The organism is Enterobacter sp. 296B2, from assembly GCF_034106185.1.
Lineage (GTDB): Bacteria > Pseudomonadota > Gammaproteobacteria > Enterobacterales > Enterobacteriaceae > Enterobacter > Enterobacter cloacae_N.
The window spans coordinates 56549-107778 of record NZ_JAWNCA010000015.1; the positions used below are offsets into that span (position 1 = coordinate 56549).

General features: G+C 53.8%; 48 protein-coding genes and 1 pseudogene. 30 read left to right on the top strand and 19 right to left on the bottom strand.

The annotated features are described in order from the left end of the window. From sapD to pspF, 5 genes are all read right to left on the bottom strand, one after another. A complete protein-coding gene (gene sapD / locus URZ40_RS12965) occupies window positions 1-993 on the bottom strand; it encodes a putrescine export ABC transporter ATP-binding protein SapD (RefSeq protein WP_047958816.1) in 993 nt (330 codons plus the stop codon). Next, a complete protein-coding gene (gene sapC, locus URZ40_RS12970; protein WP_061098012.1) occupies window positions 993-1883 on the bottom strand; it encodes a putrescine export ABC transporter permease SapC in 891 nt (296 codons plus the stop codon). Before sapC ends, sapD begins: the two co-directional genes overlap by 1 nt. Continuing rightward, entirely contained in the window at window positions 1870-2835 is a 966-nt protein-coding gene (gene sapB, locus URZ40_RS12975; RefSeq protein ID WP_061098013.1) for a putrescine export ABC transporter permease SapB, read from the bottom strand. Before sapB ends, sapC begins: the two co-directional genes overlap by 14 nt. After that, complete coding sequence (gene sapA, locus URZ40_RS12980) at window positions 2832-4472, bottom strand: ABC transporter substrate-binding protein SapA (protein WP_116339519.1); 1641 nt, start codon at window positions 4470-4472, stop codon at window positions 2832-2834. The genes sapB and sapA overlap by 4 nt, the downstream gene beginning before the upstream one ends. An 88-nt stretch (window positions 4473-4560) precedes the next feature. Beyond that, complete coding sequence (gene pspF, locus URZ40_RS12985) at window positions 4561-5553, bottom strand: phage shock protein operon transcriptional activator (protein WP_163330862.1); 993 nt, start codon at window positions 5551-5553, stop codon at window positions 4561-4563. A 151-nt stretch (window positions 5554-5704) separates the two neighbouring features. Between pspF and pspA the strand changes: the two genes are divergently transcribed. From pspA to URZ40_RS13060, 15 genes are all read left to right on the top strand, one after another. After that, window positions 5705-6373, top strand: a complete 669-nt coding sequence (gene pspA / locus URZ40_RS12990) for a phage shock protein PspA (RefSeq protein ID WP_116339523.1) — start codon at window positions 5705-5707, stop codon at window positions 6371-6373. Window positions 6374-6426: 53 nt separating this feature from the next. Beyond that, entirely contained in the window at window positions 6427-6651 is a 225-nt protein-coding gene (gene pspB / locus URZ40_RS12995; protein ID WP_116339525.1) for an envelope stress response membrane protein PspB, read from the top strand. Then, window positions 6651-7010 carry an envelope stress response membrane protein PspC gene (pspC, locus tag URZ40_RS13000; RefSeq protein WP_116339527.1) on the top strand — a complete coding sequence of 120 codons (360 nt, stop codon included), beginning with the start codon at window positions 6651-6653 and terminating at the stop codon, window positions 7008-7010. Before pspB ends, pspC begins: the two co-directional genes overlap by 1 nt. A gap of 12 nt (window positions 7011-7022) precedes the next feature. Further along, window positions 7023-7247 carry a phage shock protein PspD gene (pspD, locus tag URZ40_RS13005; protein WP_320720645.1) on the top strand — a complete coding sequence of 75 codons (225 nt, stop codon included), beginning with the start codon at window positions 7023-7025 and terminating at the stop codon, window positions 7245-7247. A gap of 183 nt (window positions 7248-7430) precedes the next feature. After that, complete coding sequence (locus tag URZ40_RS13010) at window positions 7431-9128, top strand: sugar phosphorylase (RefSeq protein ID WP_320720646.1); 1698 nt, start codon at window positions 7431-7433, stop codon at window positions 9126-9128. A gap of 13 nt (window positions 9129-9141) precedes the next feature. Then, a complete protein-coding gene (locus URZ40_RS13015; protein WP_320720647.1) occupies window positions 9142-10434 on the top strand; it encodes an ABC transporter substrate-binding protein in 1293 nt (430 codons plus the stop codon). Between the two features lie 22 nt (window positions 10435-10456). Next, window positions 10457-11338: a carbohydrate ABC transporter permease gene (locus tag URZ40_RS13020; protein ID WP_028013373.1), complete on the top strand. Its 882-nt coding sequence runs from the start codon at window positions 10457-10459 to the stop codon at window positions 11336-11338. Then, window positions 11325-12167, top strand: coding sequence for a carbohydrate ABC transporter permease (locus URZ40_RS13025; RefSeq protein WP_320720648.1), 843 nt, complete (start codon window positions 11325-11327; stop codon window positions 12165-12167). The genes URZ40_RS13020 and URZ40_RS13025 overlap by 14 nt, the downstream gene beginning before the upstream one ends. A 30-nt stretch (window positions 12168-12197) precedes the next feature. Further along, window positions 12198-13250: a zinc-binding alcohol dehydrogenase gene (locus tag URZ40_RS13030; RefSeq protein ID WP_116339535.1), complete on the top strand. Its 1053-nt coding sequence runs from the start codon at window positions 12198-12200 to the stop codon at window positions 13248-13250. A gap of 17 nt (window positions 13251-13267) precedes the next feature. After that, the gene (locus tag URZ40_RS13035; RefSeq protein WP_166711400.1) at window positions 13268-14056 is read left to right on the top strand and encodes a sugar phosphate isomerase/epimerase; all 789 of its coding nucleotides are present in this window, start codon (window positions 13268-13270) and stop codon (window positions 14054-14056) included. An 11-nt stretch (window positions 14057-14067) separates the two neighbouring features. Beyond that, complete coding sequence (locus URZ40_RS13040) at window positions 14068-15126, top strand: Gfo/Idh/MocA family oxidoreductase (protein WP_316379276.1); 1059 nt, start codon at window positions 14068-14070, stop codon at window positions 15124-15126. After that, window positions 15120-17399, top strand: coding sequence for a glycoside hydrolase family 65 protein (locus tag URZ40_RS13045; RefSeq protein ID WP_316379275.1), 2280 nt, complete (start codon window positions 15120-15122; stop codon window positions 17397-17399). Before URZ40_RS13040 ends, URZ40_RS13045 begins: the two co-directional genes overlap by 7 nt. Beyond that, window positions 17389-18054, top strand: coding sequence for a beta-phosphoglucomutase (gene pgmB, locus URZ40_RS13050; RefSeq protein ID WP_320720649.1), 666 nt, complete (start codon window positions 17389-17391; stop codon window positions 18052-18054). The genes URZ40_RS13045 and pgmB overlap by 11 nt, the downstream gene beginning before the upstream one ends. A gap of 13 nt (window positions 18055-18067) precedes the next feature. Then, window positions 18068-19150, top strand: coding sequence for an ABC transporter ATP-binding protein (locus tag URZ40_RS13055; RefSeq protein ID WP_061098026.1), 1083 nt, complete (start codon window positions 18068-18070; stop codon window positions 19148-19150). Between the two features lie 66 nt (window positions 19151-19216). After that, entirely contained in the window at window positions 19217-20131 is a 915-nt protein-coding gene (locus URZ40_RS13060) for an OmpG family monomeric porin (RefSeq protein WP_320720650.1), read from the top strand. Window positions 20132-20164: 33 nt separating this feature from the next. On the opposite strand, the gene URZ40_RS13065 is transcribed toward URZ40_RS13060, so the two are convergent. After that, complete coding sequence (locus URZ40_RS13065; protein WP_316379271.1) at window positions 20165-21175, bottom strand: LacI family DNA-binding transcriptional regulator; 1011 nt, start codon at window positions 21173-21175, stop codon at window positions 20165-20167. Between the two features lie 155 nt (window positions 21176-21330). Here URZ40_RS13065 and URZ40_RS13070 point away from each other — a divergent pair, with 155 nt between their 5' ends. The 3 genes from URZ40_RS13070 (at window position 21331) to tyrR (ending at window position 25431) form a co-directional block, all read left to right on the top strand. Further along, window positions 21331-22728, top strand: a complete 1398-nt coding sequence (locus tag URZ40_RS13070; protein ID WP_192984231.1) for a YcjX family protein — start codon at window positions 21331-21333, stop codon at window positions 22726-22728. Continuing rightward, entirely contained in the window at window positions 22725-23777 is a 1053-nt protein-coding gene (locus tag URZ40_RS13075) for a YcjF family protein (RefSeq protein WP_320720651.1), read from the top strand. The genes URZ40_RS13070 and URZ40_RS13075 overlap by 4 nt, the downstream gene beginning before the upstream one ends. Before the next feature lie 112 nt (window positions 23778-23889). Beyond that, window positions 23890-25431 (top strand): transcriptional regulator TyrR, encoded by a 1542-nt coding sequence (tyrR, locus tag URZ40_RS13080; protein ID WP_163330870.1) that lies wholly within the window; start codon window positions 23890-23892, stop codon window positions 25429-25431. A gap of 33 nt (window positions 25432-25464) precedes the next feature. Here tyrR and URZ40_RS13085 read toward each other — a convergent pair whose 3' ends face one another. Further along, window positions 25465-26673 (bottom strand): aldose 1-epimerase family protein, encoded by a 1209-nt coding sequence (locus URZ40_RS13085; protein ID WP_320720652.1) that lies wholly within the window; start codon window positions 26671-26673, stop codon window positions 25465-25467. A gap of 275 nt (window positions 26674-26948) precedes the next feature. Continuing rightward, window positions 26949-27455 (bottom strand): thiol peroxidase, encoded by a 507-nt coding sequence (gene tpx, locus URZ40_RS13090; protein ID WP_116339558.1) that lies wholly within the window; start codon window positions 27453-27455, stop codon window positions 26949-26951. Between the two features lie 107 nt (window positions 27456-27562). On the opposite strand from tpx, the gene ycjG reads away from it, so the two are divergent. Further along, window positions 27563-28528 (top strand): L-Ala-D/L-Glu epimerase, encoded by a 966-nt coding sequence (gene ycjG / locus URZ40_RS13095; protein WP_116339560.1) that lies wholly within the window; start codon window positions 27563-27565, stop codon window positions 28526-28528. On the opposite strand, the gene mpaA is transcribed toward ycjG, so the two are convergent. Beyond that, window positions 28519-29232 carry a murein tripeptide amidase MpaA gene (gene mpaA / locus URZ40_RS13100; RefSeq protein ID WP_116339562.1) on the bottom strand — a complete coding sequence of 238 codons (714 nt, stop codon included), beginning with the start codon at window positions 29230-29232 and terminating at the stop codon, window positions 28519-28521. The genes ycjG and mpaA overlap by 10 nt on opposite strands. Window positions 29233-29417: 185 nt before the next feature. On the opposite strand from mpaA, the gene URZ40_RS13105 reads away from it, so the two are divergent. Beyond that, complete coding sequence (locus URZ40_RS13105; protein WP_163330873.1) at window positions 29418-31034, top strand: peptide ABC transporter substrate-binding protein; 1617 nt, start codon at window positions 29418-29420, stop codon at window positions 31032-31034. Window positions 31035-31130: 96 nt separating this feature from the next. Here URZ40_RS13105 and URZ40_RS13110 read toward each other — a convergent pair whose 3' ends face one another. Next, entirely contained in the window at window positions 31131-31886 is a 756-nt protein-coding gene (locus URZ40_RS13110; protein ID WP_316379267.1) for an SDR family oxidoreductase, read from the bottom strand. 157 nt (window positions 31887-32043) lie between these two features. On the opposite strand from URZ40_RS13110, the gene URZ40_RS13115 reads away from it, so the two are divergent. Next, a complete protein-coding gene (locus URZ40_RS13115; protein ID WP_116339568.1) occupies window positions 32044-32913 on the top strand; it encodes an AraC family transcriptional regulator in 870 nt (289 codons plus the stop codon). Here URZ40_RS13115 and URZ40_RS13120 read toward each other — a convergent pair. After that, a complete protein-coding gene (locus tag URZ40_RS13120; RefSeq protein ID WP_163330876.1) occupies window positions 32906-33835 on the bottom strand; it encodes an aromatic alcohol reductase in 930 nt (309 codons plus the stop codon). The two genes, URZ40_RS13115 and URZ40_RS13120, sit on opposite strands and share 8 nt — an antisense overlap. Before the next feature lie 142 nt (window positions 33836-33977). Here URZ40_RS13120 and URZ40_RS13125 point away from each other — a divergent pair, with 142 nt between their 5' ends. After that, window positions 33978-34877, top strand: coding sequence for a LysR family transcriptional regulator (locus tag URZ40_RS13125; RefSeq protein ID WP_316379266.1), 900 nt, complete (start codon window positions 33978-33980; stop codon window positions 34875-34877). Between the two features lie 190 nt (window positions 34878-35067). On the opposite strand, the gene URZ40_RS13130 is transcribed toward URZ40_RS13125, so the two are convergent. The 3 genes from URZ40_RS13130 to URZ40_RS13140 form a co-directional block, all read right to left on the bottom strand. After that, window positions 35068-35208 carry an Ecr family regulatory small membrane protein gene (locus URZ40_RS13130; RefSeq protein WP_162874963.1) on the bottom strand — a complete coding sequence of 47 codons (141 nt, stop codon included), beginning with the start codon at window positions 35206-35208 and terminating at the stop codon, window positions 35068-35070. Window positions 35209-35282: 74 nt separating this feature from the next. Beyond that, complete coding sequence (locus URZ40_RS13135) at window positions 35283-36515, bottom strand: sensor domain-containing diguanylate cyclase (RefSeq protein ID WP_316379265.1); 1233 nt, start codon at window positions 36513-36515, stop codon at window positions 35283-35285. 92 nt (window positions 36516-36607) lie between these two features. After that, window positions 36608-38737, bottom strand: coding sequence for an EAL domain-containing protein (locus URZ40_RS13140; RefSeq protein WP_320720653.1), 2130 nt, complete (start codon window positions 38735-38737; stop codon window positions 36608-36610). A gap of 454 nt (window positions 38738-39191) precedes the next feature. Between URZ40_RS13140 and URZ40_RS13145 the strand changes: the two genes are divergently transcribed. The 4 genes from URZ40_RS13145 to dbpA all read left to right on the top strand — a co-directional run bounded on the left by URZ40_RS13145 (window position 39192) and on the right by dbpA (window position 43329). Next, window positions 39192-40334, top strand: coding sequence for a methyl-accepting chemotaxis protein (locus tag URZ40_RS13145; protein ID WP_320720654.1), 1143 nt, complete (start codon window positions 39192-39194; stop codon window positions 40332-40334). A 154-nt stretch (window positions 40335-40488) separates the two neighbouring features. Next, entirely contained in the window at window positions 40489-41472 is a 984-nt protein-coding gene (zntB, locus tag URZ40_RS13150; RefSeq protein WP_116339581.1) for a zinc transporter ZntB, read from the top strand. Window positions 41473-41763: 291 nt separating this feature from the next. Continuing rightward, window positions 41764-41928, top strand: a complete 165-nt coding sequence (locus tag URZ40_RS13155) for a hypothetical protein (RefSeq protein WP_320720656.1) — start codon at window positions 41764-41766, stop codon at window positions 41926-41928. Window positions 41929-41955: 27 nt separating this feature from the next. Then, complete coding sequence (dbpA, locus tag URZ40_RS13160) at window positions 41956-43329, top strand: ATP-dependent RNA helicase DbpA (RefSeq protein WP_320720655.1); 1374 nt, start codon at window positions 41956-41958, stop codon at window positions 43327-43329. Between the two features lie 42 nt (window positions 43330-43371). Here dbpA and ttcA read toward each other — a convergent pair whose 3' ends face one another. Together ttcA and URZ40_RS13170 are read right to left on the bottom strand one after the other, a co-directional pair. Further along, the gene (gene ttcA / locus URZ40_RS13165) at window positions 43372-44307 is read right to left on the bottom strand and encodes a tRNA 2-thiocytidine(32) synthetase TtcA (protein ID WP_045260636.1); all 936 of its coding nucleotides are present in this window, start codon (window positions 44305-44307) and stop codon (window positions 43372-43374) included. A 49-nt stretch (window positions 44308-44356) separates the two neighbouring features. Continuing rightward, complete coding sequence (locus tag URZ40_RS13170) at window positions 44357-45538, bottom strand: tyrosine-type recombinase/integrase (RefSeq protein WP_320720657.1); 1182 nt, start codon at window positions 45536-45538, stop codon at window positions 44357-44359. 455 nt (window positions 45539-45993) lie between these two features. Between URZ40_RS13170 and URZ40_RS13175 the strand changes: the two are divergent. Then, window positions 45994-46539 (top strand): annotated as a pseudogene (locus tag URZ40_RS13175) (replication protein P); the annotation flags it as partial. Between the two features lie 113 nt (window positions 46540-46652). On the opposite strand, the gene URZ40_RS13180 reads toward URZ40_RS13175, so the two are convergent. From URZ40_RS13180 to URZ40_RS13190, 3 genes are read right to left on the bottom strand one after another with little or no spacing between them, the layout of a single operon-like run. Next, window positions 46653-46961 (bottom strand): YciI family protein, encoded by a 309-nt coding sequence (locus URZ40_RS13180; RefSeq protein ID WP_214597745.1) that lies wholly within the window; start codon window positions 46959-46961, stop codon window positions 46653-46655. A gap of 3 nt (window positions 46962-46964) precedes the next feature. Next, window positions 46965-47600, bottom strand: a complete 636-nt coding sequence (locus URZ40_RS13185; protein ID WP_214597746.1) for an FMN-dependent NADH-azoreductase — start codon at window positions 47598-47600, stop codon at window positions 46965-46967. A 25-nt stretch (window positions 47601-47625) separates the two neighbouring features. Beyond that, window positions 47626-48405: an alpha/beta hydrolase gene (locus URZ40_RS13190; protein ID WP_214597747.1), complete on the bottom strand. Its 780-nt coding sequence runs from the start codon at window positions 48403-48405 to the stop codon at window positions 47626-47628. A 72-nt stretch (window positions 48406-48477) separates the two neighbouring features. Between URZ40_RS13190 and URZ40_RS13195 the strand changes: the two genes are divergently transcribed. The 3 genes from URZ40_RS13195 (at window position 48478) to URZ40_RS13205 (ending at window position 50991) form a co-directional block, all read left to right on the top strand. Next, window positions 48478-49542, top strand: a complete 1065-nt coding sequence (locus URZ40_RS13195) for a helix-turn-helix domain-containing protein (protein WP_316379311.1) — start codon at window positions 48478-48480, stop codon at window positions 49540-49542. Window positions 49543-49926: 384 nt separating this feature from the next. Continuing rightward, complete coding sequence (locus URZ40_RS13200; RefSeq protein ID WP_316379260.1) at window positions 49927-50337, top strand: ASCH domain-containing protein; 411 nt, start codon at window positions 49927-49929, stop codon at window positions 50335-50337. Between the two features lie 345 nt (window positions 50338-50682). After that, window positions 50683-50991 carry a hypothetical protein gene (locus tag URZ40_RS13205; protein WP_074171915.1) on the top strand — a complete coding sequence of 103 codons (309 nt, stop codon included), beginning with the start codon at window positions 50683-50685 and terminating at the stop codon, window positions 50989-50991. Window positions 50992-51230: the final 239 nt, after the last annotated feature.

Consider the following 51230-nt stretch of genomic DNA (forward strand, 5'->3'; position numbering starts at 1 on the left):
TCACTCTCTCTCCATGTTCAGCGGGAAATGACAGGCGTAAAGATGATTTTTGGCGCCGGTCAGGCGCGGTGTTTCGATACATTTACGCTGAGCATACGGACAACGCGGCCCCAGACGACAGCCTATTGGCAATGATTCCAGCAGCGGAATCGCCCCGGGCAGGGTATTCAGACGGCTCTTGTGCGGCATGGCGCTGCCAAAATCCGGAATGGCGCGGATAAGCGCCTGCGTGTACGGATGGTGCGGCGCGGTGATCAGGTCTTCACTGGGGGCAGTTTCGACCGTTTGTCCGCAGTACATCACGTCAATTTTATCCGCCCACTTGCTGAGCATTTGCAGGTCATGGCTGATCAGCAATATGGTGGTGTTGTTGTTCTGGTTCAGGCGCGACAGCAGGCGGAAAATTTGCGCCTGCGTGGTTGGCTCCATTGCGTTAGTCGGCTCATCCGCAATCAGCAAACGCGGCTGATTAGCCAGCGCGATGGCAATCATCACTTTCTGGCACTCGCCGTCGGTCAGCTCATACGGGAAGCTGCGCATCGCGTCTTTATGATCTTTGATCCCGACGCGGTGCAACAGCTCAATGGCGCGGCGTTTGCGCCAGCCGAAACGCTGCCACCAGCGGCCTTTATAGGTCCAGCCGGGAATGTTCTGCATCAGCTGTTTGCCTACGCGCTCGGACGGATCGAGGCAGGACTGTGGCTCCTGGAAAATCATCGAGACGTTATGGCCGACCAGCTTACGCCGCTCGCGCGGGGAGAGGCGCAGCAGGTCGATATCGTCAAATCGCATACGGTCGGCGGTCACGCGCCAGTTATCTTTCGCCACGCCGCAGATAGCTTTGGCGATCAGGCTTTTGCCCGAGCCGGATTCCCCCACCAGCCCGCGAATCTCGCCCTCGGCGAGGGTGATGCTGATGCGATCGACGGCTTTTACCCAGCCTTCACCGGTTTTGAATTCAATAGTGAGGTTGCGAATATCAAGAAGCGGCATTATTGCACCCCCGCGTTAATTGCACGGCGAATACCGTCGCCCAGCAGGTTGATCAGCAACACGCTTACCATAATCGCCGCCCCCGGCAGCATAACCGTCCACGGTGCCACGTAGATCAATTCCAGCGCGTCACCGAGCATCGCGCCCCATTCAGGGGACGGCAGCTGCGCGCCGAGGTCGAGGAAGCCGAGCGCAGCGATGTCCAGGATCGCCATCGACAGCGCCCGGGTGATTTCGGTGACCAGCCCGGCAGCGATGTTTGGCAGAACGGCAAACCACAGAATGTTGAAGGTCGTCGCACCGTCCAGACGGGCCGCAACGACATACTCTTTTTCCAGCTCGTCATGCACCATGCTGTAAACCGAGCGCACGATGCGGGGCAGGATAGCCAGCCAGACGGCGAACATGGCATGTGACAGATGCGGGCCGGCAAAGGCAACCACGATGATTGCCAGCAGCAGAGAAGGAATCGACAGCAGTGTGTCCAGAATGTGGTTCAGCACCGCCGAGCGAAGGCCATGCGTGGAGCCCGCGAAAATACCGAGCGCGAGTCCACAGATCGTCGCCGCGAGCGTCACGACAAACGCGCCGCCCACCGTCGGGGCGGCCCCGCTTAACAGACGGCTTAACACGTCGCGTCCGAGGTCGTCAGTGCCGAGGAAGAAAGAGACTTCGCCGTAGCGAGACCAGGAAGGCGGCAACAGCTGATAGCCAAGGAACTGCTGATCGATGCCATAAGGCGCAAACCACGAGCCAAAGAGGCAAAGCAATACCAGACCGGCACAGCCATAAAGACCAATCATTGCCGTGGTGTCACCATAGAACTTACGCCACACGGTACGCAGCGCACCGGGTGTGCGCTTTTCACTGTATACGTTATCGTAAGGCATACCATTCCTTATGCTTCAATGGGTTAGCCATCGCACCCAAAATATCGGACAACACGTTAACAATAATGACCAGCGAACCAATCACCATCACACCCGCTGAGATAGCGGCGTAATCCTGCTGGCGGATGGCGTTAATCAGCCAGCGTCCCAGCCCTGGCCAGCTAAAGACCATCTCGGTGATCATGGCCAGCGTAAGCATGGTGGAGAACTGCAGCCCAAGACGCGGAATCACCGGCGGCAAAGCGTTGTGCAGGACGTTGCGGCGCAGTATGGTCAGGCGCGATAATCCGCGCGTGGCGGCAGCTTTGACATAGTTCTGCTCAAACACCTCGATGGTGCTCAGGCGCATCAGGCGGATCACCTCGGTCGTCGGCGCAACCGCCAGCGTCAGCACCGGCAATACCATATGGCGCAGGGCGCTGACGATCATCTCATGGCGCCACACCGAATCGGAAAGCCACGCGTCAATGATGGCAAAACCCGTCACTGTTTTAACTGTATAGAGCAGGTCAAAACGGCCAGAGACCGGCAGCCAGCCCATCGTCAGCGAGAAGAATAGCGTCAGCAGCAGCGCCAGCCAGAATACCGGGATAGAGAAGCCGAGCAGGGCGAGGGCGCTGATAAACTTATCCTGCCATTTGTTGCGGTAGATCCCGGCCAGCATGCCCACGGGGATACCCACCATCAGGGCAAAGCCGAAGGCCAGAATGCACAGCTCCATCGTGGCCGGGAACACCTCTTTCAGCTGCTCGGAGATAAGCTGCCCGTTGATGCTCGACACGCCGAAATCCCAGTGCAGCAGACCGTTAAACCAGAACAGCCAGGCATCCCACAGCGATGAGCCCTGAAGCGGGGCGTGCGGCGTAAAATAGCTCAGGCTGAAGCCGACAAAGGTCAGCAGAAAGAGCGTCACCAGCAGCAGCAGGAGTCGACGTAAGGTAAAAATAATCATGGTTTTTTCACCTCTTGTTCTTTTTCGCGCGATACGCCGGCGAACGAGGCGTTGCCGAACGGACTCAGCACCAGACCTTTAATATCGTAGCGATAGGCCTGAAGACGCAGGGAAGAGGCCAGCGGTAGCACGGGCAGTTCCTGAGCGAGGATCTTCTGCGCTTCATCATAGGCGTCAATGCGCGAGGCCAGTTGCTGGGAAGAGAGCGCTTTTTGCAGCACGGCGTCAAACTCCCGGTTACACCAGTGAGCGTAGTTAGTCTGCGAATTTATTGCCGCACAGCTCAGCAGCGGCCGGAAGAAGCTGTCCGGGTCGTTACTGTCGGTGGCCCAGCCTGTCAGGGTGAGATCGTGATTCATGTCCATCAGGCGCGCCTCCTGGAAACGGCCCTCAACCGGTACAATGATCACTTTGACGCCCACCTGCGCCATATCAGCCTGCAGCAACTCGGCGGTTTTCAGCGGGCTCGGGTTCCACGCCTGGGAACTGGTTGGCACCCAAAGCTGCAGCGTCAGGTTTTCTGCGCCCAGCGCCTTCAGCTGTTCACGCGCTTTTGCCGGATTGTATTCCGTAATTTTAGCCTCACCGTCGTAGGCCCACGAGGCGCGCGGTAAAATTGATGCTGCGGTTTCTGCCGTACCGTAGTAGATCGACTGCATCAGGCGTTGATTGTTAATCGCCAGCGCCAGCGCGTGGCGAACGGCAGGGTTGTTCAACGGCGGCTTATCGGTGTTAAAGGCCAGATAAGCGATGTTCATACCCGGGCGTAACGTCAGACGCAGACGCGGATCGTCGCGTAAAATCGTGAGCTGGCTGGCGGCAGGCCAGGCGAGCACGTCACACTCCCCGGTGAGTAGTTTCGAGAGCCGTCCCGTTCCGCCAGAACCGAGATCGACCACCACCTGCGGCATCAGCGGCGTGCCGCGCCAGAAATGTTCGTGACGCTGCAGGCGAATATATTGCCCCGCGCGGTATTCGGCCAGCTGGAACGGCCCGGTACCGACTGGCTGGCGGTCGAGCAGCTCCTGGCGATCTTTTTTCGTCAGCTTCGCCGCGTATTCGGCGGACATGACGGATGCATAGTGGGTCGCCAGGTGCCAGAGGAAGGAGGCATCCGGGCGCGCCAGCGTAAATTCAACCGTCCGGCTGTCCAGCTTGCGCACGCTTTTAACGGTGTCTGCAAACTGCAGACTGTCGAAATAGGGGAAATTATCCCCGTTAACGTTATGCCACGGGTGGTTACGATTAAAGATGCGCTGGAAGGTGAAGACAACGTCATCCGCGTTCAGCTTGCGCGTGGGGGTAAACCACGGCGTGCGCTGAAACGCGACATCGTCGCGCAGGCGAAAACGGTAGGTTGCACCGTTGTCCAGGACTTCCCAGCTTTCCGCAAGTTCAGGCACCAGGCGGTAGGTGTACGGGTCGACATCAAGCAGGCGGTCATACAGCTGCGCGGCGAGCGTATCCACAATCAGGCCGCTGCCCGCTTTTTGCGGGTTAAAGGTATCTACCTGGCCGCTCACGCAATAAACGAAGCCGCTGTCACGGATGTCAGGCTGCGTAGTTTGCCCGGGCGCAGCAAACGCCAGGCCGCTGAACAGACCGAGTGCAAAAAAGGACGATAAAACCAGACGCATAATTTTTAAGGTTTTTAGGTTCGATCTGCAAAGTGTATCGCACTTACGCCTGATTCGTAAAAATGTCTGCGGGCAAGTGCCGATATTGTCAGCGCATTTGATGCTTTTTGAGCAATGCCCGTAACTGATGGTAGGTCAGGCCCAGAAGTTCAGCCGCCCGTTTCTGGTTATATTTCGCCGCCTTCAGGCTTTGCTCCAGTAGCTGTTGCTCCTGGTCGTGCTGGAACTGGCGTAAATCCAGCGGGAGAGTTGGGGCGTCGCCTGAAGACGATGGCATGGGTAGCGATGGCGCATTGCGCTGAAAAGGATCGATAATGATATTGTCCAGCTCCGTCTCGCTGCTGCCGTGGCGGTATACAGAACGCTCCACAACGTTCTTCAGCTCGCGGATATTTCCCGGCCAGCGGTAGGCCAGTAGCGTCTCCCGCGCATAATCGCTGAAGCCGGGGAACAGGGGGAGGCCGAGCTCGCGGCACATCTGGATCGCAAATTGTTCAGCCAGCAGCATGATGTCGCTTCTCCGATCGCGCAGGGGCGGAAGCTGAACGACGTCAAAGGCCAGACGGTCAAGCAGATCGGCACGGAATTTCTCCTCCGCAACCATCTCCGGCAAATTGGCGTTGGTGGCGCAGACCAGGCGCACGTTAACCTGCAGCGGCTGGCTGCCGCCGACGCGCTCCAGTTCGCCATACTCAATGACGCGCAGCAGTTTTTCCTGCACCAGCATCGGCGCGGTGGCGAGTTCATCAAGGAACAGGGTGCCGCCGTCGGCGCGCTCAAAACGCCCCGGATGACGCTTCTGAGCGCCGGTAAATGCCCCCGCCTCGTGGCCGAACAGCTCGGTGTCGAGCAGGTTTTCATTCAGCGCCGCACAGTTAAGAGAAATGAAGGGGCCGTCCCAGCGTCCGGATAAGTAGTGCAGACGGTTGGCAATCAGTTCCTTACCCGTGCCGCGCTCGCCGATAATCAGTACCGGTTTGTTGAGCGGCGCAAGGCGAGAAACCTGTTCCAGCACCTCAAGAAAACTGTTGGCTTCGCCGAGTAAGTTATCTTTATATTGAGCCATGATGAAATTAACCACTCCTTAGCGATATTCACCAGGTCAGCATAGTTCTGCAATGAATAAAAATCAATCACTCTCTGATAAATCAATAAGATAAAAAATTGGCACGGGAATTGTATTATCAGTACAGCAGGGCATAGCCCGATAACAGAACTATGAGGATTTGATTATGGGTATTTTTTCTCGTTTTGCCGACATCGTGAACGCCAACATCAACTCGCTGCTGGAGAAAGCGGAAGATCCGCAGAAGCTGGTGCGCCTGATGATTCAGGAGATGGAAGACACGCTGGTTGAAGTGCGTTCTACCTCCGCCCGTGCGCTGGCTGAGAAAAAACAGTTAACTCGCCGTATTGAGCAGGCCACCGCTCAGCTTAATGAATGGCAGGAAAAAGCGGAACTCGCCCTGCGCAAAGATAAAGAAGATCTGGCACGCGCGGCGTTAATTGAAAAGCAGAAGCTGGCGGAGATGATCGCTACGCTTGAGCATGAAGTAACGCTTGTGGACGACACGCTCACCCGCATGAAGAAAGAGATTGGTGAGCTCGAAAATAAACTGAGCGAAACCCGGGCGCGTCAGCAGGCGCTGACCCTGCGTCATCAGGCGGCAAGCTCTTCTCGCGACGTGCGTCGTCAGCTGGACAGCGGCAAGCTGGATGAGGCTATGGCGCGTTTTGAGTCATTTGAGCGTCGTATCGACCAGATGGAAGCGGAAGCAGAGAGCCACAGCATGGGTAAGCAAAAGTCGCTGGATCAACAGTTTGCCGACCTGAAAGCAGACGATGAAATCAGCGAGCAGCTGGCGGCATTGAAAGCCAAAATGAAGCAAGATAACCAATAATAATGTTGCGGCACCTGAGCGTGCCGCTAAGCATCCTACGACAAGGAGTACACATGAGCGCGCTTTTCCTGGCCATTCCCCTGACGATTTTCGTGCTGTTTGTTTTGCCGATTTGGTTATGGCTGCACTACAGCAACCGGTCATCGCGGGACGATTTATCCCAGAGTGAACAACAACGTCTGGCGCAGCTTACCGAGCAGGCGAATAAGATGCGCGATCGCATTCAGGCGCTGGAAGCTATCCTGGATGCAGAACATCCTAACTGGAGGGACCGTTAATGTCAGGACTAAATCTGAATAAAAAATTGTGGCGAATTCCACAGCAGGGCATGGTGCGCGGCGTTTGCGCCGGGCTGGCCCATTATCTTGACGTTCCGGTCAAACTGGTTCGCGTGGTCACGGTGCTGTCGATATTTTTTGGCCTGGCGTTTATCACTTTCGTGGCATACATCGTGCTGTCGTTTGTACTTGACCCGATGCCGGAAGGAGAGCTGGCTGCCGAAGGCGCGCCTACCAGTAACGATCTTCTCAATGCGGTTGACGATCAATTGGCAGCCGGTGAGAAGCGGTTGCGTGAGATGGAGCGTTATGTCACATCCGATACCTTTACGCTGAGAAGTCGTTTTCGTCAGCTTTAAGAGAGAACATACATGAAGAAAAACTGGCAACAGGCCGGTCAGAAGGTAAAACCCGGCCTGAAAATCGCAGGTAAACTGGTTCTGATGACGGCGTTGCGTTACGGCCCGGCAGGTGTGGCGGGCTGGGCGATCAAATCTGTTGCCCGCAAGCCGGTCAGAATGTTGCTGGCCTTAGCCCTTGAACCCCTGTTGCAAAAAGCGGCAAAGCGCCTGTCACGCCGCTACCTATCCCGATAATTCACGCTCGCGTTAGCCCTTTCTTTCTCTGGAAGGGCAACGACATTTCATCCTTTTCCCTCACTTTCTTTGCGGCAGCTCACATTACTGCACAGAGCTGCTTTGTAATTGCGTTTTTCAGCCTCCCGGTTCGTTGACAGATATTTTTCAGGGGAGTAGATTGCCCTTCGTGGGACCGCTACCATGGAAAATAATGTGAACGCAAAAATTAAAAATCTTATCAATCATATTTACGGTGAATCATTTTCTGAAGCACATTTTAAAATGTTATTAACAAAGCTTGAACAAGCTGCTGTTGATATTACAGAAAAGCGTAAATCAGGCTGGGATGAAAAAGACGTTGTTCTGATTACCTACGCCGATCAGTTCTCCGCGAAAGGGGAGAAAGCGTTGCCGGTATTTACCCGCTTTTATAATGAGTGGCTTGCTCGCACGTTTTCCCATGTCCACCTTTTACCTTTTTATCCGTGGTCCTCTGATGACGGGTTTTCCGTTATTGATTACCACAACGTTGCGCCTGAAACCGGAACCTGGCAAGACGTTGCTGATTTAAAACAGTCCGCCAGCTTAATGTTTGATTTCGTGTGCAACCATATGTCAGCAAAAAGTGAATGGTTTGCTAATTATCTTGCGCAGAAACCTGGCTACGAAGATTTCTTTATTGCTGTCGATCCTGAAACCGATTTATCTGCAGTAACGCGTCCTCGCGCATTACCGTTGCTGACGCCATTTACGCTGCATGATGGCAGCGTGCGTCATCTTTGGACCACCTTCAGTGATGACCAGATCGATCTCAACTTCGCCTCGCCTCAGGTGCTGATTGCGATGGTTGACGTGCTGCTCCATTACCTGGCGGAAGGGGCGCGTTATATCCGTCTGGATGCTGTCGGGTTTATGTGGAAAATCCCTGGAACAAGCTGCATCCACCTGGAACAGACCCACTGTCTTATCCAGCTTTTCCGTGCCATTACCGAGGCCGTGGCGCCAGGAACGGTGATCATTACTGAGACTAACGTTCCTCATAAGGACAATATCTCTTACTTCGGCGACGGTGAAAATGAAGCCCAGATGGTCTATCAGTTCTCCTTGCCACCGCTGGTGCTGCATGCAGTGCACCGTCAGGATGTTAAAGCCCTCTGTCAGTGGGCGGGATTGCTGGCTCTGCCTTCAACAAAAACAACCTGGTTCAACTTCCTGGCGTCTCATGACGGTATCGGTCTGAACCCGCTGCGTGGCATTTTGCCGGAATCAGAAATCCTCGCACTGGTTGAGAAACTTCAGCAGGAAGGGGCACTGGTCAACTGGAAAAATAATCCTGACGGAACGCGCAGTCCTTACGAAATCAATGTGACCTATCTTGACGCGTTAAGTGCGCAAAACAGTTCCGATGATGAACGCATTGCGCGCTTTATTCTGGCGCATGCGGTGCTGTTAAGTTTCCCAGGCGTACCTGCCGTGTATATTCAAAGCATTCTTGGCTCCCGTAACGATTATGAAGGGGTCGAGCGCCTCGGCTATAACCGCGCGATAAACCGCAAGAAATATACCGCGGGTCAGGTTGATTTTGAACTTAATAATAAAAATAGCATTCGTCATAAGATTTATTCCCGTTTAAGCGAATATATTGCGATCCGACGTGGGGAAAGTGCGTTTCACCCTGATGCACAGGCAATTTTTGAATCACTGAATGAACAAATTCTTAAAATTGTTCGCGTGGCTGAAAATGGTGAGAGAATTACAGCGCTGTTTAATTTTAGTAATAACGTTCATACCGTTTATGGGGACTCGCTTACTGGTATGGAATTACTATCAGGACAAGCTGTTAGCGGTAAAGAACTGACCCTCAATCCATGGCAGGTTATGTGGATTAAAGAAAACTAAAAAGGACCCTAAAATGAAAATGCCCAAAATTGTGCTGTTATCAGCGCTGGTTTCGTGCGCCCTGTTATCAGGCTGTAAGGATGATAAAGCGTCTGCTGTGACCATTGAGTTCATGCACTCGTCAGTAGAGCAGGAGCGTCAGGCGGTTATTACGAAACTGATCGAAAAATTCGAGAAAGAAAACCCTGGCATTACGGTGAAGCAGGTACCGGTGGAAGAAGACGCCTACAACACCAAGGTGATTACGCTCGCCAGAACGGGCGCGCTGCCTGAAGTGATTGAAGTCAGCCATGATTACGCGAAAGTTATGGATAAGGAACAGCTGCTGGATCGCAAGGCTGTCGGCGACGTCATTAAAGCGGTAGGCGAAACGACCTTCTATGACGGGATCCTGCGCGTTGTACGTACCGAAGACGGTACAGCCTGGACGGGCGTGCCGATGAGCGCCTGGCTGTCCGGCGTCTGGTATCACAAAGATGTGCTTGCTGCCGCGGGTATCCAGGAGCCGCATAACTGGGAACAGCTGCTGAACGCCAGCCAGAAACTTAACGACCCGGCCAGGAAACATTACGGCATTGCACTGCCCACCGCGGAAAGCGTCATGACCGAGCAGGCGTTCTCTCAGTTTGCGCTGTCCGGCGGCGCGAACGTTTTTGATGCCAACGGAAACGTTGAAATTGATACCCCTGAAATGGCGAAAGCATTGGCGTTCTATAAAGCGCTGGCCGCGACCACCATGCCGGGCTCGAATGACGTTATGGAGATCAAAGATGCCTTCATGAACGGTTCTGCACCGATGGCCGTCTATTCCACCTACATCCTGCCGGCAGTATTCCAGGATGGTAACCCTGCCAACCTTGGCTTCGTCGTGCCTACAGAAAAGTCCTCTGCCGTTTACGGCATGGTCACGTCGCTGACGATCACCACCGGCCAAACCGAAGAAGAAACGCAAGCGGCTGAAAAGTTTGTGACGTGGATGGAGCAGGCTCAAAACGCAACCGACTGGGTCATGATGTCGCCGGGCGCGGCGCTGCCGGTGAACACGCTGGTGGTAGGCACGGACACCTGGAAAAACAACGACGTGATTAAAGCGTTTGGGCAACTGCCTTATGAGCTGATCGCCCAGTTCCCGAACGTGCAGGTATTTGGCGCTGTCGGCGACAAAAACTTCACGCGCATGGGCGATGTGACAGGCTCCGGCATTATCAGCTCCATGGTGCATAACGTCACTGTGGGTAAACAAGATCTCAGCGCAACGCTTAGCAAGAGCCAAAAGCGACTGACTGACCTGATTTCACAACGATAGGAGCGCTCTGCGGAAGGAAATTATGAAGACGTTGTTTTCTGGTCGTTCAGATATGCCTTTCGCCATGCTGCTGTTGGCCCCCAGCCTGATTTTGCTGGGGGGCCTGGTGGCCTGGCCAATGATTTCCAATATTGAAATCAGTTTTTTACGTCTGCCGCTTAACCCGCGTATTGATGCGGTGTTCGTCGGCCTGGATAACTACATCCGCATTTTGGGGGATGCTGCGTTCTGGCATTCACTGTGGATGACGTTCTGGTATACGGCGCTGGTCGTGCTCGGCAGCACCGGGCTGGGGCTTGCCGTCGCCATCTTCTTTAACCGTGAGTTTCGTCTGCGTAAGACGGCGCGTTCGCTGGTGATTTTATCCTACGTGACGCCGTCTATTTCCCTGGTGTTTGCCTGGAAATACATGTTCAACAACGGCTACGGAATCGTGAACTATTTGGGCGTCGATCTGCTGCATCTGTATGACCAGGCACCGCTCTGGTTCGACAACCCTGGCAGCAGCTTTGTGCTGGTGGTGCTGTTCGCCATCTGGCGTTACTTCCCGTATGCCTTTATCTCATTCCTGGCAATTTTGCAGACCATTGATAAATCGTTGTACGAAGCGGCAGAGATGGATGGGGCAAACGCCTGGCAGCGTTTCCGTATCGTCACGTTGCCTGCCATCATGCCTGTGCTGGCAACGGTGGTCACGCTGCGAACTATCTGGATGTTCTACATGTTTGCGGATGTTTATCTGCTGACCACGAAGGTCGATATTCTGGGCGTGTATCTCTATAAAACCGCCTTTGCATTCAACGATCTGGGTAAAGCAGCCGCCATTTCCGTTGTGCTGTTTGTGATCATCTTCGCCGTCATTCTGCTGACCAGAAAAAGGGTAAACCTCAATGGCAACAAATAAACGCATACTGGGCCGTATTGGTTTCTATCTGGGGCTGGCGGTATTTCTGATTATCACGCTGTTCCCGTTCTTCGTGATGCTGATGACGTCATTCAAGAGCGCGAAAGAGGCCATATCGCTGAATCCGACTATTCTGCCGCAGGCGTGGACGCTTCAGCATTATGTCGACATCTTTAACCCGCTGATCTTCCCGTTTGTGGATTATTTCCGTAACAGCATGGTGGTGTCGCTGACGTCGTCGATAATTGCGGTGTTTCTCGGCACGCTGGGCGCTTACGCCTTGTCCAAGCTGCGTTTTAAAGGACGCACGACGATCAATGCGAGCTTCTACACCGTCTATATGTTCTCCGGGATATTGCTGGTGGTGCCGCTGTTCAAAATCATTACCGCGCTCGGCATTTATGACACTGAACTGGCGCTGATCATCACCATGGTGACCCAGACATTGCCTACGGCGGTATTCATGCTGCGCAGCTATTTCGACACCATTCCGGACGAAATAGAAGAGGCCGCGATGATGGATGGTCTGAACCGACTGCAAATCATCTTCCGCATTACCGTGCCGCTGGCCATTTCCGGTCTCGTGTCGGTGTTTGTTTACTGCTTCATGGTGGCATGGAACGACTACCTGTTTGCCTCCATTTTCCTGTCCAGTGCCAGCAACTTTACCCTGCCGGTCGGGCTGAACACGCTCTTTAGTACGCCAGATTATATCTGGGGTCGCATGATGGCGGCATCGCTGGTGACGGCGCTTCCGGTGGTCATCATGTACGCACTCTCTGAACGTTTTATTAAAAGTGGTTTGACCGCCGGTGGCGTCAAGGGCTAAGGCGGCCAATTTTTTTATCAGGAGCAAGTTATGAAGAAGTTAGTTGCGACAGCGCCACGCGTGGCGGCGCTGGTGGAATATGAAGACCGTGCTGTGGAAGCACATGAAGTGAAAATTCGCGCCCGCTTTGGCGCCCCGAAGCACGGAACGGAAGTCGTGGATTTCCGCGCGGCAAGCCCGTTTATTGATGAAGAGTTCAACGCAGAGTGGCAGATGTTCACGCCGCGTGAAGAGGGCGCTGCGCGCGGTATCGAATTCGGTAAGTTCCAGCTGGGTAACATGATCGTTGGCGACATTATTGAATGCGGTGCAGACGTGACGGAATACCAGGTCGGCGACAGCGTCTGCTGCTACGGCCCGCTGCAGGAAACGGTCATCGTTAACGCGGTGAACAACTATAAGCTGCGTAAAATGCCGCAGGGCGCGTCCTGGAAGAATGCCGTTTGCTACGATCCGGCGCAGTTCGCCATGAGCGGCGTGCGTGATGCCAACGTCCGCGTGGGCGACTTTGTTGTCGTGGTCGGTCTGGGAGCCATCGGGCAGATTGCAATTCAGCTGGCGAAAAAAGCCGGTGCGTCAGTGGTTATCGGCGTTGATCCGATTGAACACCGCTGTGAGATCGCTCGTCGTCACGGTGCGGACCACTGCCTGAATCCAATCGGTACCGATGTGGGTCTGGAAATCAAAAAGCTGACCGGCAAGCAGGGCGCAGACGTGATCATCGAAACCAGCGGGTTTGCGGATGCACTGCAGTCTGCGCTGCGCGGACTCGCCTATGGCGGAACCATCTCCTACGTGGCGTTCGCCAAGCCGTTTGCCGCGGGTTTCAACCTCGGCCGCGAAGCGCATTTCAACAACGCGAAGATTGTCTTCTCCCGCGCCTGCAGTGAACCCAACCCGGACTATCCGCGCTGGAGCCGCAAGCGTATCGAAGAGACCTGCTGGGAATTGCTGATGAACGGTTATCTGAATTGTGAAGATCTGATCGACCCGGTCGTGACCTTCGCCACCAGCCCGGAAAGCTATATGAAGTATGTCGATCAGCACCCGGAACTCAGTATCAAAATGGGCGTCACTTTTTAAGCTAAGGACAGCAAATCATGAAGATCGCAACACAAAACCAGGCCTTTTTCCCGTCCAGCATTATGGAAAAATTCGAGTACATCAAAGCAATGGGTTTTGATGGCTACGAAATTGACGGCCGCCTGCTGGTTGAAAACCTCGACGAAGTGAAAGCCGCTATCAAAGCCACTGGCCTGCCGGTGACGACAGCATGTGGCGGATACGATGGCTGGATCGGTGATTTCATCGAAGAACGCCGTCTGAACGGGTTACAGCAGATCGAACGCATTCTGGAAGCGCTGGCGGAAGTCGGCGGAAAGGGCATTATCGTGCCTGCTGCCTGGGGGATGTTTACCTTCCGTCTGCCGCCAATGACCTCCCCACGCAGCCTCGACGGTGACCGCAAAGCGGTTAGCGCCTCGCTGCGCTGGCTGGATGAGGTGGCGGCGCGCACCGGTACTACAGTCTATCTGGAACCGCTGAACCGCTATCAGGATCATATGATCAACACCCTGGCAGACGCGCGTCGTTACATCGAAGAGAACGGCCTGAAGCACGTGCAGATCATCGGCGACTTCTATCATATGAATATTGAAGAAGACTCGCTGACGGACGCGCTGCATCAGAACCGCGATCTGCTGGGTCATGTGCACATTGCAGATAATCATCGCTATCAGCCGGGCAGCGGCAGCCTTGATTTTGCCAGCCTGTTCGACCAGCTGCGTGCCGATAACTATCAGGGATACGTGGTATATGAATGCCGTGTTCGCGCCGAGGATCCGGCTAAGGCTTATCAGGACTCTCTCACTTATTTGCGTGAATGCTAAGGATGACGAGCGTGATGAGTGCTTCTACACCTTCGCCTCTGCGCGTCGCCATTATTGGCGCCGGGCAGGTCGCGGACAAAGTGCATGCCTCGTATTACGCCACGCGCAGTGATGTTCAAATGGTGGCTGTCATGGACAGCCGCCTTGAGCAGGCACAGGCGTTCGCGGAACGTTATGCTATTCCATCGGCATGGCAGGACGCTCACGAGATGTTGCAGGCAGTAAAACCGGATGTGGTGAGCGTCTGTTCGCCCAACCGGTTCCATTTTGAACACGTGATGGCGGCCCTTGCAGCGGGTTGCCACGTTATGTGTGAAAAGCCCCCGGCGATGACGCCGGAACAGGCCGACCAGATGCGCATCGCGGCGCGCAAGGCAGGAAAAGTCCTGGCGTACGATTTTCACCATCGCTTTGCCCTGGATACCCAACTGCTGCGTGATGCGGTAATGAACGGGACGCTCGGTGAAGTTTACTTCACCTCGGCGCAGGCACTGCGCCGCTGCGGCGTACCGGGATGGGGCGTTTTTACCAACAAATCGTTACAGGGTGGCGGACCGCTGATTGATATCGGCATTCATATGCTTGACGCCGCAATGTATGTTCTGGGTTTCCCGGCGGTAAAACGGGTGACCGCGCACAGCTTCCAGAGGCTGGGAAACCGTAAAAGCGCCGGTCAGTTTGGCGAGTGGGATCCTGCGCAATTTACCGTGGAAGATGCCCTGTTTGGCACGATTGAATTCTGCAACGGCGGCATTCTGCGTCTGGACACTTCCTTTGCGCTTAACATTCGCGATCAGTCCATCATGAACGTCTCTTTCTGCGGAGAAAAGGCGGGTGCAACGCTGTTCCCGGCGCACATCTACAACGACGAAGCCGGTGTTTTAGAAACCGTTACCCAGCGCGAAGAGGCGGACGATCAGCGCCATCTGCGCAGCATGGATGCCTTTGTGCGCCATGTGCAGGGAGAGCCCGTCATGATTGCCGATGCAGAACAGGGACTGGTTATTCAGCAGCTTGTCGCCGCGCTGTATGAATCAGCAGAAACAGGGGAAAGCGTGACATTATGCTGAACGTGTCTGTATTAACCGATCCGGGCTTTTGTCCTCACAGCCTGAATAAATATGCCTCTGTCATGGCCACCGGCAATGGCTACATGGGCATTCGCGCTGTGCACGAAGAAGATTACACCCAGCAGACCAGAGGCATGTATCTCGCGGGGCTGTATCACCGTGCGGGGCGCAATGAGACCACTGAGCTGGTCAATCTGCCGGATATCACCGGGATTGATGTTGAGCTGGATGGCATCAATTTCACCCTCCTTTCAGGGGAAATCTTTGAGTGGCAGCGCGAGCTGACCTTTGCGAACGGCGAGCTGCATCGTAACGTGGTCTGGCGTTCACCCAACGGGAAGCGCTATAGGCTGGAGAGCCGTCGTTTTGTGTCGCTGGACCAGTTGCCTTTAGTGGCTATGCAGCTCTCGATCACGCCTCTTGATGACGCCACGCAGGCGGTGCTGAAAACCGGCATCGACGCAACGCAAACGAACAGCGGCAGACAGCATCTGGATGAAGTCTCGGTCAGGGTTTTTGACCAGCACTACATGCAGGGCGTGTATGAAACGCAGGATCGGGCGTCAGAGGTTGTTGTTTCGGCGTTTTGTCAGCTCTCAGCGAAGAGCGACAGCTGCTTCACCGCCAAAAATCGACGTCTCAGCGTTCACCATTCGCTGACGATTGCTCAGGGTGACACTGTCACGCTTGAGAAAATCGTCTGGCTGACGCATCGCAGTGATAAAGCGCTGTCGCAGGAGTCTTTCGCGCGCAACGCACTGGCCGATCTCAAAGTCTCTGCGGCAAGAGGTTACGACGCGTTGCTTGAAAGCTCAGCGTATGCCTGGAAAGACGTCTGGCGTGACGCTCGGGTGGAGGTGGCTTCTGCTGAACATCAGGATCAGATGGCGCTGGATTATGCTGTCTGGCATCTGACCACGATGACGCCTGCCCATGACGAGCGAAGCAGTATTGCTGCAAAAGGGCTGACGGGAGAGGGTTATAAAGGCCACGTTTTCTGGGATACCGAAATTTTCCTGCTGCCTTTCCATCTGTTTACCCGCCCGCAGATTGCCCGTAGCCTCCTGCGCTATCGTTGGCTTAATCTCTCAGGCGCCCGGGAAAAAGCCCGTCGTAACGGCTGGCCTGGCGCGCTGTTCCCATGGGAAAGCGCCGCAAGCGGAGAGGAAGAGACGCCAGAGTTCGCGGCGATTAACATCCGCACCGGGGTACGCCAGAAGGTGGCTTCCGCACTCGCTGAACATCACATCGTGGCAGATATCGCCTGGGCAGTAGTCGCTTACTGGCAGGCGACGCACGATGATGCCTTTATGCGTAACGAAGGCCTGACGCTGCTGATGGAAACGGCCTTGTTCTGGATGGGACGCGCCACTGAAATCAATGGTCGTCTGGAAATCCATGACGTGATCGGACCGGACGAATACACCGAGCACGTGAACAACAACGCCTACACCAACTATCTGGCCTGGCACAACGTGGCCTGCGCGCGCCAGTTTATGGCGATGTTTGAGCGTGAGGATGTGCGTTTCACGGAGAATGCCACGCAGTTCCTGGCGCGCTTATGGCTGCCAGAGGCCGATGCAGACGGTGTGATCCCGCAGGATGATACCTTCATGTCTAAACCTGCCATCGATCTGAGCCGCTACAAAGCCAAAGCGGGTAAACAGACGATTCTGCTCGATTATTCCCGCGCGGAAGTGAACGAGATGCAGATCCTTAAGCAGGCCGATGTGGTGATGCTTAACTACCTGTTGCCGGAGCGGTTTACGCCACAGCAATGCGCCACCAATCTGGCGTTTTATGAGCCACGCACGATCCATGACTCATCCCTGAGCAAGGCCATTCACGGGATTGTCCTCGCGCGCTGCGGTGACACTCAGGGGGCCTATGCCTTCTGGCGCGACGGCATCGCCATTGATTTGGGCGACGATCCGCACAGCAGCGATGAGGGCATTCATGCCGCGGCCACCGGTGCGATCTGGTCTGGCGCAATTCAGGGGTTTGCTGGCCTGCAAATCATTGAAGGGGAACTGCATCTCGCGCCGAAACTGCCTGCTCACTGGCAGAAACTTGCCTTCCCTCTGCGGTGGCGGAACGCAACCATGCACTTCACCTATGAAAACGAGGTGTTAACCATTGAAACCACGGCACCTGCCACGCTGACGCTGTGGGGCAAAACGCTGCACGTATCGGAGCGAAAAGTTTGCGTCTGTAAGGACTTTTCTGCATCCGCTGTTGGGACCGCTACCACGGAGGGGCACCATGACGCTTAAGGCTGTCGTATTCGATCTGGACGGTGTGATCACCGATACCGCACATCTCCACTTTCTGGCGTGGCGCGCCGTGGCGGAAGACATTGGCATCACCTTTGATGAAGTCTTTAACGAACAGCTGAAGGGGATAAGCCGCATGGATTCCCTCCAGCGCATTCTCAAGCATGGCGATAAAACGGGGATGTTTAGCGAGGAGCAGTGCCTGGCGCTTGCGACGAAAAAAAACGCGCTTTACGTCCAGTCGCTGGCATCACTAACGCAGGATTCTCTGCTGCCGGGGATCCGCGACGTGCTGGCGGAGATCCGTGCCGCGAAGGTCAAAATTGGGCTGGCATCCGTATCGCTCAATGCCCCAGGGATTTTGCACGCGCTGGGCATCGATGGGGCCTTCGATTTTTGCGCTGATGCTTCCCGCATTCGCCGCTCAAAGCCGGACCCGGAGATCTTTCTTGCAGCCTGTGCGGGGCTGAATGTGCGCCCTGAAGAGGCCATCGGCATTGAAGATGCCGCTGCGGGTATTGAAGCAATCAACGCCGCAGGAATGCTGTCGGTCGGGATTGGGCCTGGCCTTAACCATGCGGGATTACAACTTCATTCAACGCGGGAACTGACCTGGAAATGCCTGACAGATTTCTGGGCGTCCCGGGCGTATTGATAAGGAATAAATTATGGCTCAACTGTCTCTGAAACATATTCAGAAAATCTATGATAACCAGGTACACGTGGTTAAAGATTTCAACCTCGAAATTGAAGACAAAGAGTTTATTGTTTTCGTCGGTCCGTCGGGATGCGGTAAATCCACCACACTGCGAATGATTGCCGGTCTTGAGGAGATCAGCGCGGGTGAACTGATTATCGACGGCGTTTGCATGAATGACGTGCCCGCCAAGTCTCGCGATATTGCGATGGTATTCCAGAACTACGCGCTTTATCCGCATATGACGGTCTACGACAACATGGCGTTTGGCCTGAAAATGCAAAAAATAGCGCCCGCGGTGATTGAAGAGCGCGTTAACTGGGCGGCGCAGATTTTGGGGTTACGTGAATATCTGAAGCGTAAACCTGGCGCTTTATCGGGTGGTCAGCGCCAGCGCGTGGCGCTGGGCAGGGCGATCGTGCGTGAAGCGGGCGTCTTCCTGATGGATGAGCCGTTATCCAACCTCGATGCCAAGCTTCGTGTGCAGATGCGTGCCGAAATCAGCAAGCTGCACCAGAAGCTTAACACCACCATGATCTATGTAACGCACGACCAGACGGAAGCCATGACGATGGCGACCCGCATCGTGATCCTAAAAGACGGCATCATTCAGCAGGTGGGTGCGCCGAAGCAGGTATACAACGAGCCGGCAAATATGTTTGTCGCAGGGTTCATTGGCTCTCCGGCGATGAACTTCATTCGTGGCGCTATCGACGATCGCTATTTCGTAACGGAAACGCTGCGTCTGGAGATCCCTGAGGACAAGCTGGCCGAGCTGAATGCGCAAGGTTACCAGCGTAAAGCCGTCGTCTTCGGGATCCGTCCGGAAGATATTCTCACCCTGCAGAGCAGCGGAGAAGATATCACGGCGAAAGTCAGCGTCGCCGAGCTTACCGGAGCCGAATTTATGCTTTATGCCACCGTGGGCGGCCATGAACTGGTTGTCCGTGCGGGCGCGGCCAATGACTACGTAGCCGGAGATACTATCGGCATTCAATTCGATATGAATAAGTGCCATTTCTTCGACGCCGATACCGAAGCGGCTATTAGATAAGAAAGGTGTTTGCCGGAAATGCAAATTTCCGGTTTTTTTGTTTGTTAATTATAAAGGGAATATTTAATGAGTACTCTACTAAGAAGTGCTGCGCTCGTTCTGTGCGCAGGGGTTAGCTGCGCGCAAGCAACAGAATCCGCAAAGCAGTGGGCGTTTAATATCGGTGCCATGTATGAAATTGAAAACGTCGAAGGTCAGGGCGACGATAAAGATGGATTATATGAACCTTCCGTGTGGTTTAATGCAACATGGGATGCCTGGACGATCTCTCTGGCAATGTATCAGGAAGGACCGGTTGATTATAGCAGCATGACGCGTGGTACCTATTTCGATCGCCCGGAATTTGAATTACGCTATCGCTTTATCGGCACCGATGATTTTACTTTCGGTCTGACCGGTGGCTTCCGCAATTATGGTTATCACTTTAAAGATGAGCACGGTGCCAAAGACGGCAGCGCTAATATGCAGCGCTACAAAGTTCAGCCTGACTGGGATATTAAATTAACCGAAGACTGGCGCTTTGGCGGCTGGTTTGCCATGTACCAGTTTGCCAACGATCTGGAAAAAACCGGTTATTCTGACAGCCGCGTCGAGACCGAAACGGGCTTTACCTGGACTATTAATGAAACCGTCTCCGCCAAGGTGAATTACTATTTAGAGCGCGGCTTCAATATGGACAGCTCGCGCAATAACGGCGAGTTTTCTACCCAGGAAATTCGTGCCTATCTGCCGCTCTCGTTAGGCCAGACGACGTTAACGCCTTATACCCGACTGGGTCTCGATCGCTGGTCAAACTGGGACTGGCAGGACGATCCAACGCGTGAAGGACATGATTTCAACCGTCTGGGTATGCTGTACGCCTATGATTTTAACAACGGCTTATCCATGACGCTGGAATATGCCTACGAATGGGAAAACCACGATGAAGGTGAGAGCGATCGCTTCCACTATGCGGGTGTCGGCGTGAACTACGCGTTCTGATAACCTATTACCAGGGGCGATTGCCCCTGGTTTTTAGCGCAAGGACGCTGCATCCGAAAAATGCGTTTCAACCAATACCTTATGCGGCGCAGGTTTACCCGCAATACGCTTAAATAACACGTTGCAGCTCTCTTCGCCGAGCTTTCTCGTCGGGATATCAAACCCACCGGGAGCAGGAGTTAATACGAGAGACAGCATCGGATCGCTGTATCCTGCCATGGCAACCTGCTCGGGAACCATCAGATTTAACTCATCCGCTGCCCGATAAAGACCCAGCAATTTCATGCTGTCTGTGGCAAAAACGGCATTGGGCGGGTTATCGGACGAGAGTAATTTGCAGGCTGCCTGAAGCGCGCTTTCATGGGTATATCCGCCATCAATGACCCAATCCGGGTTAATGGCGATACCCTGCTTCTCAAGGCTGGATTTATAGCCAGCAAGGCGATCGATAGAAACGTGATAATCGAGCGGGGCATGCAGACAGGCAATTTTTGTTCGTCCATGTTCAATAAACGAATCGACCAAAATAGCGCTGTCGTGGAAATTGTCCGTATCAACAGAATAAATATTCTGGAACTTACCTTCTACTTTCCCAATAACCACTACGGGCACACCGTATTCGTCCAGCGTGGTGAAAAAAGATTCGTTTGCCGGTGAACTCAGCATGATGATCCCTTTGATCATCTTCTGCTTTATTTTCCCTACGCACTTCTGCAGATCGTCCTCACTGCTTTTCGAGGTTTGTAAAATAACGTCAAACCCTTCTTCTTCCGCTTTTGCCGTAATGGCATGAAGAACGTCGGAGAAAAAAGGGTTACCGGCTGTGGTTTTGGTCGAGCGGGTCGAAATAACCATAATGGCATCGAAGCCAGAAGAGGTCAGGGCGCGGGCCAGTTTGTTGGGCTGATAATTTAATTCGTCTATCGCCTTCAGCACTTTGTCTCGCGCTTCAGGGGAAATATTCGTTTGTTTATTCAGAACTCGGGAAACGGTTGATTTCGATACGCCCGCAACCCGTGCGATATCATAGATGGTGGGTGACATACACCTTACTCACTCCGGACTGACAGCAATGTGGTTCATCTTACTGGAGAGAAAACGGCAATAGCAATAAATAAGAATTGATAATCAACGATCTGCCCCCATTTATTGTATTCTGAAGCCATACATTCCAGGCTTCCGGGCAATGAAGGATGGCGATGAAGCGATTTAAGAACGAATTCAACTCACTGGTGAACCGCGGCGTTGATCGACATCTGCGTCTGGCTGTCACCGGCCTGAGCCGCAGCGGTAAGACGGCGTTCATCACCGCGATGGTAAACCAGTTGCTGAACCTGCACGCCGGCGCGCGCCTGCCGTTGCTCAGCGCCGTGCGGGAAGAGCGTCTGCTGGGCGTTAAGCGCGTCCCTCAGCGTGATTTTGGCATACCGCGTTTTACCTACGACGAAGGGCTGGCGCAGCTTTACGGCGATCCGCCCGCGTGGCCGACGCCGACGCGAGGCGTCAGTGAAATTCGCCTTGCGCTGCGCTTTCGCTCTAATGAATCGCTGCTACGTCACTTTAAGGATACCTCCACCCTGTATCTGGAAATCGTCGATTATCCTGGCGAATGGCTGCTCGACCTGCCGATGCTGGGGCAGGACTACCTCAGCTGGTCTCGTCAGATGACAGGCTTGTTGCAGGGGCAACGCGCAGAGTGGTCGACGAAGTGGCGACAGCTGTGCGAAGGCCTGGATCCGCTGGCGCCTGCGGATGAAAACCGTCTGGCGACCATTGCTGAAGCCTGGACGGCCTATCTGCACCAGTGCAAACAGGAAGGGCTGCACTTTATCCAGCCGGGCCGTTTTGTCTTGCCGGGTGATTTAGCAGGCGCGCCCGCGCTGCAGTTCTTCCCGTGGCCGGACGTGGACGGCGCAGGCGAGTCGAAGCTGGCGCAGGCAGACAAACACACGAACGCCGGAATGCTGCGCGAGCGTTACAATTACTACTGTGAAAAGGTGGTCAAAGGTTTTTATAAAAACCACTTTTTACGTTTCGACCGCCAGATTGTGCTGGTGGATTGCCTGCAGCCGCTCAACAGCGGGCCGCAGGCATTTAACGATATGCGCCTCGCGCTGACGCAGCTGATGCAGAGTTTCCACTACGGGCAGCGGACGCTGTTCCGTCGTCTGTTCTCACCGGTGATCGACAAGCTGCTGTTTGCAGCCACAAAAGCCGATCACGTTACGGTCGATCAGCACGCCAACATGGTTTCTCTGCTGCAGCAGCTGGTGCAGGACGCCTGGCAAAACGCCGCGTTTGAAGGCATCAGTATGGATTGCCTCGGGCTCGCATCGGTGCAGGCGACGCAAAGCGGCCTGATTGACCTTAACGGCGAGAAAATACCGGCATTACGCGGGAATCGGCTCAGTGACGGCGAGCCGCTCACCGTCTATCCCGGCGAAGTCCCCGCGCGGCTGCCGGGCCAGGCCTTCTGGCAGAGCCAGGGCTTCCAGTTTGAAGCCTTCCGCCCTCAGACCATGAGCGTCGATCGGCCGTTACCGCACATCCGTCTGGATGCGGCGCTGGAGTTTTTGATTGGAGATAAATTGCGATGACGGAACCGTTAAAACCGCGCATAGACTTTACCGGAACGCTTGAACCTGAGCGTCAGGACGCCTTTAAAACGGCGCAGACGTTCAGCGGCGTGCAGGCGGAGAACTTTGCCCCGGCGCTGCCGGACGATCCCGCCGTTGAGGAAGGTCCGGCGGAGGCGGTCGTGGAAGCCGCTCTGCGTCCAAAACGCAGCCTGTGGCGCAAGATGGTCACCGCCGGTCTGGCGCTGTTTGGCGTCAGCGTGGTCGGGCAGGGCATGCAGTGGGCGATGAACGCCTGGCAAACCCAGGATTGGGTCGCGCTGGGCGGTTGTGCCGCGGGCGCGCTCATCGTGGGGGCAGGTATCGGGTCGGTTGCCACCGAGTGGCGCCGCCTCTGGCGTTTGCGACAGCGCGCGCACGAGCGTGATGAAGCGCGGGATCTTCTCCACAGCCACGGCACCGGCAAAGGCCGCGCCTTCTGCGAAAAACTGGCCAGCCAGGCCGGTATCGATCAGTCACATCCGGCGCTTCAGCGCTGGTATGCCGCCATCCATGAAACCCAGAATGACCGGGAGGTGGTCACGCTCTATTCCCATATGGTTCAGCCGGTACTGGATGCGCAGGCGCGACGCGAGATTAGCCGCTCGGCGGCGGAGTCTACGCTGATGATTGCCGTCAGCCCGCTGGCGCTGGTGGATATGGCCTTTATCGCCTGGCGTAACCTGCGCCTCATCAACCGTATCGCGAACCTTTACGGCATAGAGCTGGGTTACTACAGTCGGCTCAGGCTGTTCAAACTGGTCCTGCTCAATATCGCCTTTGCGGGCGCGAGCGAGCTGGTGCGCGAAGTGGGAATGGACTGGATGTCGCAGGATCTGGCGGCGCGTCTCTCCGCCCGTGCCGCTCAGGGCATTGGCGCGGGCTTACTGACGGCGCGTTTGGGTATCAAAGCGATGGAGGTGTGCCGACCGCTGCCGTGGATTGATGGCGATAAGCCGCGGCTGGGGGATTTCAGGCGAGAGCTGATCGGTCAGCTGAAAGATACGCTCAATAAAAAGCCGGCTCCGTGAGGCGTTGTTCATTAATCGTGCTGGCTGTCAATATTTGTTGACAGCCATCTTCCGGTTCACCGTGTTCTGACATATCATTTTAAGGTTATTGGCTTAAAACGGTGAATTTCCCATGCGTCTTGAAGTCTTCTGTGAAGACCGTCTCGGTCTGACCCGCGAGTTACTCGATCTTCTTGTTTTACGTAGCATTGATTTACGTGGCATTGAGATCGATCCTGTCGGGCGAATTTACCTCAATTTTGCCGAAATTGAATTTAACACCTTCAGCAGCCTGATGGCGGAAATCCGCCGTATCGCTGGCGTTACGGATGTACGCACCATCCCCTGGATGCCCTCCGAACGTGAGCACCTCGCCCTGAGCGCGCTGCTTGAAGCGATGCCTGAGCCGTTCCTCTCTCTGGATCTGAAAAGTAAAGTCGAGCGCGTTAACCACGCGAGCTGCCAGCTTTTCGCGCAGAGCCAGGAGAAGCTCAGCAACCACCACGCCGCGCAGCTGATCCCCGGTTTTAACTTCCAGCGCTGGCTGGACAGCAATCCGCAGAATACGCATAGCGAGCACGTGGTGATAAACGGGCAGAATTTCCTGATGGAGATCACCCCGGTCTATCTGAAAGGGGAAGGAGACACCCGCGTATTGACCGGTTCGGTGATCATGCTGCGCTCGACGCTGCGCATGGGTCGCCAGCTGCAAAACCTCTCCAGCCAGGATGTCGGCGCGTTCAGCCAGATTATTGCCGTCAGCCCGAAAATGCGCCATGTGGTTGACCAGGCGCGCAAGCTTGCCAGCCTGACCGCGCCGCTGCTGATTACCGGCGATACCGGTACCGGGAAAGATTTGCTGGCGCACGCCGTGCACCTGGCAAGCCCGCGTGCGGCAAAACCGTATCTGGCACTTAACTGTGCCTCGATTCCGGAAGATGCTGTTGAAAGCGAGCTGTTTGGTCACGCGCCGGAAGGCAAGAAAGGGTTCTTCGAGCAGGCCAACGGCGGCTCCGTGCTGCTGGATGAAATCGGCGAAATGTCGCCGCGTATGCAGGCCAAACTGCTGCGCTTCCTGAACGACGGGACCTTCCGCCGCGTCGGAGAGGATCACGAAGTTCATGTGGACGTGCGCGTTATCTGCGCCACCCAGAAAAACCTGGTGGAGCTGGTGCAAAAGGGGATCTTCCGTGAGGATCTCTATTACCGCCTTAACGTCCTGACGCTGAACATTCCGCCGTTGCGTGACTGTCCGCAGGACATCATGCCGCTAACGGAGCTGTTTGTGGCCCGCTTTGCCGACGAGCAGGGGGTACCGCGTCCGAAGCTGTCTGCCGATCTCGGCACGGTGCTCATGCGCTACGGCTGGCCGGGCAACATCCGTCAGCTTAAAAACGCCGTTTATCGTGCGCTGACCCAGCTGGAAGGCTATGAACTGCGCCCCCAGGATATCCTGTTGCCGGATTACGACGCCGGGACGGTGTCGGTAGGCGAAGAGGCGATGGAAGGCTCGCTGGATGATATCACCAGCCGCTTTGAGCGCTCCGTGCTTACGCAGCTGTACCGCAGCTATCCCAGCACCCGAAAGCTGGCAAAACGTCTTGGCGTCTCGCATACCGCGATTGCAAATAAGCTACGTGAGTATGGGTTGAATCATAAGAAAGGTGACGAATAACAAAAAGCCTCTGTAAAGAGGCTTTTTTGATGATTATTCCTTTGCCAGCGGGGTGGTTACGATTTCTGTTTTTGTCTCTCCCTGAATCGACGCAATCCTGCTTTCGACATCCTTCACCTGCTGCGCGCTGTGTAGCAGGGTATAGGTCAGATCAAACTGAGCGCTGGCCCCTGGCGACAGCTGCTTAACCCGCTTCTGCTCGCGTTCAATGGTGACGGGGTAGGCGTAGCTGGTGCCCGGCTCAATCCCCGTGACATAGCCCTGTTTTGGCGTATCGGTATTTTTCCACAGGGTCAGCACCGGCAGCTGGCGGGTATCAAACTGAATCGACGCGCCTTTGTCACCGGCTTTATTCACCACCGCAGCGAGGGTTTCGTGGTTGCTGTCGGCGAGCGGTTTGATGTTAAAGACCATCTCATCAAAACCTTTTGTCGGCCCGGCGTAGGTTTGCCAGTCGTTAACGCCCGCTTTCGCGTAATCATTGAACGGGCTTACGCTTGCCGCGGGGGCAAGGAAGCGCGCGCCTTCTTCGAGGACTGGCGCCCCGAAGTTGCTGTGATAGATGATTTGGTAATCATGAGGGTAATCGGCATGGTTTGTCAGAACGTCATGCAGGCTGAACTGGTTGGTTCCCGGAACGTAACGCAGTTCGGTCATAGTTTGCAGATCCGCTTTTTTAAACGTGCTTTCTTTGATGAGACCGCGAATACGAATTTCATGCGGGGCAGCATCCGCAATTTCTACCTCCACCTGAGAGGCCGGGGTGTTGCCTGCCTTACCGTGCAGGGTGTAAATCTGGCCGTCAGCGGTGACCGGGTGTCCAGTCCATTCGTAGCCACAGCGGACCATCATTTCGTTGAAACCTTCCAGCCAGCCAAGCCCGTTTCGGCTTTCCAGATTAATATACGCCGGGTTAACGACCTCCTTAACGGGCGAGTTCCAGCCCAGTCTGGTGCCAAATCCTTCCACATGCAGAAGGTTCATCCCGCGCGTCGGGCTTAAGGTGATGGTCAGGCCATTTTTACTGCTGATGACGATAACTTTACTGCCTTCCTGCCTGCCGCCGTGCAACACTTTTTGCTCAATGCTGAACGTTCGATCGTTAATTTTCAGCTCATCGCTGGAAATCTTCCAGTTTCCTTTTTCCACGCTGCTTTCAGAGCTTGTCAGCACCCAGGTTTTAGCTGCGGCATGGCCCGAAAGCAGTACCGAAAGGAGCGTTAAAGCCAGTTTTATTTTCATATTTATCCCTTTTTGCTGAAACGATTATTTAACATCGTAAGCAAATCTAATGTTTTGGCGATGAGGGAAATGTGATGTGCCTCACTGAGAGTAAATACAGGGATATTTAACGATTGATTTGCGGGTGTGATCGCTTTATCGCTGAATTTTCAACGCTATTTTGCATAAATATTGTGATCCAAATTGATTGTTGCTTTAACGATTCAGCGGGCGATTAATAAAAAACCCCGCCATAGCGAGGTTTTGAAAAAGCGGTATAAAATGCTAAGTAATGATTATGCTTTCAGCTTGTCCAGCGCGGCGGTGTAATCCGGCTCGGTAGTGATTTCATTAACCAGTTCGCTGAAGACGACAGTGTCGTTTTCATCAAGAACCAGTACCGCGCGTGCTGCCAGACCTTTCAGAGGGCCTTCGGCGATGCTGACGCCGTAATTTTCGAGGAAATCCGGGCTGCGCAGGGTGGAGAGAGTGATAACGTTGCTCAGGCCTTCAGCGCCGCAGAAGCGAGACTGGGCGAACGGCAGGTCAGCAGAAATGCACAGCACAACGGTGTTGTCCATTTCAGTTGCCAGCTGGTTGAACTTACGCACGGAGGCGGCGCAAACCCCGGTATCTATGCTCGGGAAAATGTTCAGCACTTTGCGTTTACCCGCAAACTGAGCCAGTGTGACGTCAGACAGATCTTTAGCCACCAGAGTAAAAGCCTGCGCTTTGCTGCCAGCCTGCGGAATGGAACCTGCAACAGCAACCGGGTTGCCCTGGAAATGAACGAGTTGTGACATAGATATCTTCCTGTTTACATATAGTTAACGTCGGGGCTAGTGTATGCCATCCGCGGATAACACGGCAAACCAAATTTTTCGCCTTTTCGGGCCGCAAGGAGTCAGTGATGAGAAGCGTTAAGGTCTATGAAGAAGCCTGGCCATTGCACACCCCGTTTGTGATCTCTCGCGGCAGCCGTAGCGAAGCCAGCGTGGTGGTCGTTGAAATCGAAGAGGACGGTTTTAAAGGCGTAGGGGAGTGCACGCCTTACCCACGCTATGGAGAAAGCCTCGCGTCGGTGATGGCGCATATCATGACGCTGGTGCCGGACCTGCAAACCGGGCTCACGCGCGAGGCATTACAGCAGCGTTTGCCCGCCGGTGCCGCACGCAACGCTATTGATAGCGCGCTCTGGAGCCTGGAGGCGGCGAAGCAGCAGCAACCGCTGACAGCATTGCTGGGCGTGGCGCTGCCGGAATCGGTGGCTACCGCGCAAACGGTGGTGATTGGCGAGCCGGAACAGATGGCCGCCAGCGCAAAAGCGCTTTATGACGCCGGGGCCCGGCTGCTGAAGGTGAAGCTCGACGATCGTCTGATTAGCGAGCGAATGGTCGCCATTCGCGCGGCGGTACCCGCAGCCACGCTAATTGTTGATGCCAATGAATCATGGCATCCGGAAGGGCTGGCTGCCCGCTGTCAGCTGCTGGCCGACCTGGGGGTGGCCATGCTGGAGCAGCCTCTGCCAGCAAAAGAGGATGCGGCGCTGAAGAATTTTATCCATCCGTTGCCCGTTTGTGCGGATGAAAGCTGCCACACCCGCGCGAGTTTGAGCGAGCTGCAGGGCCGCTACGAGATGGTCAATATTAAGCTCGACAAGACCGGCGGGCTGACAGAGGCACTGGCCCTGGCGGAAGAAGCCCGGGCGCAGGGTTTTTCGCTGATGCTGGGCTGTATGCTCTGTACGTCCCGGGCGATCGGCGCGGCGCTACCGCTGGTCAATCAGGTCCGTTTCGCCGATCTGGACGGCCCGACGTGGCTGGCGGTTGACGTATCACCCGCGCTCCATTTTACCAGCGGCGTGCTTCATCTCTGAGGCTGCCAGCGCAAAAGCTCCACCATGGCTTTTAAGTATTTTTCGCTGGCTTCATCGGACGAGATTGCCGGGAATTCAGCGGTAATACAGGGCAGGCTCAAATCGGCGCACCAGCTACCGAATGAGCCTGGCGTTTCATAGCCCACGCTGGTCACGAGCGGCAGGGCGAACGCGTCTGCCAGCCACGCGCCGAGCTCAGAGTGGCGCGGATCTTCAATGCAGGCCAGCGGATCGTGGAAGGAGACCACCCACGCGGGGTGGATCTTATGGATTAGCTGGCACAGCGCCTGGGTTTCCGGCTCTGAGCCTGGCTTATCTCCCGTCAGCAGAACCACATCACGCTCCTCGGCGGAGCTGTTCCAGCGATACACCGTTTCCCCGGCGCGCCAGTTTGCTGCCGGAAAATTACGGTTTAAGTCAACGCCTCGCGCATTGGCGCGAAGCCCCAGCTGACAGCCGTCCGGATTTACCGCCAGAATCACATGATGACGTCGCAATGAAGGCGTCAGCGTCCGCAGCGCGCAGGAAAGCGTCACGATGGAGGAGTTCTCGTCCCCGTGTGTGCCGGCAAGAATCAAGCCGCTGTCGCGGTCTGCGTCAGGGGCGGGGAACCAGATCAGCGATGCGCCTAAAAACGAGCGGCCATATTGCTCAGCGCCCGGCGGAAAGGCGCCGCGTTCCGCTCTCGGTCGGGTGGTTGCCATACGAAATCCTGATAAAGAAAGCACTACTGGCAGTGTTGTGCAAAACACGCTGTTAATCAAATAGTTTCCGTAACGGCTGAGAATTGCCTTAAATCACTATTCAGGAGTAAGTTATTTGCATTTCACTTTGTCGAAACAAATAATTACGCATCTGCTTATTACCTGAATTTATTAAAGGGGATCTTATGAAGCATCCTGTTTCGCGTCTTTTTGCCGCACTGTGCCTGTGCGGACTCTCTTCACTTACTTTTGCTGCTGATGTGCCGCAGGGCACTGCGCTGGCGCAAAAGCAGGAGCTGGTCAGGCATATTAAAGACGAACCGGCTTCGCTGGATCCGGCGAAAGCCGTGGGGTTGCCAGAGATTCAGGTGATTCGCGATCTCTTCGAAGGTCTGGTTAATCAGAATGAGAAAGGGGAGCTGATGCCGGGCGTGGCGACGCGCTGGCAGAGTAATGATAACCGCATCTGGACGTTTACCTTACGCGATGACGCGAAATGGTCCGACGGTTCCCCTGTCACCGCCCAGGATTTTGTCTACAGCTGGCAGCGTCTGGTTGATCCGAAAACCACCTCTCCGTTTGCCTGGTTTGCCGCGCTGGCGGGAATCAATAACGCGCAGGCCATTATTGACGGTAAAGCTGCGCCCGATACGCTGGGGGTGACGGCGGTGGATGCCAGGACGTTACGCGTCCAGCTGGACAAACCGCTGCCGTGGTTCAGCAACCTGACGGCGAACTTTGCCTTCTATCCAGTACAAAAAGCTAACGTAGAAAGCGGTAAAGAGTGGACGCGGCCGGGCGCGCTGGTAGGGAACGGTGCTTACGTTCTGAAGGACCGCGTGGTGAATGAAAAGCTGGTTGTGGTGCCCAATACGCACTACTGGGACAATGCCAAAACGGTACTGCAAAAGGTCACCTTCGTGCCGATTAATCAGGAATCGTCGGCCACCAAACGCTACCTGGCAGGGGATATTGATATTACCGAATCGTTCCCGAAAAACATGTATCAGAAGCTGCTGAAGGATATTCCGGGGCAGGTGTATACGCCGCCTCAGTTGGGCACGTATTACTATGCGTTTAACACGCAAAAGGGCCCAACGGCCGATGCCCGCGTCCGTCTTGCGCTGAGCATGACTATCGACCGTCGCATTATGGCGGAAAAGGTGTTAGGCACGGGAGAGAAACCCGCCTGGCACTTTACGCCTGACGTGACGGCAGGGTTTACCCCGGACGCCTCGCCGTTTGAGCAGATGTCGCAACAGGAGCTGAACGCCCAGGCCAAAACCTTGCTGCAGGCCGCAGGCTACGGTCCTCAGCGCCCCCTGAAGCTGAACCTGCTGTACAACACCTCGGAAAACCACCAGAAAATCGCCATTGCGGTGGCCTCCATGTGGAAGAAAAATCTCGGTGTGGATGTCAAGCTGCAAAACCAGGAGTGGAAAACGTACATCGACAGCCGTAATACCGGCAACTTTGACGTGATCCGCGCCTCATGGGTAGGCGATTACAACGAGCCATCAACCTTTTTGTCGCTGCTGACCTCAACCCACAGCGGCAATATCTCCCGTTTCAGTGACCCGGCCTACGATAAGATTATCCACCAGGCGACGCTGGAAACCACGGCGAAAGCGCGTAATGCCGACTACAACATGGCGGAGAAAATTCTTATGGAGAAGGCGCCCATCGCGCCAATTTACCAGTATACCAACGGCCGCCTGATTAAGCCCTGGGTGAAGGGTTACCCCATCAACAACCCGGAAGACGTGGCGTATAGCCGGACGATGTATATTGAAAAGCACTAATCAAGTACTGGCGCGGCTTGCGGCGCCAGTTCCTCCTTCTGACCATCACCCGTCACAGCTGAAAGCATCACTTTTCGGACGGTATTTTTGGCCTGTTCAGATGGTTTGCCCGCCCGACACTTCAATGCGCTGTGCGGTTACCCAACGGTTATCATCACGCAGCAGGCTGGCGACCATCGGCCCGATATCGTCGGAAACGCCGACCCGCCCGAGCGCGGTCATGGCGGCAAACTGCGCGTTGACATCTGCGTTGTCGCGAACCAGGCCGCCGCCAAAATCGGTTTCAATGGCGCCTGGCGCGATGGTATTGACGGTGATGCCGCGCGTGCCCAGCTCGCGTGCCAGATAAACGCTGAGCATTTCCACCGCCGCTTTTGCCGCCGCGTAAGCGGAGAACCCAGGGTACGATACCCGGGTCAGGCCGGACGAGAAGTTGATGATGCGCCCGCTGTCCGCCAGCAGGGGTAAAAGGGTCTGGATCAGGAAAAATACCCCTTTGACATGGACACTGAACAGCCCGTCGAACTGCGCTTCGGTGGTCTCGCCCACCCCGGCAAACTCGCCATGACCTGCGTTATTTATCAGGTGGTCGAAGGTGTCGCGCTGCCAGACCTCGGCGAGTTGTTGACGCAGAGTTTCGGCAAATGCCGGGAAAGTCGTCGTCTGCGCCACATCCAGTTGAATCGCAATCGCCTTACGACCAAGGGTGCGGATTTCCGTGACAACCGCTTCAGCCTGAGGGGTATTTCCTCTGTAAGCGACGATAATATCGCCCCCCTGACGCGCGACAGAGAGGGCGGTGTTACGGCCAAGACCACGATTGGCGCCGGTGATAAGTGCAATTTTACTCATGGTGTATCCTCTGTTTGGTGGAGCTTTTACAGTAGGAGAAGGCCACTCATCCACTTTGCCTGATTCTGGTTATCTTTTGCCTGTTTCTCTTTTCATGGTTTGTTCTGTTGAGAATGACCGCATACTATGGCTTAAAAACTTGCCTGAAAGAGTGTCTATGCGCGATCTCCTGTTCGATCTCTGCCGCCGGTATGCCGATGCTCACGTCGACCGTAGCGGGGTTGCCGTAACGCCGGTTCCAGGGTTGACGATTATCCGGGCTTTGCATCCGGGCGACCTGCAGGCGGCGATCAACAGACCGCTGATGGCGATGCTGTTGCAGGGTCGCAAACGCGTCGCTACGGGGACGGAAAGTTTTGAATATGGCCCCGGCGAGGCGATGGTGATTGCCGCCGATGTGCCGACCCTCAGTCAGATTACCCAGGCCAGCCTTCGCCATCCCTACTATTCCCTGGTGCTGGAACTGGATATCGCCATACTGCGCGAGTTGCAGGATGCTGTGCAAGCAGAGCAGAGGGACGCGCCTTGCGTTGGGGTTGAGCCAATGAATGCTGACGTGACGGATGCGGCTTACCGGCTGGCCAGGTTATTTGAACAACCGGAGGCGATGGCGGTTCTTGGGGATGGGCTACGGCGAGAGCTGCATTACTGGTTGCTTCGCAGTGTCCATGGTCCTGCTATTCGCGCCCTGGGCGCGGCGGATAGCCATTCCGGACGAATTAGCCGTGTGGTCGCAATGTTGCGTAAGGAGTTTACACGTACGATAAGCGTTGAGGAGCTTGCTGACGTGGCGGGCATGAGCGTGTCCGTATTCCATCAGCATTTTCGCGCGATAACCACGATTTCGCCCCTGCAATTTCAGAAACAGCTACGCCTTATCCATGCCCGCCGCCTGATGCTTGTCGATGGCGCAGGGATCGCACAGGCGGCGTATACGGTCGGTTATGCCAGTGTTTCGCAGTTTACCCGTGAATATGCCCGTATGTTTGGCGCGCCACCGGGGCGGGATAAACGCATGGCTACATAACGGTTTTAAGCCATGATTCAATATCTTGAGTCGGTATATTATTCTGTACATTCCAGGTGTTACTCATCGGCCACCACATGCCGTCTCCTCGGGCGAAGGCCGCGCGATAGCGGAGCATCTGGTCATCCGGATTTAAATGCAGTGCATCCAGCAGATCCGGGAGCGTTAATACGTTTTTGGCAAAGGCTTGTCTTGTCGTGCGTTCAACCGTTTCGGCCAGTTTTCCATAAGAAGTGGTTTCACCTGCGACAAATATCACTTCATTTACGATCCGCGGATGATGCAAATAAATTTCGGTGGTCAGCCGACCAATATCCGCGGGAGACGTGACCGTGACCTGCGTGTCCCATCCTCCGAGCGCATTAATGGTTTTTTCGGATAAATTCACCACATTAAATGCCGGTTCGAAGAGAAAGCTGGTAAACATACCGGTTGAAACAATCACCCATTCCGTCGCGTTCTGTTCCCGCAAGAGCGTCCTGACATCATACTGCTCGTCCCAGACGGGCTGGCCGCTCCCTTTGCCGACCACATCGTAATTCACGCCGAACTGCCAGGGGAAATAGCGGTTTACGCCGGCTTCCAGTACCGCGCGGGTAATTTTGAGCTGTGTACCCGCTCCGGCGACAAACCCCATGCAGTTGATCACGGTGTCAAAATCCACAAAACGGGTTTTTAACGTTTCAGTGGAGCTGACGGCGACATCGACCGCGATGAATTCTGCCCCTGCATCAGCCAGTTTTTGATGAATTTCGGACTGAAGTTTACCCCGGCTGTCCCAGGATCCGGGCGAAACGATAACGGTAACAGCGCCATCGCGCTGCGTGACTGCCGGAACCAGATGCTCCAGTACGGCAGCACCCAATTGTCCTGCACCAAGCACTAATACTTTTTCACCTGTCTTGATATCACGTTCTTTCATGTTGAGCCTCTCTTTGTTAAATCGCGTTTCTACTGCAACTTGAGCAAGGTTATGTCAGATAGCTGCATTCGATAAGACCACAGGCATAAGTTAGACTGTTCGTAATAATGGGATAATCGATCTTTTCAGGCGCGGTGGGAACATGGATAAACTGGAATCAATGCGGGTATATGTTTGCGTGGTCGACACCCATAGCTTCGCCAGGGCGGCAGAAGCGCTGGGGCTACCGCGTTCAACCGTATCGCGGGTCGTTAAGGAACTGGAGACATACCTGGGTATTCAACTTTTACAACGCACCACCCGGAAGCTCAGCGTGACCGCAGAGGGCCGGCGTTACTATGACGAGAGCAAACGGCTGCTGGCGGATATTGCGACAGTGGAGTCTTCCTTTCCCGCCAGATCCGCACAGCCCAGAGGCCGTTTAAAAGTCGGTATGCCGCAGTCTCTTGCCCGACACTGCATTCTTCCCTGTCTCCCGGAATTTCTGCGCCAGTATCCCGGGCTGGAGTTGGTACTCTGTTCGAGCGATAGCGTGGAGGACATCATTCAGGAAGGGTATGACTGCGTGATCCGCACCGGGAGGATCGAAGATTCAACGACGCTGGTCGCGCGCCCTCTGGCGAACTTCAGATGGGTTGTTCTGGCTTCTCCGGGCTATATAGACGCCTGTGGTAAGCCGGAAAATCTCGACCAACTGGAAAAGCATTGCGCCGTCGGCTACCTGAACCACCGTACCGGGCGCACCATCGACTGGTTTTTTACGCGTGATGACGGCGATTGTGCAATCCACATGAAAGAGTCGCTGATCGTCGATGATACCGACGCCTATATCCAGGCCGGAATTCAAGGGCTCGGATTAATTCGCGTGGCCAGCTATCTGGCTGAGCCGTATCTGAAGAGCGGGGCGTTGGTTCGCTGTATAGAGAACCTCACTTACGATTTACCACTTTCACTTGTCTATCCACAAAACCGCTATCTTCCGCCTTCGGTGCGCGCCTTTTATGACTGGAGCAGAGCGGTGCTGCAACAACATGGCGACTGACGGACAAGAATCGATGTTTTGCTTAATAGCCGGAAATAAAAAAAGCCCGTCAGAGAACGGGCGAAATAAGCAAATGATTTAGTGATTCGTTATCAACATTGTTGGAGGATAACGCCGCGTATCTTACGTGGCTAAGGGCAATGCAGATACCTGACAAATTCGGTAGGTGAAACAATAAATTAAACGTGCACTACAGTGCGTCAAAAGTGGGGTAGAGACTGTTTTCCAGATATTCAACGAAATACCAAATCTCGCCGCTGAAAATAAACCATAAGCCAAATATAATAAGCAAGAAAATAATTAAGGTGAGTATTAATTCTGTCTTTCCCATTGTCGCCACAACCCACCCGTCGTTAATTTACTTAAGCTGGGCATTGTAGCGGGGCTTTTCCCGATACTCCAGTTTCATGCCGCAAGGACTTTATTACGCCCATCGTTTTTGGCGCGATAGAGCGCATCGTCGACACGTTTAAACAGTGCGTCGATACTCTCTTCCGGGTCATGCCGCGCCACGCCAATGCTGACGGTAAACCGTGGTAAGCCTGGAAGGGTGATATGGGCGACCGTCGCACGGACGGATTCGGCAATCTTCAGAGCCGTTTCAAGAGACGTGCGCGGCAACAGGATGACAAACTCTTCACCGCCCCAGCGGAACACCAGGTCATCTTGTCTGCAGCAGGCTTCCAGCGTTCGGGATAGGGCGATAAGCACTTCATCACCTTTCAGGTGACCGAAAAGATCATTGATGTTTTTAAAATGATCGGTATCCACCAGCAGCAGGCTAAACTGCTGCTGTGCAGAAAGGTGGCTCAGGCTGGTTTGGTCGATAACATTGTAAAACTGTCGTCGGTTGAGTAACCCCGTCATCGAGTCACGTAATGCAGCATTTTCCAGCTCCTGCTCAAGCCTCTTTTGCTCCGTAATATCATGGATTATGCACAGCATCAGTTTGTCACCGTAGATCTCGATGGGTCCCGCATAGGTCTGGACATGGCGGGTGGTGCCATCGGCAAGGCGGTGAATAAAATTGAGCGGCTTATGTCCGCCGGGCAGTGCGGCGATCTCCGTCATGATGGGCATGACGCCTCTGCCAAGCGTGTTAATTTCCCAGGTATGCTTGCAGCACATCTCATCATGCGAATAACCGTAAAAGCTGAGCGCGGCCAGGTTTGCATCGACAATTTGCCCGTCACGGGCAGGATCGATGAGCAGCATCGGCGCGCTGTTGGTCAGGAAAAAGCGTGCGTAAAATCCCTGTTTCTTGCGCTGATAGGTTGCGGAACGGCTGGCTTTCAGGCCAGAGGGGGCGTGGGAAGAGATCCCTTCGAAAACGATAACATCACCATACGGCGTGGCGTGGGTGAGTGAGAGGCGACAGCTTAAGGGGGCGTCCTGCCCGCCCCGGCTAATTGTCCAGATCTCGACAATATCGTGATGATTTTTCAGTTCGGGAACGTACAACGACAGTACGGTTTGCGCACTGGCAGAACAGGAACCTTTGCGCAGGTCGTTCAGCGTTTTATTACCCGTCAGCTGTATTGCGGCCACATTTGCAAAAATAATCTGTTCCGAAACAGGAGAAATGAGCCACACGGGCGTTTTAATTGCATTAAGCGCATCAAAACTATTTTGCGACATAGTATTTTCCTGTTCATCGGCACGATATACCTGACAATCATGGCGGAATTGACTCGCATGTACTCCCTTGAAACATACTCTACTCAATCCCGTCAGGCATGATTTTTTTGTGAAATAAATGCGTTGTCCGTTTGAATTTTATTCATCGGTATAATTTGTTTATCTGAGTTTTTCTGTAGCAGTAGCCATGGAACCTGTTCAGCGGGCAGAGGGCGGGAGAAAAGGTAGCCCTGGAGATAATCACAGCCGAGGCTGGTCAGTATTGCCTGCTGTTCGTCCGTTTCAATTCCCTCGGCAACGACACGCATCTCCATGGTGCGGGCAATATTAATAATGGTTTCCACCAGCTTGCGGCTTTTTTCATTTTCCAGCATAGAGGCCACAAAGCTCTTGTCGATTTTTAGCTCTTTTGCCGGAAGAACGCTCAGCATCAGCAGGTTGGAATAGCCCGTACCAAAATCGTCAATAGAGACGGTGATCCCCGCATGGTTAAAGGCATTGAGCAACTCGATGCTGCGATCGAGATTTTTTAGCGCGGTACTCTCCGTTACCTCCAGGATCAGCCTTGAAGGCGACAGATTATATTTTTCCAGCATTGAGGACACGATGTGAAAGATATCCGGCTGTTCGAACTGAACGGGGGATAAGTTGAGCGACAAAGTCCACTGGCTGAAGCCTTGTTCAGTCCAGAAATGAAGCTGCCGACACGCGGCCTCAATGGCCCAGTTGCCAACCGGAATAATCAAACCCGTTTGTTCCAGCGTGGGCAAAAAAAGACCTGGCAGCAAAACGCCTTGCTCCGGATGCCGCCAGCGCAGAAGGGCCTCAAAACCGTGGATCGTCTTATCTTCAGCATGCCAGGTTGGCTGATACCAGAGTTCAAACCGATCGCGTTCCAGCGCCTGAGAAAGTTCCTGCAGAAAACCCGGCTGCGCCGGAACTGCCGTTGACATCTCAGGGCAGTAAATCGCCCAGCCGTTACGACCGTCTTGCTTAACGTGTTGTAAGGCGGCATCCGCCTTAAACTTCAGTTCATGCAGCGTTTCTCCGTCCTGAGGATAGAGGCTAACACCCGCGCTCAGTGTCGTACTCAGCGTATGTCCGCAAAGCGAAAACGGACGGCGCATATCCGCGAGCAGCGTCGTGAGCAGGGCAGTGAGCTTTTCTTCGTCACATTCGGGAACCAGCAGGATAAAGGCATCCCCACCCAGCCTGGCAAGCGTCATCTCGCGGGTAAGCCGGGACGTGATGCGTTGGGCAATGGTGATTAATAACTCATCGCCGACGCTGTGGCCCCAGGTATCATTCACGCGTCTGAAGCGATCGACATTCAGGAAGATCACGGCAAATTGTTTGTTACTCAACAAGGCGCTGTGCAGACAATCCTGCATTCGGATATCCATCTGGTGGCGGTTTGCGAGGCCGGTGAGAGCGTCAAAACGGACCTGTAGCTCAAGCTGACGGTTGAGCTGGCGTAAGTTATCCGTCAGCCGACTGGTCCGCCAGTGCGAATCAATAAGCGAAATAATTAACATCATGCCGAGCAGGGAGAGCGTGGTGACGGAAACCCAGATGGATAATCCCAGTTCGCTGACCCCGCCGGGGAGCGTACGCGCCATCTCATGGAAATGTGCGGCACTCATGCCTGTATAGTGCATTGCACAAATGGCGGCACCCATGACTAACGCGGCGAGAATGCGAGTAACAAAGACCCCTTTGTGCTTATCCCTAAGGCGGAAAGCCAGCCACAACGCCACGCCTGAGGCGACAACGGCAATGACCACGGATAAACTCACAATGCGCCGATCCCAGAGGATGCTTCCTTCCAGCATCAGGGCGGCCATACCGATATAGTGCATGGAGACCACGCCAGTGCTGAGGATGACCGTGGCGAAGAACAGCCGAAAGAGCGAGAGGTGTTTGCCCGTAACGGCAATGTTAATTGCTATTGTGGAAGCAACAACCGCCACGCCGAGAGACGCCAGGGTTAGCCATAGGTCATAGCTCATCATCATCGGCATTTGCATGGACAGCATGCCGATGAAGTGCATTGACCAAATCCCGATACCAAGCGTGACCCCGCCGGCAATCCGCCAGAACAAAGCCGTTTTTCGGCTGGAAAGGGGAATTTTCCCGGCGCTATCCAGGGCCACAAAGGAGGCGATAAACGCCACCAGACAGGAGACAGCGATCAACACAGGGTCCCACGATATATTGAGCATTATGCAATCCCACGCCTGAGAGGGTTACCGATTTCGCCTGCCGGCACGTCTTTATCTGGCAACGAACATGCGCATTCAAACCATATTAGTTATTTATCGTGAAAAATGACCAGTCATATAAAATGCCAAACTTACTCGTAATATAAAATATATTCTTTTTTATTGAACATTAAGCACTGCTAAACATAGTCGAACAATTGTAGCAAAGCGTCTTAAATATGTGTGCAAATGGCCGATTTTACCGCAGGTGATGGTATCGCTTCAGGGGGCTCTGGACCAGCAACACAGCATGCTGAACAGAACATTTCTGCTAAAACGCCTTTTTTGTCTGACTTAAGTTAAATACTGGGTGGGTAACGGCGAAACGAGAAGCCAGCGTATTTTGTGAGGACAAACGCAAAAGTGAATGCTATAAGTCTTAATGCCGACCAAAATATAAGTTGTGGGTAAAATCATGCTAAGAAATATTAGTGTCAGGACCTTCATTGCCTGGTTCCTGCTGTGCCTTTTTTTTGTGAATGCAGGTATCGTTGTTCTATTTTCCAGCAATCTTTCTCTTTTCGTTTCGATTAATGTGGTCAATTTCGTTGCGTTATTTTTGCTCTGGAGTTATATGACGAAGTTTCTTGTGACGCCGATCAATACTGTGAAAAAAAGTATTGAAGAAGTGACCGCAGGCAACTTAGGCGTCTCTATCCCCGAGTTTGGCAATAACTGCGCGGGGCGGTTAATTCCCGGGATTAATAGTCTTTCCAGCAACATTGCTACGCTGGTGCGTGAGATCAGGGCTTCATCACAAAACGCCATGACCTTGTCGGATCAGCTCTCTTCCCGCAGTGCTCAGCTCTCGGTGAAAACAGAGCAGCAGTCTGCATCTCTGGTGCAAACTGCGGCAAGTATGGAGCAGATGGCAGCAAGTACCCGAAATAATGCCGATAACACCAGGCTGGCGAGCGAGCAGGCGAATGCCGCGACGGTGCAGGCGCGCAAGGGAGGAGAGCTGATGGAACAGGTTGCCAGCAATATGCAATCCATTACCGAATGCGCGCAGCAGATGACGGAAATTATCTCGCTGATCGACGGCATTGCATTCCAGACGAATATTCTGGCGCTTAACGCGGCCGTCGAGGCTGCGCGGGCAGGCGATCACGGTAAAGGGTTCTCCGTTGTTGCAGAGGAAGTACGAAATCTGGCGCACCGCAGTGCGGAGGCGGCGAAAAATATCAAAACGCTGATTGACGTTACCAGCAGTAATGTCACCCAGGGTGCCAGCGTTGTGTCGGAAGCGGAGAAGAATATGCATGACATCGTGACCGGATCCAGCAACGTCAGCCGGTTAATGGATGAGATTTCTACCTCGACCGCAGAGCAGGAGAAGGGCATTTCCCAGATCACGCTGGCGCTGTCCGAACTGGAGCGGGTCACGCAGAGCAACGTTGCGATGGCGGAGGAGCTCAACGGTTCCTCTGATGTGCTGCGTAATCAGGTGATCGAACTGCAGACGCGGACACGAAATTTCAGGCTGGACCAGGGGCACTCCTCGTCACCCGTGACCGATTCTGTCTCGTTCCTTCAGCGCCCCGGGCACTCACTCTGACAGCTTTCCGAAGCCTGGCATGCCGGGCTTTTCTATTCTCGAAATACAGCATGTACAATTCCTGAGCGATTTCAGCGCGATGCGAGACATAGTTGTTGCTTAACCCCTGATGGAAGCTAGACTGACATCGAAAGAGCCAAACAGGGGAGGCACTGTGGAGAGCATTAAAGGATCTGAACTTAACGTTCCTGACGCAGTTTTTGCGTGGGTGCTGGACGGTCGCGGCGGTGCGCGACCGCTGGAAGATGATGATGTCATTGATAAAGAGCATCCCTGCTGGCTACATCTGAACTATACCCACCCGGACAGCGCTGACTGGCTGGCCTCGACTCCGCTACTGCCTAACAACGTACGTGATGCGCTGGCGGGTGAAAGCCTGCGGCCCCGCGTGAGCAGGATGGGGGACGGGACGCTTATCACCCTGCGCTGTATAAACGGCAGCACGGATGAACGTCCCGATCAGCTGGTTGCGATGCGCGTCTATATGGACGACGGGCTGATTGTTTCCACCCGCCAGCGTAAAGTTCTGGCGCTGGACGACATTGTGAACGACCTCAAAGAGGGGACCGGACCGGTCGACTGCGGCAGCTGGCTGGTGGATGTTTGTGACGCTCTGACCGATCATGCGAGCGAATTTATTGAAGAGCTGCACGATAAAATCATCGACCTGGAAGATAACCTGCTCGATCAGCAGATCCCCCCGCGCGGCTTTCTGGCGCTATTGCGCAAGCAGCTGATCGTGATGCGTCGATATATGACGCCACAACGGGATGTGTATGCTCGTCTGGCCAGTGAAAGACTTGGCTGGATGAATGACGATCAGCGCCGCCGAATGCAGGACATTGCTGACAGGCTGGGACGCGGGCTGGACGAGATCGATTCCTGCATCGCCCGAACGGCGGTGATGGCGGATGAAATCGCCCAGGTGATGCAGGAGTCGCTGGCGAGAAGGACCTATACGATGTCCCTGATGGCGATGGTCTTTTTACCGAGCACATTTCTGACAGGGCTTTTTGGCGTCAATTTGGGCGGTATACCCGGCGGGGAATATCGGTACGGCTTCACTGCGTTTTGCGTCATGTTAGTTGTTTTGATTGGAGGTGTTGCATGGTGGTTGCATCGTAGTAAATGGCTGTAAATTTACGTTTTTTTCACCTTTTACGGGGATTAAAACGCTCTTTTAATTGAGCGAAGTCAATAAACATTTACCCCGTAAGGTGCAATATTACTCCCGCAGGTGAATGCAACGTCAAGCGATGGGCGTTGCGCTCCATATTGTCTTACTTCCTTTTTTGAATTACTGCATAGCACAATTGATTCGTACGACGCCGACTTTATAGTCGGCTTTTTTTTGCCTCCTGTTTCTCAGCGTCTACCCTAAAAGGGACGACAGCAAATCCTGGAGGGAAAGATGAGTATTTTACTCGCTCTGCTACTGCAACACTCGCGTCAGTCCGATCCTGTCCCCACCGATCCCGTGCCGATGCCCGATCCCATTCCGCGTCCGCAGCCGATGCCAGATCCGCCGCCGGACGAAGAACCGATTAAATTGTCGCATCGAACCCTGAGATCTGCGAGGATACGCGCCATCTGACCGTAAAGATGACCACGAGAGACTATTGTGACCGCTTTTTCTACCCTGAATGTTCTGCCTGCCGCCCAGCTCGACAACCTCAACGAGTTGGGATACCTCACGATGACGCCTGTTCAGGCGGCCGCGCTGCCCGCTATCCTCGAAGGCCGTGACGTGCGCGTGCAGGCGAAAACGGGCAGTGGGAAAACGGCCGCTTTTGGTCTTGGCCTGCTGCAGCATATTGACGCGACGCTGTTTCAGACCCAGTCACTGATCCTGTGCCCGACGCGAGAGCTGGCAGACCAGGTCGCGGGTGAACTGCGCCGCCTGGCACGCTTTATGCCCAATACCAAGATATTAACCCTCTGCGGTGGGCAGCCGTTCGGCGCGCAGCGCGATTCGCTCCAGCACGCGCCGCACATTATTGTCGCGACGCCAGGCCGCCTGCTGGATCACCTGCAAAAAGGCACCGTCTCGCTGGATGCCTTAAGCACACTGGTGATGGACGAGGCGGATAGAATGCTGGATATGGGCTTCAGCGATGCCATTGATGAGGTGATCCGCTTCGCACCAGCCGATCGTCAGACGCTGCTGTTCTCTGCGACCTGGCCGGAAGCCATCGCCGCGATTAGTAGTCGCGTGCAGAAAAACCCGCTCACCATCGAGATTGACAGCGTCGATGCCCTGCCAGCCATCGAACAGCAGTTCTTTGAAACGTCGCAGCAGGGGAAAATCCCGCTCCTGCAAAAACTGCTGAGCCAGCACCAGCCTGCGTCATGCGTGGTGTTCTGTAATACCAAAAAAGACTGTCAGGCCGTCTGTGACGCCCTGAATGCGGCGGGGCAGAGTGCGCTGTCGCTGCACGGCGATCTGGAACAGCGCGATCGCGATCAGACGCTGGTGCGTTTCGCCAACGGTAGCGCCCGTGTTCTGGTGGCGACCGACGTGGCTGCGCGCGGCCTGGATATCAAATCCCTTGAGTTGGTAGTGAACTATGAGCTGGCGTGGGATCCCGAAGTGCACGTCCACCGTATTGGCCGTACGGCACGCGCCGGGAACAGCGGCCTGGCCATTAGCTTCTGCGCCCCGGAAGAGGCGCAGCGCGCCAATATTCTTGCTGAAATGCTCCAGATCACGCTGAACTGGATGAACGCGCCGGGCAGCGTCAGGCTCGTGCCGCTGGAGGCCGAAATGGCGACGCTGTGCATTGATGGCGGCAAAAAGGCCAAGATGCGTCCGGGAGATGTGTTAGGTGCGCTGACCGGCGATGTGGGTCTGGACGGGGCGGACATCGGGAAGATTGCCGTGCATCCGGCACATGTTTATGTGGCTGTTCGCCAGGCGGTGGCCCATAAGGCGTGGAAGCAACTGCAAAACGGCAAGATTAAAGGTAAAACCTGCCGCGTGCGTCTGCTGAAATAAGGCATAAAGCGTCTCAGAAGACCTTTCTGAGACGCTAGTCGCTTATTTCACTTCAAGCACGTTCAGACGTAACTCTTCGAACTGATTGTCATCGTCTTCCGGCTGCCAGCCCGCAGGCTGCATGGGGATCTCTTCCCGGTCAAACGCCAGATCGCCGCCATTCACCACCTCCGATCCGTGGTTGATACCTTTGAAGTCGAACAGCTCTACATCCGCGAGGTGGGAAGGAACCACGTTCTGCATCGCGCTGAACATGGTTTCGATGCGCCCCGGATAACGCTTATCCCAGTCGCGCAGCATGTCGCCAATCACCTGACGCTGCAGGTTCGGCTGAGAGCCGCACAGGTTGCATGGAATGATCGGGAACCCTTTCGCCTGAGAAAAACGCTCAATGTCTTTTTCACGGCAGTAGGCCAGAGGGCGGATCACAATGTGCTTGCCGTCATCGCTCATCAGCTTAGGCGGCATGCCTTTCATCTTGCCGCCGTAGAACATGTTCAGGAACAGCGTTTGCAGGATATCGTCGCGGTGATGGCCCAGCGCGATTTTGGTCGCGCCCAGCTCCGTCGCGGTACGATAGAGAATGCCGCGGCGCAGACGGGAGCAAAGCGAGCAGGTGGTTTTCCCTTCCGGGATCTTCTCTTTCACGATGCCGTAGGTATTTTCTTCGACGATTTTGTACTCAACGCCCAGCTGTTCCAGGTACTCCGGCAGAATGTGCTCCGGGAAGCCCGGCTGTTTCTGGTCAAGGTTGACCGCTACCAGAGAAAAATTCACCGGCGCGCTTTGCTGAAGATTACGCAGGATCTCCAGCATGGTGTAGCTGTCTTTACCCCCTGACAGGCAAACCATGATGCGGTCGCCTTCTTCAATCATGTTGAAGTCTGCAATGGCTTCGCCCACGTTACGGCGCAGGCGCTTTTGCAGTTTGTTCAGGTTGTATTGCTCTTTCTTTGTATTTGATTGATTTTCTTGCATTTATTACTACCTTCGGAGCCAATAGGGGCATAATAGGGGCAAAAGTTTTTCAGCGTGCGAGCTTATCGTTAAGCATCAGCACCTGTTCGCCATTCATTTCTTCAATCCACGCACCGTAGACTTCATAGACCATTTGCGCGTTTTCATGCCCTATCTGGCTGGCTATGAAAGACGGGTTAGCGCCGGCAGATAAAAGCCAGCAGGCAAAAGTATGCCGCGTATGGTACGGATTCCGGCGGCGAATACCAGCACGTTTTACAGCTGCGTTGAATCTCGCACCTATGCTCGATAAAGAGTAGTAGGCTTTCTGTTCTCCCTTGCGCATCCGGGGTATGAAAACGAATCGCAGGTTTTGATATTCCATCGAACCATACTCACGGTGATGAAAAACAATCTCGGTTTTGGGCTGTAACGAAGACAGCGTACGCTGTGCCTTCAAGGCCTCTAGTGCTGGCTCTAATAGCGTGATAACTCGATCACCTGCATCGGTTTTTGGTGGGACGAACATTCCTAGCGCATTAAGGTTGCGCTGTATATGAGCCGTACCTTTTTCCCAGTCGATATCTTCCCAGGCAAGAGCTGCAAGCTCCCCATGACGGACACCAGTATAAACTGCGAACGTCCACATATTGAGGCTTTGGCCACGCTCGGATTCCGCAAGCAAACTAAACTCCTGCTTCGTTAAAGGATCCGGTTTTACCTTCCCTTTGTGTAGTTTCTTGATCCCTTCAAAGGGCTTGCCACTGATAAAGCCAGATTTGTGTGCAAACCGAAGCAGGGAGCACAGAAGCGATATATAGTTGTTCACGGTACGCACAGTGCGTCCCTGTTTGTTGCTTCTGGGATTTGTCAGGTAAAGTGTCTCACCGTTCAACAACTCCTTCCTGTATTTAAGAATGTCGCTGTGGCGTATAGTTGAAACAGGCGTATCTCCGTTAATGATGTGCATTAACGTACCGAGTTGTGAGCGCGTCTTACGCATCGTATTCGCGCTAATTTCGGTTTCTTTAATGCTCGTCCACAGTTCACACAGCTCTGAAAAGGTTTGAACTGAAACAGTGGTTACGGTTTTTTTTGCTCTTGATGATGAAGGAAAGCGCTGGTTGTAATCAAACTCTCCAAGGTTGATCTCGCTAACGATCACAGCCCGAAGATTTCCGGCTTTTTTGATGTTCGCCGGGGTGTTGATCCAACCTTTTAGAATTTCTCGGCAACGCTTTCCCCGGTACATAAACCAGATACCGTTATCAGGTTCTAGCGCCTGATTGGTTGTAACGTCGGCGTCGCTGGTGCTTTCTGATTTGAGAAGAGTTAGTTTTCCTCCTCTCCAGTCCTCGACTACCTGATTGCGGTCGCCGGCATCTGCTCTCGCCCAGTCAGCCATGAATGCAGCGATCACTTCAGCTTCGTGCGTTTCATCTGGCGCGCAGACCTGCTTAATAGCCTGAACCAGTTTCCACTCAGCGTTCAGGCTTAGTTCGGCAACTTCAGGGATGTCGTTCTTCGCCAGCAGCAGGTTTTGGAGATAGGTGTTGCCTTCATCCAGTGACATTTCGCTTGCAGCCAGCTGCTGCTCTTTAGTGATATGTGATTGGTATTTGTCGCTGGTCAGGTGGACGGCAAAACGGACCGCTGGAGTGCGGTTTTCAAGCGGGACATTGTCAACGGTAGTTTCGACTTTAACGGTCGTTCCCGGCAAGCCTGGTTAATCGCAGCCAGGAAGAGGTGAATGAGATCCGCCGCCAGTGGGTGCTGGCCTTCAAAGAAAACGGGATCACCACCTTGGAGCAGGTTGAAGCCGGCATGCGCATGGTGCGTCGCCAGGATCGCCCGTTCCTGCCTTCGCCAGGCCAGTTCATCAAGTGGTGCAGGGAAGGGCGCAGCGTACTGGGGATCACCACCGCTAACGTGATGGCTGAATACTGGAAGTGGCGCAAACTGGTGTTCCGGTATCCGAGTAGTGAGCAGTATCCGTGGCCAAAACCGGTTTTTTACCACATCTGCATTGAGCTGCGCCGCCGCGGAACTGATGGCCAACTGAGCCATAAAGAGCTTGAGCGTGAGGCCAGTGACATTCTCGATATGTGGGAGAAGCGGGTCCTGGCCGGGAAGCCGATTCCGCCCGTTCGACGGGCGTTGGGGGCGCCTGTATCGCCAAAGGGGCCGACACCAGTGGAGCTTTTGAAAGCAAAATATGAGCGCATGAAGGCTGGTGGAAGGGCAGAGGGATGAAATGGTCCGCTTTGAGCGAGAAGCAGACATTAAAATAATAAGTGAAAGCGCCCACTAAATAACTGTAATGGAGTCATTTCACAGGATGCAGGGCGCTTTACAGCGATTTATAGTCAAATGAAACGGGCTTTCTCAGCCCATTTCTCAGGGAATCCCTGCGCACATAGCACTGGTTCAATGCCCATTATTTCTGCATCGGCAATGTTATGTATGATGAAGGGGTCATCCTGAAGACAGTGTTGAATTTCACTTGTATTGTCTCCTTTAAAAAGTATGTAGCCGCCGGCATGATTGCTGAGGGGGCCTGCAAAAAGGATTTTGCCTTCTTCAAAACCCCTGACCAGCCATTGCTTATGTGCGTCAAGATGAGCAGAAATTGCATCGGGTTGTGTCAGGTAAGTCAGCGTTACGGCGTAAAGCATGGTTCATTCCTTAGCGGCAGAAATCGCATTAATGACTTGTGGAATTAAGGACAAAGCACGGGAAATTTCTCTCAGCTTTACGTCCTCACCTTTCGACACGCCTTCAGCACGGACAAATTCAACACACGAGATGCCCAGGAAGCCCAGAAACTTGCGCAAGAACTTCTCCTGAAAGTCCATATCTTCCAGCCCCGTACCGGCATAAAAACCGCCCCGCGCTGAGGCGATGATGACTTTTTTGCCCCCCGCAAGGCCCACGGGCCCCGTTGGGGTATAGCTGAAGGTTTTCCCTGGCTGAGCAATTCTGTCCATCCAGGCCTTCAACTGGCTGGACACAGAAAAGTTGTACATTGGCGCGCCGAGAACAATCATCTCGCTTTCCAGAAACTCCGAGACCAGAGCGTCTGATACTTGCTGCTCAGACGCCAGAAGGGCTGTAGCAATCGGCCGTCCCGAAACAGACCTGAATCCTGAAGCAATCTCCCCGGTCAGATGACTGATTTCGTCTTTCACAAGATCCCGATAAGTCAGTTGATGCTCCTGACCGGTTGCTACCAGTTGCCTCACTATTTCAGCCGACAACTGGCGGGTTACTGAAAACTCATGGTTGATGCTGGAATCAAGATGGAGAATTTTCATTGCCTATTTTCCTGGTATGTACGGATCAGTGGATGCTCTGCGCCGCCTTTACAATCAATGCGGCAACCTCTTCGGGATGAGAAATCATGGACATATGGTCTGAGTGAATCCGCGTGATGTGCGCCCCGGCCTCATGGGCAAAACCGGCCTGTACTGACGGATTCAGCGCGTTGTCGTTTCCTGTGAGGAGATACCAGGAAGGTTTCTTTCGCCAGGCGGCTTCCTTCACTTTTTCCTGAAAGGCGGTAGCGGCGATAGGCTGCTGCACAGCAGCGAGTCGCAGGCTCTTTTTGATGCTTATCTCATTGGCCATAACCTGGTGAAACAACTCTGGCTCATCAAGCCAGATAAGGCCGTTCTTATCGGCTTCCATCCCTGTCATGGGGGCATGAAATCGCGCCAGTGCGTCAGATACGGATTGATTGCTGTCAGGAACCAGAGCGGATAAATAGACCAGCCCCCTGACGTTGCTCGCATTGCCAGCCTGAGTGATCACGGCTCCTGCCCATGAATGCCCCACGAGCAGAACGTTACCCTTCTGACGCTCAAGCACACGCTCAGTTGCAGTTACATCGTCTCGTAATGACGTCAGAGGATTCTGAACAGCCGTAACGTGGAATCCCCTCTCCTGCAACAGGGAGATGACGGCTGACCAGCACGAGCCGTCAGCAAAGGCACCGTGAACCAGCACGATATTTTTTATCCCCCCTTCCTGTGCCATAAGCAACGGGCTATTCATGAATAAAAGACACAAGGCAAATGCTCCTTTTATCAGCGCGCGTGACATAACATTTCTCATCCACATGCCTGTATTGTTCCTGCGGTGTTCAATTTCAGGCAGTGTAATCACCCAGACAAAGGGTATGAAGTGTCATTAATGACAGGTAACATGCGAAATCAGACATTCTTCATGACGGGGTTAAACATGCGCGTTGCGTTACTTGCTCTTCCGGGCAGCATGCGTTCGGCGCTTGCGGGGCTGGCTGATATGTTCTGGCTGGCGAATCAGGTGGTCAGGATGAACCCTATGGTAAATCCTGAGATATCCAGAGATGTTCCTTTATTCGACGTCAGGACGATTACCGCTGATGGTCAGCCGGTCAGGGATGTTCAGGGACGCAGTATTGAAAGTGATGGCGCATTTAGTGAACCTGATACCTTTGAGGTGATTATTGCCAGCGGTATGCAGCTGGATGAGCATAGATTTCCCGCTGAAAGAGCCGCTGTATCAAATGCGGCCGAGTGGCTGAAAGTGAAGTATTCAGAGGGAAGCTGTATTGCCTCAGCCTGTGCAGGCGGTTTTGTACTGGGAGAAGCGGGTTTACTCAACGGACGGGTCTGTACCACAACGTGGTGGTTATATCCCACTTTCGCTGAACGCTATCCACTGGCAAAACCTGTATGGGGAAAAAACCTGGCCGAACAGGACAATGTGGTCACTGCAGGCGGACCACTCTCATGGGTCGATCTGGTCATATACCTCGTTCGCAAACATGCAGGTAATGAGCTGGCAAAGTTAACAGCTGACATGGCCGTTGCTGACAGCCAGCCTCTGTCACAGCAAATTTATGCGCCCGCAGGTTTTCTCAATTCAAGACATCCTCTTTTGACTAAAGCAGAAAACCTGCTTCGTTATCAGAATCCTGCCATGACGGTTGAGCAACTTGCTGCAGCTCTGAATATGACGACCCGGACACTGAACCGTAAAATGAAAATGCTCGTCCAGGAAAGCCCGAAGGACTTCATTACCCGGGTTCGTATTGAAACGGCATCCGTGCTACTGGAAAGCCCGGGGAAAACTATTTCTCAGATCGCAAGTGCATGCGGGTACGGCGATGAAACAGCGTTCAGGCGCGCCTTTAGCACCATAATGGGGATGTCCCCTGGAAGTTTCAGAAAGCGTCTTTCGATAAAACGCCCTTCACATTCGAGTTGCGAATGAACGCGCTGAACTTTCACCTCTGTTAACTTCAGGATGGTCGTCTGCTCATTTGCCAATCTTAACGGGTTTCATTTCTGGCTAGTATTCAGAGCAACATACCTTTACTTTGCGACTGTCCGCCACTGGCACTGAGCGTTCAAACACGCTTGCTTGTCGGGCGCTGGGGGGCGCCAGTATCGCCAAAGGGGCCGACACTAGTGGAGCTTTTGAAAGCAAGATATGAGCGCATGAAGGCTGGTGGAAGGGCACAGGGATGAAATGGTCCGCTTTGAGCGATAAGCGGATCACACTATCTAAAGGAAGGCATCACTGAAAATGTCGATACAGTCATGCTAAAAAAATGTATAAATTTTGTTTTTCATCGACGATAAAGAAGGGATTTCAATGGTTGAGGTTGAGGAATTAAAAATGAAGTATCCAGTTGCAGATGCCTGGCAAATGGGTGACAGCCCGGAACTCGCTAGCGAGCTTGCGGACCTGGTCAAAAAAGGGATCAAAACGGCCTCTTCCGGATCTTTTGCCTCTTTCCAGGAAGAGGATTCTCCCCTGAGGATTGGGAGTTATAACATTATTCTTGATGGCCAGAATGTTCCGGTCTGCGTGATCAGACTGGTTTCATTGCGACTGGTGCGTTTTTGTGATGTGACTGAGGCGTTCGCCCGCAAAGAAGGTGAAGGGGATTTAAGCCTTGAATACTGGCAGAAAGAGCATCAGAGATTTTTCACCCGCGAAGGTCATTTTTCTCAAGAGATGGAGTTGATCGCAGAAGAGTTTGAAGTGGTTGAGATCCTATAGGTCAAAGTAAACGGGCTGAAGTTAGCGTAAATGTTGAGGCTGATTAAATGAGAGATTATGTTGCTAGCTTGATCGACACCAGTACCATAGCTTTGGTAGGCACTACCTCGAGCAATCATAACACTACCCACTCTAGGGTTTTTATAGAGCAAGAAATTGCAGCGTGCTTTGTCAATGCATAAGATTTTAACTATTCAGAGGAGGATGAGTGGTACTCATAAAATTGGTACATATCCTAATGCGAAACTTTATTAATCATGTTTTGCATCATAAAACATAACGTCAAAATCAATTATATTTTAAAACGTATTCTTAAGTGTTTAATTTCAATGAGGCAAACATAAAGTGAAAATCTTAATGATGGTGGTAGCTGTCACTTTTCTGGCTGGTTGTACTAGTGATACCCGCTCGATGTGGCATAGTCGTTATGCTTTCAAAACAGTCGGTCAAGTAGCTGCAATGTGTGATGATGGGGACTATGACGCATGTTATGCAGCTCGCGACATGGGGGCTATGCAGGTTGGATTGAATCAAGCAAACCAAACAATACAACAACAACAAGCTCAGCAAGCTGCCATAGACGCAGCAAATCGCCCGGTTACCACTAACTGTACACCTACAATAAATGGTGGAATGAGCTGTACTACTTTTTAAATCTTAGAAGAAGTGTTGTTTTAAAATAGTGTGCTTTTAAGTTATATTCTTTTTTTTACTCAGTACATTTTAATGAGTTTTTTCATTCAATCATTGAAGACCCATATGGCCTTAGCGCCAGCCAGTAAGTTATATACAAACTGACTGGCGCTAAATCTTGCAATGATTGTAAAGTAATACTGGTGAATGTTGATTTAAAGAGTTTAAGAGTGTTAATGTTATTTTTGATAGAATTACGC

What these genes read in the sequence shown, in the direction of transcription:
- URZ40_RS13030 (WP_116339535.1), top strand. Translation starts at nt 12,198, where the DNA reads ATGAAGAAGTTAGTTGCGACAGCGCCACGCGTGGCGGCGCTGGTGGAA.
- tyrR (WP_163330870.1), top strand. Translation starts at nt 23,890, where the DNA reads ATGCGTCTTGAAGTCTTCTGTGAAGACCGTCTCGGTCTGACCCGCGAG.
- URZ40_RS13195 (WP_316379311.1), top strand. Translation starts at nt 48,478, where the DNA reads ATGACAGGTAACATGCGAAATCAGACATTCTTCATGACGGGGTTAAAC.
- URZ40_RS13140 (WP_320720653.1), bottom strand. Translation starts at nt 38,737, where the DNA reads ATGCTCAATATATCGTGGGACCCTGTGTTGATCGCTGTCTCCTGTCTG.
- pgmB (WP_320720649.1), top strand. Translation starts at nt 17,389, where the DNA reads ATGACGCTTAAGGCTGTCGTATTCGATCTGGACGGTGTGATCACCGAT.
- sapD (WP_047958816.1), bottom strand. Translation starts at nt 993, where the DNA reads ATGCCGCTTCTTGATATTCGCAACCTCACTATTGAATTCAAAACCGGT.
- sapC (WP_061098012.1), bottom strand. Translation starts at nt 1,883, where the DNA reads ATGCCTTACGATAACGTATACAGTGAAAAGCGCACACCCGGTGCGCTG.
- URZ40_RS13180 (WP_214597745.1), bottom strand. Translation starts at nt 46,961, where the DNA reads ATGCTTTACGCCGTAACGCTGACTTACCTGACACAACCCGATGCAATT.
- pspB (WP_116339525.1), top strand. Translation starts at nt 6,427, where the DNA reads ATGAGCGCGCTTTTCCTGGCCATTCCCCTGACGATTTTCGTGCTGTTT.
- URZ40_RS13200 (WP_316379260.1), top strand. Translation starts at nt 49,927, where the DNA reads ATGGTTGAGGTTGAGGAATTAAAAATGAAGTATCCAGTTGCAGATGCC.
- URZ40_RS13105 (WP_163330873.1), top strand. Translation starts at nt 29,418, where the DNA reads ATGAAGCATCCTGTTTCGCGTCTTTTTGCCGCACTGTGCCTGTGCGGA.
- URZ40_RS13025 (WP_320720648.1), top strand. Translation starts at nt 11,325, where the DNA reads ATGGCAACAAATAAACGCATACTGGGCCGTATTGGTTTCTATCTGGGG.
- URZ40_RS13110 (WP_316379267.1), bottom strand. Translation starts at nt 31,886, where the DNA reads ATGAGTAAAATTGCACTTATCACCGGCGCCAATCGTGGTCTTGGCCGT.
- URZ40_RS13010 (WP_320720646.1), top strand. Translation starts at nt 7,431, where the DNA reads ATGGAAAATAATGTGAACGCAAAAATTAAAAATCTTATCAATCATATT.
- URZ40_RS13075 (WP_320720651.1), top strand. Translation starts at nt 22,725, where the DNA reads ATGACGGAACCGTTAAAACCGCGCATAGACTTTACCGGAACGCTTGAA.
- URZ40_RS13070 (WP_192984231.1), top strand. Translation starts at nt 21,331, where the DNA reads ATGAAGCGATTTAAGAACGAATTCAACTCACTGGTGAACCGCGGCGTT.
- ycjG (WP_116339560.1), top strand. Translation starts at nt 27,563, where the DNA reads ATGAGAAGCGTTAAGGTCTATGAAGAAGCCTGGCCATTGCACACCCCG.
- sapB (WP_061098013.1), bottom strand. Translation starts at nt 2,835, where the DNA reads ATGATTATTTTTACCTTACGTCGACTCCTGCTGCTGCTGGTGACGCTC.
- pspD (WP_320720645.1), top strand. Translation starts at nt 7,023, where the DNA reads ATGAAGAAAAACTGGCAACAGGCCGGTCAGAAGGTAAAACCCGGCCTG.
- URZ40_RS13015 (WP_320720647.1), top strand. Translation starts at nt 9,142, where the DNA reads ATGAAAATGCCCAAAATTGTGCTGTTATCAGCGCTGGTTTCGTGCGCC.
- URZ40_RS13045 (WP_316379275.1), top strand. Translation starts at nt 15,120, where the DNA reads ATGCTGAACGTGTCTGTATTAACCGATCCGGGCTTTTGTCCTCACAGC.
- URZ40_RS13145 (WP_320720654.1), top strand. Translation starts at nt 39,192, where the DNA reads ATGCTAAGAAATATTAGTGTCAGGACCTTCATTGCCTGGTTCCTGCTG.
- pspC (WP_116339527.1), top strand. Translation starts at nt 6,651, where the DNA reads ATGTCAGGACTAAATCTGAATAAAAAATTGTGGCGAATTCCACAGCAG.
- URZ40_RS13085 (WP_320720652.1), bottom strand. Translation starts at nt 26,673, where the DNA reads ATGAAAATAAAACTGGCTTTAACGCTCCTTTCGGTACTGCTTTCGGGC.
- URZ40_RS13020 (WP_028013373.1), top strand. Translation starts at nt 10,457, where the DNA reads ATGAAGACGTTGTTTTCTGGTCGTTCAGATATGCCTTTCGCCATGCTG.
- URZ40_RS13065 (WP_316379271.1), bottom strand. Translation starts at nt 21,175, where the DNA reads ATGTCACCCACCATCTATGATATCGCACGGGTTGCGGGCGTATCGAAA.
- sapA (WP_116339519.1), bottom strand. Translation starts at nt 4,472, where the DNA reads ATGCGTCTGGTTTTATCGTCCTTTTTTGCACTCGGTCTGTTCAGCGGC.
- URZ40_RS13130 (WP_162874963.1), bottom strand. Translation starts at nt 35,208, where the DNA reads ATGGGAAAGACAGAATTAATACTCACCTTAATTATTTTCTTGCTTATT.
- URZ40_RS13170 (WP_320720657.1), bottom strand. Translation starts at nt 45,538, where the DNA reads ATGTACCGGGGAAAGCGTTGCCGAGAAATTCTAAAAGGTTGGATCAAC.
- URZ40_RS13055 (WP_061098026.1), top strand. Translation starts at nt 18,068, where the DNA reads ATGGCTCAACTGTCTCTGAAACATATTCAGAAAATCTATGATAACCAG.
- URZ40_RS13120 (WP_163330876.1), bottom strand. Translation starts at nt 33,835, where the DNA reads ATGAAAGAACGTGATATCAAGACAGGTGAAAAAGTATTAGTGCTTGGT.
- URZ40_RS13115 (WP_116339568.1), top strand. Translation starts at nt 32,044, where the DNA reads ATGCGCGATCTCCTGTTCGATCTCTGCCGCCGGTATGCCGATGCTCAC.
- URZ40_RS13060 (WP_320720650.1), top strand. Translation starts at nt 19,217, where the DNA reads ATGAGTACTCTACTAAGAAGTGCTGCGCTCGTTCTGTGCGCAGGGGTT.
- URZ40_RS13190 (WP_214597747.1), bottom strand. Translation starts at nt 48,405, where the DNA reads ATGTGGATGAGAAATGTTATGTCACGCGCGCTGATAAAAGGAGCATTT.
- URZ40_RS13035 (WP_166711400.1), top strand. Translation starts at nt 13,268, where the DNA reads ATGAAGATCGCAACACAAAACCAGGCCTTTTTCCCGTCCAGCATTATG.
- tpx (WP_116339558.1), bottom strand. Translation starts at nt 27,455, where the DNA reads ATGTCACAACTCGTTCATTTCCAGGGCAACCCGGTTGCTGTTGCAGGT.
- pspA (WP_116339523.1), top strand. Translation starts at nt 5,705, where the DNA reads ATGGGTATTTTTTCTCGTTTTGCCGACATCGTGAACGCCAACATCAAC.
- mpaA (WP_116339562.1), bottom strand. Translation starts at nt 29,232, where the DNA reads ATGGCAACCACCCGACCGAGAGCGGAACGCGGCGCCTTTCCGCCGGGC.
- URZ40_RS13135 (WP_316379265.1), bottom strand. Translation starts at nt 36,515, where the DNA reads ATGTCGCAAAATAGTTTTGATGCGCTTAATGCAATTAAAACGCCCGTG.
- URZ40_RS13125 (WP_316379266.1), top strand. Translation starts at nt 33,978, where the DNA reads ATGGATAAACTGGAATCAATGCGGGTATATGTTTGCGTGGTCGACACC.
- URZ40_RS13185 (WP_214597746.1), bottom strand. Translation starts at nt 47,600, where the DNA reads ATGAAAATTCTCCATCTTGATTCCAGCATCAACCATGAGTTTTCAGTA.
- ttcA (WP_045260636.1), bottom strand. Translation starts at nt 44,307, where the DNA reads ATGCAAGAAAATCAATCAAATACAAAGAAAGAGCAATACAACCTGAAC.